The sequence below is a fragment of the Campylobacter sp. RKI_CA19_01116 genome (assembly GCF_025771405.1).
Lineage (GTDB): Bacteria > Campylobacterota > Campylobacteria > Campylobacterales > Campylobacteraceae > Campylobacter_D.
On the sequence record NZ_JAKMQF010000004.1, the window covers coordinates 1 to 56,933 of the forward strand.

The 56,933-nt window shown below is 29.2% G+C and carries 63 protein-coding genes (1 of these 63 running past the window's edge); 39 read left to right on the top strand and 24 right to left on the bottom strand.

Going from position 1 to position 56,933, the window contains the following annotated elements; translation table 11 throughout:
- Window positions 1–34: 34 nt before the first annotated feature.
- Genes ychF through rpiB form a run of 6 tightly spaced genes read right to left on the bottom strand, consistent with a single transcriptional unit; the run spans window position 35 to window position 4,477 of the window.
- Window positions 35–1,135 (bottom strand): redox-regulated ATPase YchF, encoded by a 1,101-nt coding sequence (ychF, locus tag L8U41_RS03990; protein ID WP_263679342.1) that lies wholly within the window; start codon window positions 1,133–1,135, stop codon window positions 35–37.
- Window positions 1,132–2,583: a leucyl aminopeptidase gene (locus L8U41_RS03995; RefSeq protein WP_263727881.1), complete on the bottom strand. Its 1,452-nt coding sequence runs from the start codon at window positions 2,581–2,583 to the stop codon at window positions 1,132–1,134. Before L8U41_RS03995 ends, ychF begins: the two co-directional genes overlap by 4 nt.
- Window positions 2,580–3,173, bottom strand: a complete 594-nt coding sequence (locus L8U41_RS04000; protein ID WP_263703136.1) for a DedA family protein — start codon at window positions 3,171–3,173, stop codon at window positions 2,580–2,582. The genes L8U41_RS03995 and L8U41_RS04000 overlap by 4 nt, the downstream gene beginning before the upstream one ends.
- Window position 3,174: 1 nt before the next feature.
- Window positions 3,175–3,711 carry an adenine phosphoribosyltransferase gene (apt, locus tag L8U41_RS04005; RefSeq protein WP_263683294.1) on the bottom strand — a complete coding sequence of 179 codons (537 nt, stop codon included), beginning with the start codon at window positions 3,709–3,711 and terminating at the stop codon, window positions 3,175–3,177.
- A complete protein-coding gene (locus L8U41_RS04010) occupies window positions 3,711–4,043 on the bottom strand; it encodes a hypothetical protein (protein ID WP_039618138.1) in 333 nt (110 codons plus the stop codon). The genes apt and L8U41_RS04010 overlap by 1 nt, the downstream gene beginning before the upstream one ends.
- Window positions 4,040–4,477 carry a ribose 5-phosphate isomerase B gene (rpiB, locus tag L8U41_RS04015; RefSeq protein WP_263679345.1) on the bottom strand — a complete coding sequence of 146 codons (438 nt, stop codon included), beginning with the start codon at window positions 4,475–4,477 and terminating at the stop codon, window positions 4,040–4,042. The genes L8U41_RS04010 and rpiB overlap by 4 nt, the downstream gene beginning before the upstream one ends.
- Window positions 4,478–4,616: 139 nt before the next feature.
- On the opposite strand from rpiB, the gene L8U41_RS04020 reads away from it, so the two are divergent.
- Together L8U41_RS04020 and L8U41_RS04025 are read left to right on the top strand one after the other, a co-directional pair.
- Window positions 4,617–5,168 carry a CheB methylesterase domain-containing protein gene (locus tag L8U41_RS04020; RefSeq protein ID WP_263703134.1) on the top strand — a complete coding sequence of 184 codons (552 nt, stop codon included), beginning with the start codon at window positions 4,617–4,619 and terminating at the stop codon, window positions 5,166–5,168.
- Between the two features lie 9 nt (window positions 5,169–5,177).
- A complete protein-coding gene (locus L8U41_RS04025) occupies window positions 5,178–5,960 on the top strand; it encodes a CheR family methyltransferase (RefSeq protein WP_263664281.1) in 783 nt (260 codons plus the stop codon).
- Here the strand turns inward: L8U41_RS04025 and L8U41_RS04030 are convergent.
- On the bottom strand, window positions 5,957–7,150 hold the full coding sequence (locus tag L8U41_RS04030; protein ID WP_263683290.1) for an MFS transporter: 1,194 nt from the start codon (window positions 7,148–7,150) through the stop codon (window positions 5,957–5,959). The genes L8U41_RS04025 and L8U41_RS04030 overlap by 4 nt on opposite strands.
- 105 nt (window positions 7,151–7,255) lie before the next feature.
- Between L8U41_RS04030 and L8U41_RS04035 the strand changes: the two genes are divergently transcribed.
- The 15 genes from L8U41_RS04035 to mog all read left to right on the top strand — a co-directional run bounded on the left by L8U41_RS04035 (window position 7,256) and on the right by mog (window position 23,577).
- Window positions 7,256–8,302, top strand: coding sequence for a dehypoxanthine futalosine cyclase (locus L8U41_RS04035; protein ID WP_263727882.1), 1,047 nt, complete (start codon window positions 7,256–7,258; stop codon window positions 8,300–8,302).
- Window positions 8,302–9,522 carry a M16 family metallopeptidase gene (locus L8U41_RS04040; RefSeq protein ID WP_263727883.1) on the top strand — a complete coding sequence of 407 codons (1,221 nt, stop codon included), beginning with the start codon at window positions 8,302–8,304 and terminating at the stop codon, window positions 9,520–9,522. The genes L8U41_RS04035 and L8U41_RS04040 overlap by 1 nt, the downstream gene beginning before the upstream one ends.
- On the top strand, window positions 9,512–11,335 hold the full coding sequence (gene recG / locus L8U41_RS04045; protein ID WP_263727884.1) for an ATP-dependent DNA helicase RecG: 1,824 nt from the start codon (window positions 9,512–9,514) through the stop codon (window positions 11,333–11,335). The genes L8U41_RS04040 and recG overlap by 11 nt, the downstream gene beginning before the upstream one ends.
- A complete protein-coding gene (locus tag L8U41_RS04050; RefSeq protein ID WP_263727885.1) occupies window positions 11,328–11,930 on the top strand; it encodes a Crp/Fnr family transcriptional regulator in 603 nt (200 codons plus the stop codon). The genes recG and L8U41_RS04050 overlap by 8 nt, the downstream gene beginning before the upstream one ends.
- A 43-nt stretch (window positions 11,931–11,973) precedes the next feature.
- Complete coding sequence (locus L8U41_RS04055) at window positions 11,974–12,621, top strand: amino acid ABC transporter permease (protein ID WP_263727886.1); 648 nt, start codon at window positions 11,974–11,976, stop codon at window positions 12,619–12,621.
- Complete coding sequence (locus L8U41_RS04060; protein ID WP_263727887.1) at window positions 12,614–13,273, top strand: amino acid ABC transporter permease; 660 nt, start codon at window positions 12,614–12,616, stop codon at window positions 13,271–13,273. Before L8U41_RS04055 ends, L8U41_RS04060 begins: the two co-directional genes overlap by 8 nt.
- A 1-nt stretch (window position 13,274) precedes the next feature.
- Window positions 13,275–14,012: a pathogenesis-associated glutamine ABC transporter, ATP-binding protein gene (locus L8U41_RS04065; RefSeq protein WP_039618156.1), complete on the top strand. Its 738-nt coding sequence runs from the start codon at window positions 13,275–13,277 to the stop codon at window positions 14,010–14,012.
- Between the two features lie 77 nt (window positions 14,013–14,089).
- Window positions 14,090–14,917 (top strand): cysteine ABC transporter substrate-binding protein, encoded by an 828-nt coding sequence (locus tag L8U41_RS04070; protein WP_263727888.1) that lies wholly within the window; start codon window positions 14,090–14,092, stop codon window positions 14,915–14,917.
- 2 nt (window positions 14,918–14,919) lie between these two features.
- Window positions 14,920–16,170: an MFS transporter gene (locus L8U41_RS04075; protein ID WP_263727889.1), complete on the top strand. Its 1,251-nt coding sequence runs from the start codon at window positions 14,920–14,922 to the stop codon at window positions 16,168–16,170.
- 37 nt (window positions 16,171–16,207) lie between these two features.
- Window positions 16,208–17,614 carry a COG3400 family protein gene (locus L8U41_RS04080; protein WP_263727890.1) on the top strand — a complete coding sequence of 469 codons (1,407 nt, stop codon included), beginning with the start codon at window positions 16,208–16,210 and terminating at the stop codon, window positions 17,612–17,614.
- 7 nt (window positions 17,615–17,621) lie between these two features.
- Window positions 17,622–18,680: a 3-dehydroquinate synthase gene (gene aroB, locus L8U41_RS04085; protein ID WP_263727891.1), complete on the top strand. Its 1,059-nt coding sequence runs from the start codon at window positions 17,622–17,624 to the stop codon at window positions 18,678–18,680.
- Window positions 18,677–20,206 (top strand): mechanosensitive ion channel family protein, encoded by a 1,530-nt coding sequence (locus L8U41_RS04090; RefSeq protein ID WP_318529749.1) that lies wholly within the window; start codon window positions 18,677–18,679, stop codon window positions 20,204–20,206. The genes aroB and L8U41_RS04090 overlap by 4 nt, the downstream gene beginning before the upstream one ends.
- Entirely contained in the window at window positions 20,203–21,459 is a 1,257-nt protein-coding gene (gene mtaB / locus L8U41_RS04095; protein WP_263727892.1) for a tRNA (N(6)-L-threonylcarbamoyladenosine(37)-C(2))-methylthiotransferase MtaB, read from the top strand. The genes L8U41_RS04090 and mtaB overlap by 4 nt, the downstream gene beginning before the upstream one ends.
- Complete coding sequence (locus L8U41_RS04100) at window positions 21,449–23,047, top strand: AAA family ATPase (protein ID WP_263727893.1); 1,599 nt, start codon at window positions 21,449–21,451, stop codon at window positions 23,045–23,047. Before mtaB ends, L8U41_RS04100 begins: the two co-directional genes overlap by 11 nt.
- Window positions 23,048–23,049: 2 nt before the next feature.
- The gene (gene mog / locus L8U41_RS04105; protein ID WP_263727894.1) at window positions 23,050–23,577 is read left to right on the top strand and encodes a molybdopterin adenylyltransferase; all 528 of its coding nucleotides are present in this window, start codon (window positions 23,050–23,052) and stop codon (window positions 23,575–23,577) included.
- 12 nt (window positions 23,578–23,589) lie between these two features.
- On the opposite strand, the gene L8U41_RS04110 is transcribed toward mog, so the two are convergent.
- From L8U41_RS04110 to L8U41_RS04155, 10 genes are read right to left on the bottom strand one after another with little or no spacing between them, the layout of a single operon-like run.
- Entirely contained in the window at window positions 23,590–23,964 is a 375-nt protein-coding gene (locus L8U41_RS04110; protein WP_263727895.1) for a rhodanese-like domain-containing protein, read from the bottom strand.
- A 2-nt stretch (window positions 23,965–23,966) separates the two neighbouring features.
- Window positions 23,967–24,302, bottom strand: coding sequence for a rhodanese-like domain-containing protein (locus tag L8U41_RS04115; RefSeq protein WP_263727896.1), 336 nt, complete (start codon window positions 24,300–24,302; stop codon window positions 23,967–23,969).
- The gene (gene htpG, locus L8U41_RS04120) at window positions 24,299–26,128 is read right to left on the bottom strand and encodes a molecular chaperone HtpG (protein ID WP_263727897.1); all 1,830 of its coding nucleotides are present in this window, start codon (window positions 26,126–26,128) and stop codon (window positions 24,299–24,301) included. The genes L8U41_RS04115 and htpG overlap by 4 nt, the downstream gene beginning before the upstream one ends.
- Before the next feature lie 11 nt (window positions 26,129–26,139).
- On the bottom strand, window positions 26,140–26,508 hold the full coding sequence (gene crcB, locus L8U41_RS04125; RefSeq protein WP_263727898.1) for a fluoride efflux transporter CrcB: 369 nt from the start codon (window positions 26,506–26,508) through the stop codon (window positions 26,140–26,142).
- On the bottom strand, window positions 26,505–27,194 hold the full coding sequence (locus L8U41_RS04130; RefSeq protein WP_263727899.1) for a lysophospholipid acyltransferase family protein: 690 nt from the start codon (window positions 27,192–27,194) through the stop codon (window positions 26,505–26,507). Before L8U41_RS04130 ends, crcB begins: the two co-directional genes overlap by 4 nt.
- On the bottom strand, window positions 27,172–28,377 hold the full coding sequence (locus L8U41_RS04135) for a hypothetical protein (RefSeq protein ID WP_263702576.1): 1,206 nt from the start codon (window positions 28,375–28,377) through the stop codon (window positions 27,172–27,174). The genes L8U41_RS04130 and L8U41_RS04135 overlap by 23 nt, the downstream gene beginning before the upstream one ends.
- The gene (gene purQ, locus L8U41_RS04140) at window positions 28,371–29,021 is read right to left on the bottom strand and encodes a phosphoribosylformylglycinamidine synthase subunit PurQ (protein WP_257396888.1); all 651 of its coding nucleotides are present in this window, start codon (window positions 29,019–29,021) and stop codon (window positions 28,371–28,373) included. The genes L8U41_RS04135 and purQ overlap by 7 nt, the downstream gene beginning before the upstream one ends.
- Window positions 29,018–29,254 (bottom strand): phosphoribosylformylglycinamidine synthase subunit PurS, encoded by a 237-nt coding sequence (gene purS, locus L8U41_RS04145; RefSeq protein ID WP_039618190.1) that lies wholly within the window; start codon window positions 29,252–29,254, stop codon window positions 29,018–29,020. The genes purQ and purS overlap by 4 nt, the downstream gene beginning before the upstream one ends.
- Window positions 29,255–29,262: 8 nt before the next feature.
- Window positions 29,263–29,976 carry a phosphoribosylaminoimidazolesuccinocarboxamide synthase gene (purC, locus tag L8U41_RS04150; RefSeq protein WP_039618192.1) on the bottom strand — a complete coding sequence of 238 codons (714 nt, stop codon included), beginning with the start codon at window positions 29,974–29,976 and terminating at the stop codon, window positions 29,263–29,265.
- A gap of 1 nt (window position 29,977) precedes the next feature.
- The gene (locus tag L8U41_RS04155) at window positions 29,978–31,294 is read right to left on the bottom strand and encodes a S41 family peptidase (protein WP_318529796.1); all 1,317 of its coding nucleotides are present in this window, start codon (window positions 31,292–31,294) and stop codon (window positions 29,978–29,980) included.
- 206 nt (window positions 31,295–31,500) lie between these two features.
- On the opposite strand from L8U41_RS04155, the gene L8U41_RS04160 reads away from it, so the two are divergent.
- The 5 genes from L8U41_RS04160 (at window position 31,501) to L8U41_RS04180 (ending at window position 38,329) form a co-directional block, all read left to right on the top strand.
- Window positions 31,501–34,074: an ATP-dependent Clp protease ATP-binding subunit gene (locus L8U41_RS04160; RefSeq protein ID WP_263727900.1), complete on the top strand. Its 2,574-nt coding sequence runs from the start codon at window positions 31,501–31,503 to the stop codon at window positions 34,072–34,074.
- A 159-nt stretch (window positions 34,075–34,233) separates the two neighbouring features.
- The gene (locus tag L8U41_RS04165) at window positions 34,234–35,373 is read left to right on the top strand and encodes a hydrogenase small subunit (protein ID WP_263727901.1); all 1,140 of its coding nucleotides are present in this window, start codon (window positions 34,234–34,236) and stop codon (window positions 35,371–35,373) included.
- A 2-nt stretch (window positions 35,374–35,375) separates the two neighbouring features.
- Complete coding sequence (locus L8U41_RS04170; protein ID WP_263727902.1) at window positions 35,376–37,091, top strand: nickel-dependent hydrogenase large subunit; 1,716 nt, start codon at window positions 35,376–35,378, stop codon at window positions 37,089–37,091.
- A gap of 15 nt (window positions 37,092–37,106) precedes the next feature.
- On the top strand, window positions 37,107–37,799 hold the full coding sequence (gene cybH / locus L8U41_RS04175) for a Ni/Fe-hydrogenase, b-type cytochrome subunit (RefSeq protein WP_263702582.1): 693 nt from the start codon (window positions 37,107–37,109) through the stop codon (window positions 37,797–37,799).
- Window positions 37,796–38,329, top strand: a complete 534-nt coding sequence (locus L8U41_RS04180) for a [NiFe] hydrogenase maturation protease HydD (RefSeq protein WP_039625977.1) — start codon at window positions 37,796–37,798, stop codon at window positions 38,327–38,329. The genes cybH and L8U41_RS04180 overlap by 4 nt, the downstream gene beginning before the upstream one ends.
- A 20-nt stretch (window positions 38,330–38,349) precedes the next feature.
- On the opposite strand, the gene L8U41_RS04185 is transcribed toward L8U41_RS04180, so the two are convergent.
- Entirely contained in the window at window positions 38,350–38,772 is a 423-nt protein-coding gene (locus tag L8U41_RS04185; RefSeq protein ID WP_263702584.1) for a PepSY-like domain-containing protein, read from the bottom strand.
- A 133-nt stretch (window positions 38,773–38,905) separates the two neighbouring features.
- Here L8U41_RS04185 and gltX point away from each other — a divergent pair, with 133 nt between their 5' ends.
- Genes gltX through L8U41_RS04200 form a run of 3 tightly spaced genes read left to right on the top strand, consistent with a single transcriptional unit; the run spans window position 38,906 to window position 42,128 of the window.
- Window positions 38,906–40,201 (top strand): glutamate--tRNA ligase, encoded by a 1,296-nt coding sequence (gltX, locus tag L8U41_RS04190; protein WP_263702585.1) that lies wholly within the window; start codon window positions 38,906–38,908, stop codon window positions 40,199–40,201.
- Between the two features lies 1 nt (window position 40,202).
- Window positions 40,203–40,490 (top strand): YggT family protein, encoded by a 288-nt coding sequence (locus L8U41_RS04195; protein WP_263676784.1) that lies wholly within the window; start codon window positions 40,203–40,205, stop codon window positions 40,488–40,490.
- A complete protein-coding gene (locus L8U41_RS04200) occupies window positions 40,491–42,128 on the top strand; it encodes a lytic transglycosylase domain-containing protein (protein WP_263727903.1) in 1,638 nt (545 codons plus the stop codon).
- Here L8U41_RS04200 and L8U41_RS04205 read toward each other — a convergent pair.
- A complete protein-coding gene (locus tag L8U41_RS04205) occupies window positions 42,016–42,510 on the bottom strand; it encodes a hypothetical protein (protein ID WP_263727904.1) in 495 nt (164 codons plus the stop codon). The genes L8U41_RS04200 and L8U41_RS04205 overlap by 113 nt on opposite strands.
- 86 nt (window positions 42,511–42,596) lie before the next feature.
- Here L8U41_RS04205 and mobB point away from each other — a divergent pair, with 86 nt between their 5' ends.
- The 6 genes from mobB to L8U41_RS04235 all read left to right on the top strand — a co-directional run bounded on the left by mobB (window position 42,597) and on the right by L8U41_RS04235 (window position 47,775).
- Complete coding sequence (gene mobB, locus L8U41_RS04210; protein ID WP_263727905.1) at window positions 42,597–43,076, top strand: molybdopterin-guanine dinucleotide biosynthesis protein B; 480 nt, start codon at window positions 42,597–42,599, stop codon at window positions 43,074–43,076.
- Between the two features lie 9 nt (window positions 43,077–43,085).
- Complete coding sequence (locus L8U41_RS04215) at window positions 43,086–43,934, top strand: class 1 fructose-bisphosphatase (protein ID WP_263727906.1); 849 nt, start codon at window positions 43,086–43,088, stop codon at window positions 43,932–43,934.
- Window positions 43,934–44,128, top strand: coding sequence for a hypothetical protein (locus L8U41_RS04220; protein ID WP_263702588.1), 195 nt, complete (start codon window positions 43,934–43,936; stop codon window positions 44,126–44,128). Before L8U41_RS04215 ends, L8U41_RS04220 begins: the two co-directional genes overlap by 1 nt.
- 13 nt (window positions 44,129–44,141) lie before the next feature.
- Window positions 44,142–46,028, top strand: coding sequence for a methionine--tRNA ligase (gene metG, locus L8U41_RS04225; protein WP_263702589.1), 1,887 nt, complete (start codon window positions 44,142–44,144; stop codon window positions 46,026–46,028).
- Window positions 46,029–46,970: a hypothetical protein gene (locus L8U41_RS04230; protein ID WP_263679386.1), complete on the top strand. Its 942-nt coding sequence runs from the start codon at window positions 46,029–46,031 to the stop codon at window positions 46,968–46,970.
- 61 nt (window positions 46,971–47,031) lie between these two features.
- Window positions 47,032–47,775 (top strand): substrate-binding domain-containing protein, encoded by a 744-nt coding sequence (locus L8U41_RS04235; protein WP_263702590.1) that lies wholly within the window; start codon window positions 47,032–47,034, stop codon window positions 47,773–47,775.
- 43 nt (window positions 47,776–47,818) lie between these two features.
- Here the strand turns inward: L8U41_RS04235 and L8U41_RS04240 are convergent, their stop codons facing one another.
- Both L8U41_RS04240 and queC read right to left on the bottom strand, forming a co-directional pair.
- Window positions 47,819–48,391: a YceI family protein gene (locus L8U41_RS04240; RefSeq protein WP_263663344.1), complete on the bottom strand. Its 573-nt coding sequence runs from the start codon at window positions 48,389–48,391 to the stop codon at window positions 47,819–47,821.
- A 62-nt stretch (window positions 48,392–48,453) separates the two neighbouring features.
- Window positions 48,454–49,119: a 7-cyano-7-deazaguanine synthase QueC gene (gene queC, locus L8U41_RS04245; RefSeq protein WP_263679388.1), complete on the bottom strand. Its 666-nt coding sequence runs from the start codon at window positions 49,117–49,119 to the stop codon at window positions 48,454–48,456.
- Between the two features lie 52 nt (window positions 49,120–49,171).
- Here queC and ybeY point away from each other — a divergent pair, with 52 nt between their 5' ends.
- Window positions 49,172–49,591 carry an rRNA maturation RNase YbeY gene (ybeY, locus tag L8U41_RS04250; protein ID WP_263702591.1) on the top strand — a complete coding sequence of 140 codons (420 nt, stop codon included), beginning with the start codon at window positions 49,172–49,174 and terminating at the stop codon, window positions 49,589–49,591.
- A complete protein-coding gene (locus L8U41_RS04255) occupies window positions 49,588–50,556 on the top strand; it encodes a DUF3298 and DUF4163 domain-containing protein (protein ID WP_263727907.1) in 969 nt (322 codons plus the stop codon). Before ybeY ends, L8U41_RS04255 begins: the two co-directional genes overlap by 4 nt.
- Window positions 50,557–50,560: 4 nt before the next feature.
- Here L8U41_RS04255 and L8U41_RS04260 read toward each other — a convergent pair whose 3' ends face one another.
- On the bottom strand, window positions 50,561–50,971 hold the full coding sequence (locus tag L8U41_RS04260) for a PepSY-like domain-containing protein (protein WP_263663340.1): 411 nt from the start codon (window positions 50,969–50,971) through the stop codon (window positions 50,561–50,563).
- A 114-nt stretch (window positions 50,972–51,085) separates the two neighbouring features.
- Here L8U41_RS04260 and L8U41_RS04265 point away from each other — a divergent pair, with 114 nt between their 5' ends.
- Both L8U41_RS04265 and L8U41_RS04270 read left to right on the top strand, forming a co-directional pair.
- Complete coding sequence (locus L8U41_RS04265; protein WP_263702594.1) at window positions 51,086–51,616, top strand: rhomboid family intramembrane serine protease; 531 nt, start codon at window positions 51,086–51,088, stop codon at window positions 51,614–51,616.
- On the top strand, window positions 51,613–52,104 hold the full coding sequence (locus L8U41_RS04270; RefSeq protein ID WP_263682287.1) for a SixA phosphatase family protein: 492 nt from the start codon (window positions 51,613–51,615) through the stop codon (window positions 52,102–52,104). Before L8U41_RS04265 ends, L8U41_RS04270 begins: the two co-directional genes overlap by 4 nt.
- Before the next feature lie 421 nt (window positions 52,105–52,525).
- Here L8U41_RS04270 and L8U41_RS04275 read toward each other — a convergent pair whose 3' ends face one another.
- On the bottom strand, window positions 52,526–52,723 hold the full coding sequence (locus tag L8U41_RS04275) for a molybdenum cofactor biosynthesis protein (protein ID WP_263679393.1): 198 nt from the start codon (window positions 52,721–52,723) through the stop codon (window positions 52,526–52,528).
- A 94-nt stretch (window positions 52,724–52,817) separates the two neighbouring features.
- Here L8U41_RS04275 and L8U41_RS04280 point away from each other — a divergent pair, with 94 nt between their 5' ends.
- From L8U41_RS04280 to L8U41_RS04290, 3 genes are read left to right on the top strand one after another with little or no spacing between them, the layout of a single operon-like run.
- Window positions 52,818–53,501, top strand: coding sequence for an aspartate/glutamate racemase family protein (locus tag L8U41_RS04280; RefSeq protein ID WP_263727908.1), 684 nt, complete (start codon window positions 52,818–52,820; stop codon window positions 53,499–53,501).
- Window positions 53,501–54,568, top strand: coding sequence for a tyrosine-type recombinase/integrase (locus tag L8U41_RS04285; protein WP_263708368.1), 1,068 nt, complete (start codon window positions 53,501–53,503; stop codon window positions 54,566–54,568). Before L8U41_RS04280 ends, L8U41_RS04285 begins: the two co-directional genes overlap by 1 nt.
- Before the next feature lie 45 nt (window positions 54,569–54,613).
- Complete coding sequence (locus L8U41_RS04290; protein ID WP_263727909.1) at window positions 54,614–54,982, top strand: hypothetical protein; 369 nt, start codon at window positions 54,614–54,616, stop codon at window positions 54,980–54,982.
- Window positions 54,983–54,984: 2 nt separating this feature from the next.
- Here L8U41_RS04290 and L8U41_RS04295 read toward each other — a convergent pair whose 3' ends face one another.
- The gene (locus L8U41_RS04295; RefSeq protein WP_263727910.1) at window positions 54,985–55,842 is read right to left on the bottom strand and encodes a DMT family transporter; all 858 of its coding nucleotides are present in this window, start codon (window positions 55,840–55,842) and stop codon (window positions 54,985–54,987) included.
- 84 nt (window positions 55,843–55,926) lie between these two features.
- Here L8U41_RS04295 and murA point away from each other — a divergent pair, with 84 nt between their 5' ends.
- On the top strand, window positions 55,927–56,933 hold the 5' portion of the coding sequence (gene murA, locus L8U41_RS04300) for a UDP-N-acetylglucosamine 1-carboxyvinyltransferase (RefSeq protein ID WP_039618249.1). 250 nt of this gene lie beyond the right edge of the window; the window shows 1,007 of its 1,257 coding nt (coding positions 1–1,007); the start codon lies at window positions 55,927–55,929; the stop codon falls past the right edge of the window.

Here is a 56,933-nt window from a genome sequence, read left to right on the forward strand (position 1 = left end):
GAGATTGCAAGCTTGAAATAGCTTGCAAATTTTATTAAACATTAAATCTAAAATGCATTACATCGCCATCTTGTACGATATAATCTTTTCCTTCAAGACGTAGTTTTCCTGCTTCTTTAGCGCCACTTTCTCCTTTGCAAGCGATATAATCTTCATAAGAAATCACTTCAGCTTTGATAAAACCTTTTTCAAAATCATTATGGATTACACTTGCTGCTTTTGGTGCTTTCCAGCCTCTTTGTATAGTCCATGATCTAACTTCTATTTGACCTGCTGTAAAATAGCTAATTAGATTAAGCTTTGAAAATGCTGTGCGTATAACTACTTCAAGCCCACTACGTTCAATCCCTAAAGATTTTAAAAACTCAAAATGCTCCTCATCGCTTAAAGCTATCATTTCCTCTTCTATTTTAGAGCAAAGTTTGATAACCTCATGACCTGATTTTGCTGCAAATTCTTTAAGATTTTTTACAAATTCATTATCTTCTAAAAGGGAATTCTCATCTACATTTGCCCCATATATCACTTCCTTAGCTGAAAGCAATCTTAGTTCTTTTATAAGAGCATGATAGACTTCATTTTTATTTGGAAATGAGCTTGCACTATTGTTTTGATTTAAATGTTCTAAAAGCTCATTAGCTAAAGCCAAACTTTCTTTTGCACCTTTTTCATTAGCTTTTGCGCCTTTGGTGAGTTTTTCTATTTTTTTACTAAGTTGTTCTATATCTGCTAGTATAAGTTCTGTTTCTATGATTTGCACATCACGCACAGGATCAACACTGCCCGCAACATGGGTGATATTTTCATCATCAAAACAACGCACAATATGTAAAATCATCTCTGTTTCACGTATGTTAGATAAAAATTTATTACCCAAACCCTCACCTTTGCTAGCTCCTGCTACTAAGCCTGCTATATCAACAAATTCTATATTTGAGCGTATGATTTTTTGTGGATTAACGATTTTTGCTAGCTCTTTTAAGCGATGATCAGGTACAGGTACGACTGCTTTGTTTGGCTCTATGGTACAAAATGGATAATTTGCACTTTCTGCATTTTGTGCTCTTGTTAGTGCATTAAAAGTGGTAGATTTTCCAACATTTGGAAGTCCTACTATACCAACTGATAAACTCATTTTTGTTTCCTTGAAAGATAAAGTAAATATGAAAGGCACATTCTAACACCTGCTCCACTTGCACCAAAGCTATGATAACCCCAAGCTTTTTCTAAGTAAGCTGGCCCTGCGATGTCTAAATGTAGCCATTTGTCTTTATATTCTTCTCTAATGAAAGAATTTAAAAATAACCCTGCAGTAATAGCCCCACCATAACGACTTGAAGAGGTATTACTTACATCTGCTATATTTGATTTTATAAGTTCTTTTAAATGTGGATTAAAATGTAAAATAGTAGCTAAATCTCCACTTTTTTTACTTACTTTGAAAAAATCATTTTGTAAATCTTCATTATTTCCCATGATAGCACTTGTGTATTCTCCAAGTCCTACTACGCAAGCTCCAGTTAGAGTGGCAAGATCTATTAATAAATCAGGTTTTAGATCTTGAGCAAGCGAAAGACAATCTGCTAAAACTAATCTTCCTTCTGCGTCGGTATTTCTAACCTCGATACTCACACCTTCTCTTGAGATGAGTACATCATCAGGCTTGTAAGCATTTCCACCTATCATGTTTTCAGTTGCACCGATGATAGAATGTACTTCTATATCAAGGTTTAATTCACTTGCGCCTTTGATGATGGCCATTGCCGCTGCACCGCCGCTTTTGTCTGATTTCATCGTTAGCATATAATCAGCAGGTTTTAAACTAAGCCCACCACTATCATAAGTTAGTCCTTTGCCTACAAACACTACTTTCATTTTTGGATTTTGTGGTTTGTATGAAAGATGAATGAGTTTTGGAGGATGGATTGATGCACGATTTACCGCTAAAAATGCTTGCATTTTTTCTTGCTCTAAGAAATCACTCTCATAGATTTTACATGAAATCTTGCAATTATTTTGACTTAAGCTAAGAGCATCCTCAGCCATTTTTGCAGGAGTATAAATTTGAGGAATTTCATTTACGATATTTTTTGCAAAATCACAAGCATTTGAAAAAACCTGACCATAGTTTATACCTATGCAAGCTTCTTCTAGGTTATATGTTTTGTTGTTAATTTCATCTTTTGAAATGAAAATATTCTCTAACTTACTCTGTGTTTTTTCTTTTTTATATTTATCAAACTCATACGCACCAAAAGTAAATCCTTGAATCATAGCATTAAAGCTATTTACTACGCATTTTCCTACAACACTCTTTGTTTTAACACTTTGAATTTCAAGTTTTTTTAAAGCTTTATAAGCATTTGCAAAAGCAAGTCTTATATCTTCATATTCTAAACTTTTAAGTTCGCTATAAAGAATTTTATTTTGCATATCTATGCAAATTCCTTCGCCTTTATAATTTGAAAGTTTAAAGAGTTCTTGACTTTGAGTGTATTTTTCTATCTTTTTATCTTGTATTAAAATGATTTCAAAGTCAGCATTTATAGAATTTATAGTTTCTTCTTTAAAATTAAAAATCATTTATGTTCCCTTTTTCTAAGTATTGATTTTTCTATTTGTTTCATACCTAAAAATAAAGCAAGTAAAAAACAAGCAATAATAGGCACTGCAAAATACCAGTGATCTCCAGCCCATTCCACTGCAAGCCAAATTTGTTTTCCAAAAAACCATGCAAGTAAAATGGTTATAGCAGCCCAAGCCCAAGCACTAATGAGATTAATAAATGCAAATTTTTTCGCACTATAGCGTGTTAGTCCTATGCTCATAGGTATAATAGTTCTAAAGCCATACATATATCTTTGTATGAATATAATAGGCCAACCAAAACGCTGTAAGAGTAAATGCGCTATGGCAAATTTACGCCTTTGGGTGCGAAGTTTTTTCTGAATGTATTTTTTATTATATCTTCCTATATAAAAGTATATTTGATCACCTACAAAACCACCCAAACCTGCTACAAAGATGATAAATCCTAAATTTACATGACCTTCATGTGCAAAAATACCTGCTAAAATAAGCGCAAGTTCTCCCTCAAGTATGCACCATAAAAACACGATGATATAAGCCCAGTTTTTATAATCATACAAAAGTTGTTTTAAAAATTCTTCCATTTTATACCTCTAAAACACTATAAACAGAAGTTAATTTAGCTAATTCTTTAGCTCCATCAAGACCTTTTAATTCTAGTAAAAAACAAGCTTCAACGCATTTTGCATTGAGTTTTTCTATGAGTTTAACAGCAGCGATAGCTGTGCCACCTGTGGCGATGAGATCATCTATGAGCAAAACGTTTGCTTTTTGATTGTTAAATGCATCGATATGAATTTCTATGGTATCACTACCATATTCTAAACTATAAGATTCTTGCAAGCATTTAGAAGGTAATTTACCTGGTTTTCTAATAGGCACAAAAGGTAGTTTTAATCTAGCACTTAGTGCAGCTCCAAAAATAAAACCTCTACTTTCTATACCAACGATATAATCAAGCTTTGCATTTTGGTATTTTTCAACTAAATGATCCATTAAAAATGCAAATGCTTCTTTATTATTTAATAAAGTAGTGATATCTCTAAAGATAATTCCTTCTTTTGGAAAATCCTTAATAGCTCTAATGCTATCTAATAAGTATTTTTTATCTTGTTCTTTCATCATAATAATGCCTCGATTTTTGCTTCTAATTCTTTGATTCTTTGTCTTAATTTTTCATTTTCGATACGATATTGTGAATTTCTTGTTCTAAGAGAGGTTAGGTCTGCTTTGCTTTTGTTTAATTCCTCAGTTAAAATATCAATATTACCCAAGCTTCTTTGAAGTTGTACTTGTAATTTTCTAATGACTATTTCAGTATCATCAAGATTATTTTTTATGAATTCTTTTGCTACTTTTTCTTTATGAAGTAAGGTTTTATAATAAAGCAACATAATAGTCATATAAATACTAACACAAATTAATACAGTTAATACAAGCCAACTTAAAATCATAATTTTGCCTCTATTTTACTAATTCGCACGCAATGTCTTCCACCGCTAAAAGAAGTATTAATGAAATTTGAGATGATTTCAAAAGCCATATCTACTCCGGTTAGTCTAGCTCCTAAGGCTAAAACATTTGCATCGTTATGTTCTCTTGAGAGTCTAGCGCTTAAAGGTTCATTACACAAAGCACAGCGTATGTTTGTATGGCGATTTGCTGCTATACTCATACCAATACCTGATCCACACACTAAAATTCCAAAACTATTTTCATTAATTTTAGAGCTTAATAAATGTGCATAATCAGGATAATCACAACGATCGTTACTAAAAGGACCTAAGTCTTCAAAGCTTATATTTTTTTCTTGTAAAAAATTGATAATTTCTTGCTTTAAAATAAAGCCAGCATGATCACTTGCTATGTAAATTTTTTCTCTTAACATTTAATAATCACTTATCATTTGAAATTTAAAGTATTAATTTTATCATATTTAATTAAAATTTTTCTTTCTTGTATATAATTATTTTTTAATATTTTCAAATATTTAATTTGATATAATAATACTAAACTTAAGGTAAAAAATGAAGCTTATTTTGATTGGTTCTTCAACGGGCGGTCCAAGCCAACTAAAGTTTTTACTTAATGATATAGAACTTAAAGATTGTACGGTAGTGATTGCCCAACATATGAACCCAGCTTTTATTCCTTCTTTTGTAAATCAATTCAACAAAGAAGCAAAAAGTGATGTGATCATACCAAATGACAAAGAAGTTTTAAAAAATAAAATTTATATTTGTCAAAGAAATATGGTTTTAAGTGGAAATAATGCTTTGGTGTTAAATACTACAGAGCAAACAAGTAGCTTTAACCCAGGGATAGATGTTTTATTTCATTCAGCTGTAAATCTTTGCAAATATCATAAAATTTTAGCTTTGATTATGACAGGAATGGGTGATGATGGTGCTAAATCTTTATTTGAGCTTTATAAAGTTGGTGTGAGGTGTTTATGTGAAAATGAGGCAGATTCTATAGTATATGGAATGCCAAAAAAAGCTAGAGATACTAATCCAAATTTAAAACCTATGAGTTTAATAGAACTCAAAAAAGAAATAATAAATTTTATCAAATCATAGGATGGAAAGATGATAAAAATTACAGAAAATGAAATGAATGATTTTATAAAAATAGTAGAGCAAATAAGTGGAAATAATCTTAATACTAAAAAAGATATTTTATCTATAAAGCTACCTAAATTTTTACAAGAATTAGGTTTAAGCAGTCTTAGTGAATTAAATGAAAAAGTGCAGTTTCAAAGAAATTTAAAGCAAGAAACTATGGATTTTATCACAGTTTGTGAGACATATTTTTTTAGAGAATTAGAACAATTAAAAGATGTAATTTTTTATATAAAATCTCTTGATCGACCTGTAAATGTGCTTTGTGCTCCATGTTCAAGTGGTGAGGAAGTGTATTCTTTAGCTATTTTAGCAAGTGAGAATTTTGTTAAAGGTATGAATATAGTTGGTATAGATATTAATAAAAAAATGATAGATAAATGCAATGAAATGTTATATTCAGAGCGCTCAGTAGCTAGATTAAACACTATGCAAAAAACGCGTTATTTTGATGTAAAAGATAGAATGTATCAGCTTAAAAAAGAGACTTTAGCTTGTAGATGTCGTTTTGAGCTTTGTAATGTTTTTGATGATTCTTTATTTAAACTTGGAAAATTTGATGTGATTTTTTCAAGAAATATGATGATATATTTTGATCAAGATTTCAAAATAAGACTAATGGAGCGTTTCCATAGGATATTAAACAGAGAGGGTAGAATATACCCAGGAAAATCAGATCTTGTACCTGAAACAGCGTATTTTGAAAAAAACTTTTCAGCGGGTGGGGTTTATTATTCTAAGGTGGATTAATTATATTTTTTATTAAACCACCACCAATAAATCGCCGCAAAGATAAAACATACTCCTAAGCCAAAAGTAAAATGGCTTAATTTTACTCCATAAAATTCAAATAAATATCCTGTTGAAAAAGCAATAATTGCACTAAAAGTTAAATACACCATATCATTATAGGCAATCACTCTACCATAATATCTTTTATCACAATCATTTTGCAAAAGTGTGTAAGTATAGCTCCATAAAGATGAAGTACAAAAACCTGCCATTACTAAGCCTATAAAGGCAAGATAAAAGTTAAATTGCAAGCAAGCCCAAAGCATTATACCTATACCTTGCGCTAAGTATAAATATACTAAAGTGTTTTTATTAATATAAGGACTAAGCACATAAGGTCCTATGAGTAAAGATATGGCTCTTATAGCATTAGAAAGCCCTATGGCTAGAGGTATGGAAATAACTTTTGCGTATTCATATTCGGCTAAAAGAGTGATTAAAACATCATAAGCGGTTATCCCTACAACTCCATGAAGTAAAATCAAATGAATGATTTTTTTATTGTTAAATACATAAACTAAACCTTCTTTGATTAATATAAAAAGATTGTTTTGTGTGGTATTTTTTTCATCAGGTAAGATTAAAGTTTTAAGTATAAGCATAGCGCAAAATAACATTAAAGTATCAGCTATGAAAGCTGGTTTTACTCCAAAAAGATCTATAAAAAGTCCTGCTGCGCCCATACCCAAAGCATATGATACAGCCCATATAATACTATGAAGCTCATTGCCTAGTTTTAATTCTTGTGGGGTTAAAATTTTAGGTAAAACTGACATTTCTGTTTGAAAATACATGCTTGCAACCGCCATACGCACAAAGGTTAAAAAGTATAAAAACCAAAGCATAGCTAAAGAATTTACAAAAATTAGCATAAAAATAGAAATCATCTCAATGCTAATCATTGTCAGTAATAAATTCTTAGGTTTAAATCTATCTACTATAACTCCATTTATAGGCGCAAGTATAATAGAAGGTAAAAAAACAAAAATAGCTGAAAAGCCTATGATATTTGCAGGCGCTTGTAGCTCTTTGGTTAAGAGAGTAAAAACACCTACTTGAGAAAACCATGCACCAAAATAACTTATAAATTGTACCATTGCTAAAAGGCGAAAAGTTTTATTATTTTTAAGTAAAGACCTATAAGTCATGAGTATCCTATGAATATATGAAATTAAAGGGCTTGATTATATCGTTTTTAAGATTATTTTACATTTAAATGCTATAATAATTCTTTTTTATAAAAAAGGTTAATAATGAATAGATTAAGCAAAAAAGAAGCATTGAATTTACTCCAAAATGCACCTTTATACGAATTAGGCACAATGGCATATGAGAAAAAATTAGAGCTTCACCCTGAAAAAATAACTACTTTTGTGGTGGATAGAAATATAAATTATACAAATATTTGTTGTATTGATTGTGATTTTTGTGCTTTTTGTAGAAAAGAAAAAGATGATGATTCTTATATTTTAAAATACGAAGAAATAGGACAAAAAATAGAAGAATTACAAGCCATAGGTGGAACGCAAATTTTATTTCAAGGCGGGGTGCATCCAAAACTTAAAATAGAATGGTATGAAGACTTACTTTCTTATATAAAAACTAATTATCCAACCATCACTGTGCACGGTTTTTCAGCAGTAGAGATAGCTTATATAGCAAGAGTTTCTAAAATTTCTATTGAAGAGGTTTTAAAAAGACTACAAACTAAAGGACTTTTTTCTATACCTGGAGCAGGTGCTGAAGTATTAAGCGATAGAGTAAGAGATATCATCGCACCACACAAATGTGACACAGCTACTTGGCTTAGGGTGCATGAGAGTGCACATAATATAGGTATGAAAAGTACTGCTACTATGATGTTTGGTACGGTTGAAAATGATGAGGAAATCATCGAACATTTTGATCATTTAAGAAATTTACAAGATAAAACAAATGGTTTTAGAGCTTTTATTTTATGGTCATTTCAAAGCGAAAATACTCCTTTGATTAAAAAACATCCTGAAATCATCAAACAAAGCTCTAATAGATATTTAAGATTGCTAGCTTTGGCAAGATTATATTTGGATAATTTTAAAAATTTACAAAGTTCATGGGTAACGCAAGGTTCTTTAATAGGCCAACTTGCTTTAAAGTTTGGTGCAAATGATTTAGGTTCAACTATGATGGAAGAAAATGTCGTAGCCGCAGCTGGTGCAAAATATAGAATGAATCAAGAACAAATGATAGAACTTATCAAAGATATAGGAGAATTACCTGCTAAACGCGATACAGCTTATAATATTTTAGAAAGGTTTTAATGCTAAATTTAGACTTTAATAATACTAAAATAGACATAATATATGAGTATGAAAACGAGCTTCCTGTAGTATTTTTCAAACTCATTTTTAAAAATAGTGGAAAAATAGCAGAAAAACACAATAGGGGTTGTGCAAGTATGCTTGCTAGGCTTTTAAATGAAGGAAGTAATGATGAGTTTTTTAAAAGCTTAGAATACCGTGCTATAGAGCTTTATGCTAAGGCTAGTTTTGAGCATTTTCAAATTAGTATTAAATGCTTGAAAGAACATTTTGATTTTGCTTTAGAAAAATTACAAGAATTATTTTTAAATGTGCGTTTTGATGAAAAAATCTTACAAAGATTAAAAACTTTAGCTTTGGGTGAACTTGCAAGTTTAAATACTGATTATGATTATCAAGCAAAAAGACTTTTGAATAAGAATGTTTTTAAAGATGAAATTTTTGCTAGTGGTCTTGATGGGACTAAAGAAAGCATAGAAAAGATTAGTTTAAAAGAATTACAAGATTTTATGAGTGAAAATTTAGTACTTGATAATGCTTTATTTGTTTTTGGTGGAGATATTAAAGAAGATGAAGTAAAGATTAAAGTAGAAAAAATTTGCCAAATTCTAAAAAGAAATACCCCAAATCAAAACAAAAGCTACAAGCTCGTTGATGAGAGTATAGAAGTAAGTGAGCAAAAAAGCACTGAGCAAGCTTATATATACTTTTGCTCTCCATTTAATATACAAATTAATGATGAGAAAATGTATTTAGCTAAACTTGCTTTGTTTATTTTAGGTCAAGGTGGTTTTGGTTCGCGTTTGATGGAAGAAGTGCGTGTAAAAAGAGGCTTGGCGTATTCAGCATATGCTATGCTTGATGTAAATTTAAATTATAGTAGAGTTTTTGGGTATTTGCAAACTAAAAATGAAAGCTCTAATGAGGCTAAAACTTTAGTTAAGGAAGTTTTTGAAAACTTTGTCCAAAATGGAGTAAATGAAAAAGAATTTCAACTAGCTAAACAATTTTTAGTAGGTTCTATGCCTTTAAGGTATGAAAGTTTGGCTAAAAGACTAGATATAATGCTAAATGAATATTTGCATGGTTTAAAACTTGGAAATTTAAAAGAAGAAATGCAAAAGATTAAAAACACTACCTTAGATGAACTAAATGACTTTATCAAAACACATAGTGAAATTACAAAAGTGAGTTTTGCAAGTATAGAAAATGAAAGTTGAAGAAAAGGATTTAAAACTACTTCATGCTTTAGGGGTTAAAAATTGTATCGATTTGGCTTTGATTTTGCCTAAAAAATTTGATGATTTTAGAATTTCAAAGTTTCCAAAAGATACATTTTGTACCCAAAATGTAAAAATTATTAGCACGCAAAATCATCACTCCCAGTTTTTTGTACTTTGTGAATGTTTAGAATGGGGTATAAAAGCAAATATAGTGATCTTTCATCCTAATAAGTGGCATTTTAAAATTTTTAAGCATAATGCTTTGGTTTGTATCCATGCAAAGATGAATTTTTTTAATGGAATTTGGCAGTTTATAAACCCAAAAATAGTAAAAAACATAGGTCAAATAGTCCCTAAATATCAAATTAGCTCTATTAAAGATGAAAATATAAACAAACTTATCTTAAAATATGTCAATGAAGCTAATTTAAAAGCGCTAAATTTAGAACAAAAATACATTAATTTGCTTTTGAATTTACATAATTATGATGATTTAACTCTTTATGAAAATTTTAACGCCATAGTTAAAGACTTAAAATATATAGAAATTTTTAATCATTTAAAGCGTTTAAAGGGTAAAAAAATATCACAAAATGCTTATGAAATAGAACTTTTTGATATAAACTCTTGGCTTAAGGGTTTAGAATTTATCCCTACAAATGATCAGCTTTTAGCGATAGAAGATATTAAAAAAGATTTACAAAATAAAGTTGCTAAAAGGCGTGTAGTAATGGGTGATGTGGGTTGTGGCAAGACTTTGGTTATACTTGCTGCAAGTTTGCTAGTATATCCTAAAAAGGCTATTTTAATGGCTCCAACTAGTATATTAGCAGAGCAAATTTATCATGAAGCAAAAAGACTTTTACCTAATTTTGTTAATGTATTACTTTTAAAAGGTGGTAAAAAAGATAAAGATTTAGCAAAATTAAAAGAACAAGCTCATTTTATCATAGGCACACATGCGCTCATTCATCAAGAAGAATTTGAAGCAGTTTTAGTGATGATAGATGAGCAACACCGTTTTGGCTCTAATCAAAGACAAAAAATAAGCGAGCTTAGCAAAAACTCTCAATATGCTCCACATATCGTGCAATTTTCTGCTACACCTATACCAAGAACACTTTCTATGATACAAAGTGAGCTTGTAAATTTTAGTTTTATTAGACAAATGCCTTTTAAAAAAGACATTAAGACTTTTTGCATACAAGATAAAGATTTTAAATATTTGCTTAAAAAAATCGATGATGAACTTGCTAAAAATCATCAAGTAATCATCATTTATCCTTTGGTAAATGAAAGTGAAAATATAGATTATTTATCATTAGAACAAGCACAAGGATACTGGATAAACAAATACAAAAATGTTTATGTAACCCATGGAAAAGATAAAAATAAAGATCAAATTTTACAAGAATTTAGAGAAAAAGGCACGATTTTACTTTCTACAACCGTGGTTGAAGTGGGGATTTCTTTACCAAGACTAAGCGTGATTGTAGTTGTTGGGGCTGAAAGACTTGGGCTTGCTACCTTGCATCAGCTTAGAGGTAGGGTAGGTAGAGTGGGGCTTGAGAGCTTTTGTTATTTATATACTAAGCAAAAAGAAATTCCAAGTCGTTTGCTTGAATTTGCTAAAACTTTAGATGGATTTAAAATAGCTGAACTTGATTTAAAAAATAGGTTAAGCGGGGACTTACTAGATGGTAGAGTACAACATGGCAATCATTTTAAATTCTTTGATTTTGCAGATGATGAAGAGCTAGTTTTAAAAGCAAAAGAAAGTATCAAAAATATGGAAAAAGAAAATGGATAAACACTTTGAAATTTTAATTTCTAAAGGCAAGAAAAAACGTTTTAACAAAGGGAATATTTTATTTTTTCAAGGTGAAAAAGCAAATAAAATTTATATTTTACTAAGTGGAAAAGTGCGTATATATAAGGTGAATACAAAAGGTTTTGAACTAACACTGCATACTTTAACTCCAGTAAATTTTATAGCTGAAATGCCTGTGTTTGAGGGTATTAATTACCCAGCTAATGCTATTTGTGAGCAAGATTGTGAAATTTGTGTTTTTGATTTTGATGAATTTAAAAAATTATGCTTAGAAAATGGAGAATTTAGCTTTTTACTTTTGACTTCTTTAATCGGTAAAATTCGAATTTTAGAAAATTTCATTAGACAAAAATCTTTGGATTTAAAATCAAGACTAGTCAGCTTTTTACTAGAAAATGAAGAAAAATTACAAAATTTAAAGCAAAAAGAAATTGCTGTGATTTTAAATTTACCCCCAGAATCTTTATCGCGTTTTTTAAAAGAATTAAAACAAAATGAGCTTATTTGCACAAATAAAGGTAAAATAGCAATTTTAAATAAAGAAAAAATGCAAAATTTAATTAAGTCTTTTTAAGTCTTATTTGTTACAATATTGTATTTAAAGTATGGAAGGTTTTATGGATTTTGATTTTTTAATCAAGTTTAGCCCTATGTTTATACAAGCTTCTTGGCTTACTTTAAAACTTGCTATTTATGGAGTATTTTTTTCATTTTTAGTAGGTTTATTTTGTGTGGGAGTAAGTTATTTTAAATTTTCTTTTTTAAATACAATCTGTAAAATTTATATAGAATTTTCAAGAAACACACCTTTATTAATCCAACTTTTCTTTTTATATTATGCCTTGCCTGAGTTTGGGATACACCTTAGTTCTTTTGCTTGTGCTGTGGTAGGACTTAGTTTTTTAGGTGGTTCTTATATGGCTGAGAGCTTAAGAGCGGGTATGGAAGCAGTAAAAAAACAACAATACGAATCAGGACTTTCTTTGGGTTTGAGTAAATGGCAAAATTTTCGCTATATTATCATGCCTCAAGCTTTGGGTATAGCTATGCCAAGTATTAGTGCAAATATCATTTTTTTACTCAAAGAAACTTCAGTAGTAAGCATTATTGCTTTAGCAGATTTAGTATATGTGGCTAAAGATCTTATAGGACTTTATTATAAAAGTAATGAAGCATTATTTGCTTTGGTGCTTTGTTATTTGATTTTGATTTTACCTTTATCTTTAGTGTTAAACCGTATAGAAAAAAGGTTAAATTATGTTTGAAATTTTAAATCAAGATACCTTTTTTAGACTAGCACAAGGCTTAAAGGTTACTTTAGAGCTTTCATTGATTAGTGTTTTGATTTCACTCATAGGAGGAGTATTTTTTGGAATTTTAATGCATTCTAAAAATAAATTCTTTTATGCTTTTTGTCGTTTTATGCTTGAGTTTGTGCGTATTATGCCTTTGATTGTTTGGCTTTTTATAGTGCATTTTGGCTTGGCGAAATGGTTTGGATGGCATTTGAGTGCTTTGGGTTCAAGTGTTATTGTTTTTAGTATTTGGGGCGTGTTTGAGATGATGGATTTGGTTAGATCGTCTTTAGCAAGCATACCAAAACACCAGTATGAATCAGGACTTTCACTAGGTTTTAATAAATTTGAAGTTTATCTTTTTATCATTATACCTTTATCTTTAAGAAGATTATTGCCGATGAGTATTAATCTTTTTACAAGAATTATCAAAAGTACTTCAGTGATTTATCTCATCGGTGGTATAGAGCTTATTAAAGTAGGCCAACAAGTGATTGAGCTAAATTTATTTCAAAATTCTTACGCGGCTTTTGTGATTTATGGTTTGATTTTATTGATTTATTTTATACTTTGCTATCCTTTGTCGGTATATTCAAAGTTTTTAGAGAAAAAATGGAGCTAATATGAGCATTTTAAAAATACAAAATTTACAAAAATATTATGATGATCATCATGTTTTAAAAGATATAAATTTAGAAGTAAATCAAAAAGAAGTAGTGGTTATACTAGGTCCAAGTGGTTGTGGGAAATCTACGCTTTTAAGATGTATTAATGGTTTGGAAGAAATGGCTGATGGGGCTATTTTTGTAGATGATGAAAAAATTGATAAAAATTATAAAAAATGGACTCAAATTCGCCAAAAAATAGGCATGGTATTTCAATCTTATGAGCTTTTTGATCATTTAAATGTGGAGCAAAATATACTCTTAGGGCCTTTAAAGGTGCAAAAAAGAAAAAAAGAAGAAGTTTTAGAAGAAGCTAAATACTGGCTTGATAGGGTAGGGCTTTTGCATAAATTAAAAGCCTATCCTAAAGAATTAAGTGGTGGACAAAAACAACGCATAGCCATAGTTAGAAGCCTTTGTATGAATCCTGAAATCATGCTTTTTGATGAAGTTACAGCAGCGCTTGATCCTGAAATTGTGCGTGAGGTTTTAGATGTGATTTTAAATTTAGCAAAAGATGGTATGACTATGCTTATAGTTACACATGAAATGGGTTTTGCAAGAGCAGTTGCTGATAAAATAGTTTTTATGGATGATGGAAAAATAGTAGAAATTTCAAAGCCTGATGAATTTTTTGAAAATCCAAAAACTGATCGTGCGAAGAAATTTCTCAATTTGTTTGATTTTCATCGTTAATTTTATTTTAGAAAAGATTTGTTTAAAAAATTAATATAAGGTTTAAAAATTTAAATTTCAATCATAAGGAAAAAAATATGAAAAAGATTTTTCTTTTATCGTTTTTAATGGCACTTTTTTTTAGCGCTTGCTCAAATTCAAGCTCTAGTGAAAACTCCATAGAAAAAATCAAACAGCAAGGTGTTATCCGCATAGGTGTGTTTGGTGATAAACCTCCATTTGGTTACTTAGATGCTCAAGGAAAAAATCAAGGCTATGATGTGTATTTTGCTAAACGTATAGCAAAAGAACTTTTAGGGGATGAGTCTAAAGTACAATTTGTTTTAGTTGAAGCAGCAAATAGGGTGGAGTTTTTAGAGTCAAATAAAGTAGATTTAATCTTAGCTAATTTTACTAAAACTCCAGAAAGAGAAGCTGTGGTGGATTTTGCATTGCCTTATATGAAAGTTGCTCTTGGGGTGGTAGCTCCTAAAGGATCAGATATTAAAACTATAGATGATTTAAAAAGCAAAACTTTGATTTTAAATAAAGGTACAACAGCTGATGCGTATTTTACAAAAAATATGCCAGAAATTAAAACGATTAAATTTGATCAAAACACAGAAACCTTTGCAGCTTTAATCGGTAAAAGAGGCGATGCGCTAAGCCATGATAATGCTTTACTTTTTGCTTGGGCTAAAGAAAATCCAAATTTTGAAGTGGTGATTAAAGAACTTGGAAATCATGATGTTATAGCTCCTGCTGTAAAAAAAGGCGATGAAGCTATGTTGAAATTTATCAATGATTTGATTGTAAAATTACAAAATGAGCAGTTTTTTCACAAAGCTTACGATGAAACCTTAAAGCCATTTTTTAGTGATGATATAAAAGCTGATGATGTAGTAATCGAAGGTGGCAAAATTTAATAATGCAAAAAGCTTTTAAAAATACCATCTATGCTTCTTTAGGTGGTATTTTAGAATTTTATGATTTTGTTTTATTTATCTTCTTTGCAAGTGTTTTTGCAAAAATTTTCTTTCCTCAAAATGATGATTTTTGGCCATTAATCTATACTTATGTAGCCTTTGGAGCAGGATATTTAGCTAGACCTTTTGGTGCTGTTGTTTTAGCACATTTTGCAGATATTAAAGGGCGTAAGAATGTTTTTTATGTCAGTATGCTTTTAATGGTCGTGCCAAGTTTTGTTTTGGCCTTTTTACCTACTTATGAAAGCATAGGACTTTTAGCTACTTTTATGCTTTTTATCATACGGATAGCTCAAGGACTAGCCATAGGAGCTGAAGTGAGTGGTGCTTGGATTTTTGTGAGCGAATTTGTAAGTAAAAAAAGACTTGGTTTGGCACTTGGTTTTATTTCAGCGACTTTGACTTTAGGTTTATTACTTGGAAATTTAGCGACTTTAAGTATATATGCGTATTTTGATGAAGAAGAAGTAGAAAGCTTTGCTTGGAGAATTCCTTTTTTTATAGGAGGATTTTTTGGCATATTAGCTTTATTTTTGCGCACAAAGCTTAATGAAACGCCAGCTTTTAAAAATATAAAAGAAAAAGAAAAAATTTTAAATTTTCCACTTTTACAAGCTTTAAAAACACATAAAAAAAGCATGTTAATATGTGCTTTACTTACCGTGGTTTTAACAAGTGGGGTAGCTACTTTAATGATACTACCGCAATATTTTGAAAGCCTATTAGGAGTTAGTAAAACTACTGCTTTGTTATATCAAAATTTGGCCATAGTGATGATCATACTAGGAAGTTTAGCACAAGGGTATTTGGCTGATTTTTTAGGACATTTTAGAATTTGCTTGATTTTTACTTTGGTTTTTGGAGTTTTTGGTATAAGTTTTAGCTTTTATAATGAGTGGTTTTTATCATTTTATTTGCTTGCTTGTTTTGCGCAAGGCATTATAGCTTTTGCTCCTATTTTTATGACTCAAATTTTTACTACAGAGTTAAGATCAAGTGGTCTTTCTTTTGCTTATAATGTTTCTTATGCGATTTTTGGTTTTTTAACACCCTTTGTTGTTAATTTTATGTATGGGAAGTATTTTTATATTTATATTATTTTTATAGTGATTGCTAGTTTGTTAAGCATGTTTTTGATAAAAGTATTTTTAAAGCAAAAACCAGTATTAAAAACTTTAAAATATAAACTATAACTTTGCTATAATTATATTTTATATTTTAGAGGTGTAAATGAATAAAATTTTATTACTAGCTGATGGGATTTTTGCTAAAGATTTTTTAAGGAAAATTCATAGCAATAAAACTTTTAAAGAGTCTTTGAGTGTTGTTTATTATAATGATGAAAGTGTGGATTTGGATTTAGAAAATGAACAAATATCTTTTTATAAATTTGATCCTACAAGTTTGATTAAACTAGAAAATTTATTAAAGGAAGAATTCCATCAAGCTATCATCTATATGCAAGAAGAAGCAGATATGTTAGCTTGCTATAAAAATTTAAGAAAATTGCACCCAAGATTAAACATAGTTATCATGGATTTGTGGAATAGTCAAATTGATGATAATTTTTGCGAAGTGATTAATATTTATGATACTTTAAGCACGAGATTAACAGGTTGTTTAGATAACATGCCTTCTATGGCGCAATTTATAGGGCTTGGGCAAGGTGAGATAATGGAGGTAAAAATTCCTGCAGGATCAAGCTTTGCTTATAGACATATAAGCTCTATTAGCCAAAAACGCTTTAAAATTGTAATGGTTTATAGAAATAATGAATTTATCCTAGCAAGACCTGGGCTTATTTTAATGCCAAATGATAGTATTTTAATCGTAGGTGATCCTAAAGTTTTACAAAGTGTTTTTACTAATGTTAAAACAAGCTTAGGACGCTTTCCATCACCTTTTGGTGATAATATACTTTGTATTATAGATATGAAAAAAATGAGTGAATTTGCCATAGAAAAGCTTATTTTTGCAAGTTTACTTTTACATGTAAGGATTAATAGTAAAAAGCTTTATTTTAAAGTGATTAATCCTACTTTAACTCCTATGTATTATAAACTTAAAGCCTTGCATAAAAATAGTATTGAAGTGATATTTGACTATGAAAGTACAAATGTAAAAAATATTAAGTCTTTTGTGGAAAATACTAGCATAGGTTTACTTGTAGTGGAAGATTATCTTTTTGAAAAAGAAAAAAGTTTTCTTTTTACTTTAAAAATTCCTGTGTTAAAAGCGGGTAAAGGGGATTTTGCTGACTTAAAATCATCGGTAGTTTTAAGTTCAAACTTTGAAGATGTGGAAGGTATTGCTTCTATTATGCTTGATTTGAATAAGCAAATCCAACTAGGGCTTGCTTTGTATTATTATGATTTAAAACTAAATAAAGCTGAAATTTTTGAATACCATCAATATTTTGAAAGCCTTTCAAAACTCCATGATGAAAAATTACTTTTAATAGAAGAAAAAGAACATAACCCTATCAATAAATTTTCTTATAAACAAAATGTATTGCATTTTGTGCCATTTAATGAAAAAATTTTAGGAAGTAATTTCAATAAAATTTTAAAAACAGATTTAAATACGATATATTATAAGATGAGTAAAAATTATCAATTATTTATACCATCGCTGTGAGAAAACAATGCAAGTTAAGGTAAAATTAGAAAATAATACAAGTTATAATGTCTATATAAATGAGCTAGAAAAGTTAAATTTTGATACTAAAGTAGTGATTTTAACTAATGAATTAGTAGCAAAGCTACATTTAGATACGCTTTTGGAAAAAATTCAAGCTAAAGAACTTTTTATCATAAAAATTAAAGATGGTGAAGAGTATAAAAATTTACAAACTATAGAATATATCTTAGATCAAATGTGTACTTATAAGTTAGATAGAAAAAGCTTGCTTATAAGCTTTGGTGGTGGGGTTATCTCTGATATGGGTGGTTTTGCAGCAAGTATATATCAAAGAGGGATAGAATTTATCAATATTCCCACAACCTTACTAGCTTGTGTGGATGCAAGTGTGGGTGGTAAAACTGGAGTGAATAATAAATTTGGCAAAAACTTAATAGGTGCTTTTTATCAGCCAAAAGCGGTGTATTGTGAAAGTAAGTTTTTAAAAACCTTACCTTCAAGAGAACTAGCTGCGGGCATGGCTGAATTTATCAAAATGGCTGTGGTTTTTGATGAAGCAATTTTATCTTTTTTAGAAAATTTAGATGAGGATAAATTTTTAAATACTAAATTAGATGATATTACCTTGGCTCAAATCATCCAAAAAAGCATAGAGCTTAAAGCTAGTGTGGTTTCGCAAGATGAAAAAGAAAGTGGTTTAAGAATGCTTTTAAACTATGGACACACTTTTGCTCATGTTATAGAAAATCAAACAGGATATAAAAAATACTTACATGGTGAAGCTGTGGCTATAGGTATGAATATGGCAAATATTTTAGCATTAAATTTAGGATTATTAAGTGAGAAAGAATGCCAAAGAGTGCAAAATTTACTTGTGAAATTTAAATTACCTATATCTTATAAAATTTCAAATACACAAGAGTTTTACAATGCCTTTTTCTTGGATAAAAAGACACATTTTCAAAAGATTAATTTCATTTTAGCTTGTGGTTTGGGAAAAGCTTGTATAAAAAATGATATAAACAAAGAAGTTATTTTACGCACTTTAGAGGTGTTTGCATGAAAAAGATTTTTTTACTTTTATTTTTACCTTTTTTGATGCTTTTAGCACAAGATGATATAAAACATTTAGAGCAAAAACTCAATGAATTACATAATAATTTAACATACAATACTTGGGTGATTAAATATAATAATTTTAATATTTATAGAAAAACTCAAAATGAAATTTTAGCTTTAGAAAAAGAAAGTTTAAAGGCTAATGAGCGCAATAAAAGCATTATAGAAAGACAAATTTTAATCTTAAAAGAAAGATTAGAGCTTTTAAGTGAGTATAAAAGTGCAAATTTTTCCAAGATGGTTTTAGCTCCTGAAGAAGTTGATAAAATAGATAAACTAACTAATCCTTTAGCCATCATTTCAGCATACTCACACATAAAAAAACTAAGACGTGATAAGGAAGAGTATATTAATCTTTTAAATAGTTTTAAGCAAACCTTGGATGAGCTTATAAAAGAAAATGTTTTAGTGGCCGAGATAGCTAAATTGGCCCCTAGTAAAGAACATGATGAGTATTTAAAAATATCCAATCAAATGGTAAGAGATTTTTCACAAACCTTGCGTTTTGGAGAAATTTCTTATTCTGTTTATGAGAAAAAAATACAAGAAGAAATTGAAAAAACAACAGCTTCTATTAAAATTCAAGGTGTAAGAGCTTTTAATATAGTTTTGGCTATTATTATCGTTATAGCCATAGCATTTTTACTCAAATTTATAGCTAGAAAATACATAGGCGATAATGATCGCTTTTATACAGCAAATAAAATCATTAATTTTATTAATATCAATGTGATTATTTTGATTTTGCTTTTTGGATATATTGAAAATATTAGTTACTTAGTGACTGTGCTTGGTTTTGCTTCTGCTGGTTTAGCTATTGCTATGAAAGATATGTTTATGTCTATGCTTGGTTGGTGTGTGATAGTTTTTGGTGGAAGTTTTAGAGTGGGCGATAGGGTGAGAGTTTTTCAAAACAATACACATTATATCGGTGATATAATTGACATTTCGTTTTTAAGAATAACCTTATATGAAGATATTTCTTTGCTAACTTATACAGATAATCGAAGAAGTGGTAGGATAATTTTTATACCAAATAATTTTATATTTACTAATCTCATATCAAATTATACCCATCATGGTATGAAGACAGTTTGGGATGGACTTGATATTACTTTAACTTTTGATTCAAATCATCAAAAGGCTTTAGAAATAGTGGAAGAAATCGTTATAAAAGCTTCTAAAGGTTATACAAAAATTGCAAAAGAATCTATGAGTAAATTAAGAAATGAATACAGCATTAGAAATCCTAAAGTAGAGCCTAGGTTTTTTACATTTTTAGAAGGTTATGGCATGAGAATTTCTGCTTGGTATATGACAAATTCTTATGCGGCTTTGATTTTAAGAAGTAATATAAGTAAAGAGATTATCAATGAATTTAATAAACACGATGATATAAAAATAGCTTATCCATCGCAAAATTTATATATGGCAAAACATGAATTTATAGAAAATAAGGAAGATATTTGAAAAAAAAGGTATATTTTAAAACTTTTGGTTGTAGAACTAATATTTATGATACGCAATTATTAAAAACTTATATTAAAGATCATATTATTACACAAAATGAGCAAGAAGCTGATGTGATAGTGATAAATTCTTGTACTGTTACAAATGGTGCTGATAGCGGGCTTAGAAGCTATATTAATGGTGTAAAGAAAAATGGAGTTAAGGTTGTACTTACAGGCTGTGGTGCTGTAAGCAAGGGAAAGGATTTTTTTGATAAAAAAGAAATTTTTGGAGTTTTAGGGGCTTCTAATAAAGATAAAATCAATGAGCTAATCTCGCAAGATAAAGCCTTTTATGAGCTTGGAAATTTACGCTTTATTGATACAAAAATCGTAAGTAATTATGAAAATCACACTAAAGCTTTTGTAAAGATTCAAGAAGGATGTGACTTTGCTTGTAGCTATTGCATAATCCCAAGTGTTAGGGGTAAATCAAGAAGTATGCCAAGTGAGGAAATAATAAAACAAATCAAACTTCTTGCACAAAATGGTTATAGTGAAGTGGTTTTAACGGGTACGAATATAGGAAGTTATGGTTTAAAAGATAAAACTACACTTGGAAAATTATTACAAGAAATAGGTAAGGTGAGTGGCATAAAAAGAGTAAGACTTGGGAGTTTGGAGCCTGCTCAAATTGATGAGAGTTTTAAAGAAATTTTAGATGAGTCTTGGCTTGAAAAGCATTTACATATTGCCCTGCAACACACTCATGAGAAAATGCTACGCATAATGCGTAGAAGATCGCATACGCAAAATGATTTAGCACTGTTTAATGAGTTAAGTCAAAAAGGTTTTGCTTTAGGAACAGACTTTATCGTAGCACACCCTGGAGAAAGTGAGTTAATATGGCAAGAAGCTTTAGAAAATTTCAAGCAATTTAAACTTACGCATATTCATGCTTTTATTTTCTCACCGCGTGATGGAACGCATTCTGCTTCTATGAGTGAACGAATTAATGGTGAAATAGCCAAAGAAAGATTAAATATTTTAAAAGATATAGTTGCTCAAAATAATTATGAGTTTAGAAAAAACCAAAAAAATACTTTAGAAATTTTAGTTGAGAGTAAAAAAGATGGTTTTTATGAAGGCTATGATCAATTTTTTAATAAAATCAAAATTACAAGCAAAGAAGACATTGCTAAACAATGGATAAATATTGAAAAATATGAATGCAAAGAAGATTGTAACTATGTAAGGTTAGGGGATGAAAAATAAAAAGATTATCTTAGCTTCATTTTTATTGCTTTGTGTTTTTGTAATAGTTGCGTTTATAAAAAATCAACCTGATTATATTAGCAAGGCTGCTTATGAAGAGCTTTTAGAGCAAAATTTAATCCAAAAAGCCATAGTAGAAAATAATGAAATATTATTAAAAAGCAAAGAAGGAAATTTTTTAATTGCTAAAGATGTAGTGGATTTAAATGCTTTGTGGCAAAAAATTCCTTTAGAATATGCTAAAGATTATAATTTAAGTGAGTTTTTTTTCATATTTATTTTGCTTGCTTTTCTTATAAGTTTTTTACTCTTTCTTAATAAAAAAAATAAAGATAGACAAAATTTACTTTCTTTAGAAAAAAATATTTTAGAAAAAAATGAACAAAATAGTACTATACAAGATGTAGTAAGTGAAGTTAAATTTAAAGATGTAGCAGGGGTTGATGAGGCCAAGGTAGAGCTTTTAGAAATCGTTGATTTTTTAAAAAATCCTCAAAAATATAAAGATTTTGGCGTAAAAATGCCAAAAGGGGTTTTACTAGTAGGCCCTCCTGGAGTAGGTAAAACCTTGATAGCAAAAGCAGTAGCGGGTGAGGCTGGGGTGCCATTTTTTTATCAAAGTGGGGCTAGTTTTGTAGAAATTTATGTAGGTATGGGTGCAAAAAGAGTTAGAGAGCTTTTTTTAAAAGCTAAATCAAAAGCTCCAAGTATTATTTTTATAGATGAAATTGACGCAGTTGGTAAAAGTAGAGGGGATTTTTCCAATGTAGAAAGAGATAATACTCTAAATCAACTTTTAACTCAAATGGATGGATTTGAAGATAATAGTGGTGTTATAGTGATGGCTGCTACAAATAAAATCGATCTTATGGATAATGCGTTATTAAGGTCAGGACGTTTTGATAGAAGAATTTTTATATCTTTGCCTGATTTTAAAGATAGAATGCATATTTTGCAAAATTATATGAAAGAAAAAAAATCTAGCGTAGATTTAGAAAAAATTGCAAAAGCTAGTGTGGGTTTTAGCGGAGCAGCTTTAGAGACTTTAGTTAATGAAGCGGCTATTAATGCTATAAGAAGAAAATCAGATTTAATAGAAGAAAATGATTTTTTTGCAGTGCTTAATAAAGTTTTAATGGGCAAAAAAAAGATTTTCTCTCTAAGTGATAAGGAAAGAAAAATTCAAGCCACATACCAAGCAGCTAAAGCTTTGTGTGCTTTTTATTTTGATGTTAAATTTGAAAAAATTACCTTAATAGAAGATAGATTTAAAGAGTATGAAAATACCATCAAATCAAAATCAGAATTATTAAATAAAATAAAAGTTTTTCTAGCAGGCTCAGTTGCTATGGAGCTTATTTTTAATGAAAGCTATACTAATGCACAAAGTGATCTTTTAAAGGTTAAAGAATTGCTTACTTTCATGGAAACTTTTGCTATGGCAAATGAGGGTTTATTGCAAGAGCAAAAGCAAGAAGTGAAAGAATTTTTAGAATTAATGAAAGAAAAAGTTGTGAGATTAGCTAGCATTCTTTTAGAAAATGAAAAAATAGAAAAACAAGATATAGAAAAAATCATAATGGAGTAAAAATGGTAAAAATAGGAATTTTAGTACTTTCAGATAGGGCAAGTAGCGGAGTTTATGAAGATAAATCCGGAGTAGAGATAGAAAAAATTTTAGATTCTTATATAAAAAATGAAAAAAGTTTTTATTATGAGCTAATTCCTGATGAGTATGATTTAATTATAGAAAAATTAGCTTATTTGGCTGATGATGTAAAATGTGATTTGATTTTTACTACAGGAGGTACGGGGCCTGCTTTGCGTGATGTGACACCAGAAGCAACACAAGCAGTGTGTGATAAAATGCTACCAGGTTTTGGGGAGTTAATGCGCGCAAAAAGCTTAGAATATGTACCAACAGCTATACTTTCAAGACAAAGTGCGGGTATAAAAGGAAAATCATTGATTATTAACTTACCGGGTAATCCAAAAGCTATAAGAGAATGCATTGAGCCTATATTTCCTGCTATTCCTTATTGTGTGGATTTGATAGGTGGAGCTTATATTGAAAATAACGAAGAAGTAATTTCTGTATTTAGGCCAAAGAAAAAGTAAGTCTAACTAGACTTACTTTGAGGTTACGTATCCTTGTGATAAAAGTGCGTTCATACCGCCTTTTAAATTAGTAACTTCTATGCCATTTTGATCTAGTAAAGCAGAAGCTTTAGCACTTCTTGAACCACTTCTGCAAACTATAGCGATAGGTTTATTACTTGAAATTTTTTTAATTTCCTCAATGAAATTTTTATTTACACTGCCATCTTCGTTGTAAAAACTAATTTTAATGGCATTTTTTATTGTACCAGTTTGCGCCCATTCGCTAGGTTTTCTAACATCAATTACTTGATAATTTTCCAAAATATCCGCATTAATATCGATATTTTTAACTTCTGCTAAAACAAAACTAACACAAAATGCTAAAGATAAAAATATTTTCTTCATAATTAACCTTCCTTTTTTGTAGCTTCATAGCCTTGCGATAAAAGTGCTACCATGCCACCATCTAGATTAGTACATTCTATACCTAGAACATCTTCTATCATTATAGCAGTATGTTTGCTTCTTGAGCCTGTAGCACACACAAAGGCTATGTTTTTATTTTGATAATCTACTTTTTCTTTAAACTCTTGGATGAAATTTTCATTCATAAAGCCATTATCATCGCAAAGTGCGATGAGTATAGCTTCTTTTATAACTCCGCTTTTCCATTCGCTTGGGGTTCTTACATCTATAATACAAAATTCGTGCAAAATATCTTTAGAAATAGCTATATTTTTCATTTTTCTAAAGCCTTAGAAACGATTTTGCTCAAGGCATTGTTAAATTCGCTAGGATTATCTATACCCATACCTTCACTAAGTTTAGCCATATTTAAAAGAATATGTGCCATTTCATTAGCTAAGGTATCATTTTCTTTTAAGGCTTTTAAAATTTCATGATTAGGATTAATTTCAAGTATAGGTTTAACTTGCTGTTCTTGCCCCATTTGTTTAAGAATTTGTTGCATAGCAAAATCAGGTTTATTTTGATCATAAACAATACAGCTTGGACTATTTGAAAGTCTTTGGCTAAGTTTTACCTCTTCAACTTCATCTTTTAAAACTTCTTTTATTTTGATGAGCAAGCTTGCAAATTCAGCCTTTTGTTCTTCGCTAGTTTCTTCACTAGCTAGATGGTTAATAGCACTAAATTTTAAACCTTCAAATTCATTCATCATAGGCATAACTATGGTGTCAATTTCCTCATCAAGCAATAAAACATTGATATTTTTTTGTTTATAACTTTCAAGAAGAGGAGAATTTCTTAAAAGTTTTTCATTTTTTCCACTAATATAAAAAATTTCATTTTGTCCTTCAGCTAAGTTTTGTTTATACTCTTCAAGATCAATTAATTCTTCTTTATTTGAGTTTTTAAAGTATAAAAGCTTAGCTATAGCGTCTTTATTTTCGCCAAAACCATATAAACCTTCTTTTAAAACTTTTCCAAAATTCTCATGGAATTTAAGATAGTTTTCTTTATCTTTTTCTTTGAATTTTTTAAGTTCTGCTAGGATTTTTTTAACACTTGCTTCTTGAACGCTTTTTAAAATTTTATTTTCTTGTAAAATTTCACGGCTTACATTAAGCGGTAAATCTTCTACATCGATAATCCCGCGCACAAATCTTAAATAAGTTGGTAATAATTCTTTATCATCATCGCTGATAAAAACTCTTTTTACATAAAGTTTTAAACCACTTTTATAATCTACTCTATATAAATCAAATGGAGCTTGTGCAGGTATAAAGAATAAAGAATTATACTCTATAGAACCTTCAGCTTTTGTGTGGATATAAAGCATAGGTTTGTTTGAGTCATGGAAGTTTTGTTCATAAAATCTTTCATAATCTTCAGCTTTTAAGCTTGCTTTATTTTGTCTCCATAAAGCACTTGCTGTGTTAATTTGAGTGTTTTTTAATTCTTTTTTAGGTTCTTTTTCACCTTCTTCTAATGGCAAATATTCTTCTTTTTCCATAAAAATAGGAAATTGTATGTGATTTGAGTATTTTTCTACTATACTTTCAATGCGGTATGAGTTTAAAAATTCTTCATCTTTTAAATGTAAGGTTATGCAAGTGCCTTGCTCATCTTTATTTGCATCTTCTATTTCATAACCACTAGCATCAGAAGTCCAAAGATAAGCTTTATCATCTAATGCTTTTTTGCTTAAAACTTCTATTTTAGAAGCCACCATAAAAGCAGAGTAAAAGCCTACACCAAATTGTCCTATAAGTTGAGAGTCTTTTTTGGTATCACCACTCAAGTTTTCCAAAAAGCTTTTTGTACCACTTTTGGCAATGGTTCCAAGATGATTGATCAAATCTTCTTTATTCATACCTATACCATTATCACTTATGGTTAGGGTTTTTGCTTCTTGATTGAAGTTGATTTGAATTTTTGGTTCAAATTTTAAATTTTTATAAGCATCATCACTCACGCTTAGATAACTAAGTTTATCAAGTGCATCGCTTGCGTTAGAAATAAGCTCTCTTAAAAAAATTTCTTTGTTTGAGTACAAAGAATGAATCATAAGTTGTAAAAGTTGATTAACTTCAGTTTGAAATTGCATTTATATCTCCTTTATTTAAAAATTAAAAAACCAATCCATACTGCCAAAAGACAAAGGATAACATTTAAAATAATATTTAGAAAAAAGTAAAAATAATCACCACTTTGCAAAAATAGCAAATTTTCATAAGAAAAAGTTGAAAAAGTCGTAAAAGCACTTAAAAAACCTGTGCTAATTAAACTTTTGGTAAAAATATGCACACCTTTAGAGTTTGCATAAGAAAAAAACAAGCCCATTAAAAAAGATCCTATGATATTAACAAGTAAAGTACCATAGGGAAAATCATGTGGAATGATTTTATTAAAAAAGCTACTAGTAAGCATTCTAGATACAGCCCCTAAAAAGCCACCAAAACCTACAGCCAAAACCGTACTAATCAAGCTTTTGACCTTTCATTATCTAAGATTGTTTGCATTTTTTCTCTAGTTTGCTCAAGCCAATCATCTTTACTTATATCAACAAGATCAAGAAATACTACTTTTAAAACGCCACTCTTTGCGCTAAAGTTTTGCGTGTCTAAAATTTTAGCTGAATCAACAATTACCACAGGTTGGACTTTTAGATTAAGTTTTTCACTTAAAATTTTAGCTCCAACTTTAAATTTTAAAAGTTTTTGTGTTTTAGATCTTGTACCTTCTGGAAAAATAGCCAAAATTCTATCTTCTTTTAGTCTTTCTTTAGCTTCTTTTAGAAGTTTTACTAGACCTTTTGGACTTCTATCTATACAAATAATTTTAGGTTTTTTAATCAAAGTTTTAAAAACGGGGAGTTCACCAAGTTCTTTTTTTGCTATCCAAGATATATTTTTTGGACATAAATCTTCCAAAACAACTATATCTAACAAGCTTTGGTGATTGATTAAAAGTAAATTAGCTTGAGGGTGTATAGAACCTTTAGTTTGGATTTTATAATTTATTATATATTTTTGCAGTTTTGACCATGCTTTTCTGATTTTCCAAATTTTTTCTTGTGATTGCAATAATAAAAAAGCAATACATAAAAATATAATAGATAAAATAAATTCAATCCAAAATATTAAAGCTTTAAATCTTTGATAAATCTTCACTTTTTACCCAGCCTATTTTTCCATTATTAAATAAAATTTTTTTATATTCATCTCTTGAATCTAACACTTCTACTTCTTGTTTATATTTTCCAGAATAAAAATGAGTTGAGTTTAGAGTTGGTAAAATTTGCACTTTGCTTTCAGCTTTTAATATGGCTTTGTATATGTTATTTTGGGCTAAAAAACTTGCTATTAGAGCCAAAATTGCTAAGCCTAAAGCTACATAGCTTTTCTTAAATACAAACCATAAAGCAAAAATACCACACAAGCTCCACAAAAATACTTGTTTGTAAAAATTAAAGTCATTGGTTTTTGGATTTAAATCACTTTGTGTGCTTATGCTATCTTCTTTAAGTTCTATTTTTAAAGAAAAATCTTTTAGTTCTTTAGAATTTAAATTAAAATAAGAAAAATCAAAACGCGTTTTGCTTTTATCTAAAATAGCATAATAAAACCCGCTTTGTTTTTCAAAATCGCCTTTAATAGCCTCTACACCTTGTTTTTGAATATCTTTTATATTAAAACTTGCTAGGTTTGTGTTTTCTCCTGCAAGTTCTATAAATAAAATCATATTATCATTATCAAAATGGCTTGCTTTTACTTGTTTTACTTCTAAATTACTTGCAACTATGTGTGAGTATTTGTTAGAAGGAGCGTCGATTTTTTTAAGTCTAATAGGTTTTATAATTAGTGATGAGCTTTGAAAAATATGATCATTTCTGCTTAAAGAAACGATGATTTTATTTAAATTGGCATTTAAACTTTTTGCTTCAAACCATAATTTTGTGTGATATGAATTAGCCTTTTGCTCCCAAATAGGATTAGGATTAATCCAAAGCATATCATCATTTTTTTCAAAGCTCACATTTAAATCAAAACTTACATTAGTTGTGGTGATAACCTCAAGATCTATAGCAAAAGCTTCATCTATATAAGCTTCATCAGTGTATTCTTTTGCATTTAATACTAAAGAACCTTGAGGAATAAAATTTTCATCATTGATTTTACTTTCATAATTACTCTCATCGCTTGGAGCGATAGTTTGATAAATTTGCTTAGCTTGATCGTCTAATTGATTGTAATTTTTTTCTAAGGTGTTGTAATCTTCAAAAACGCTATTTTCTTGAGCATATAAATTAAACGCTAGTAAAAAAACACAAAAAACTTTGAAGGTTTTTAGCAATTTAAAAATCCTTCAAACATTTTAAGTCCTACTTTTGAGCCAAGTATATCATCACACATTCTTTCAGGGTGTGGCATAAGTCCAAAGACTTTTTTATTCTCATCACAAATTCCAGCTATATCGTTTAAAGAGCCATTTGGATTATTGATATATCTTAATAAAATCATATCTTTATCTTCTAGCATTTTAATACCATCTTCGCTATTAAAATAATTTCCTTCTCCATGAGCAATAGGCAATTCTATAATGTCATTTTTTTGGAAATTTTTCAAAAAAGCATTATTGTTTGATACTACTTGCAATGCTTGCATTTTAGAAATAAAACTTAAGCTATTATTATGTTTCATAGCTCCCTTTAAAAGACCAAGTTCTAATAAAATTTGAAAACCATTGCAAATACCTAGGACATATCCACCTTTTTGTACATGTTCTTTAAGTGTTTTCATAGCAGGAGCAAGTTTTGCAATGGCTGCACATCTTAAATAATCTCCATAAGAAAATCCACCTGGTAAAACAATTAAATCTGCGCTAAAATCTTGTCTTTCATGCCAAATGATTTCAGTTTTTACACCTAGTTTTTCAAAAGCATAAGCTGTATCAAACTCGCAATTAGTTCCAGGAAAACGAATAATAGCTACTTTCATAATATTATCTCATAATCTTCTATCACAGTATTTGCAAGTAATTCTTTGCACATTAAATCAACTTGTTTTAAAGCTTCTTCTTTATCATCACAAGCTATATCAAAACTAATTTGTTTTGAGGTTTTAACATTTGCTATGTTATTAAAATCTAAAGAATGCAAAGCCTTTTCTATGGCTTTGCCTTGAGGATCTAAAACCCCATTTTTAAGTGTGATATTTACAGTTACTTTCATTATTTTTCCTAACTTAAAATTCTTTTTAATACTTCTTCATAGGCCATTTTTACATTGCCTAAGTCTTGTCTGAAGCGATCTTTGTCTAATTTTTCATTAGTTTTACTATCCCAAAATCTACAACTATCAGGGCTAATTTCATCAGCTAATATCATATTTCCTTCACTATCAATACCAAATTCTAATTTAAAATCAATCAGTCTTAATCCTTTAGATTCAAAGAATTTAACTAAGATAGAATTAATATGTCTTGCGGTGTTTTTGATTAATTCTAAATCTTTTTCACTTTTTACTAGATTTAAAATCAAACAATGTTCATCATTGATAATAGGATCACCTAAATCATCATTTTTATAACAAAACTCAACTACAGCAAAAGGTAAAATTGTACCTTCTTTAATGCCTAATCTTTTTGTCAAAGATCCCGTAGCTACATTTCTAGTAATAACTTCAATAGGTATAATATTGCATTTTTTAACAATTTGTTCTTTATCGCTGATAGTTTCTACTAAATGTGTTTTAATCCCTTCTTTTTCTAAAAGATGAAAAATTTCAGTACTAATTTTACAATTTAATGCACCTTTTCCTGCTTCATTACCTTTTTTTTCTGCATTAAAAGCAGTTAAATCATCTTTAAATTCTGTGATGAGTAAATTCTCATCATCAGTCTTAAACATTTTTTTACCTTTTCCCTCGTATAAAAGATCTAGTTTTGTTGCCATTTTACTCTCCTTTTGTGATGTTTAAAATTTTGATTGCGTCAATTGCTGTTTTTAGCTGTATATCATTATCAATTTGTTCTTTGGTGATGATATTTTTATCTTCTTTATTATCTTTTTTCTTTTCTTGATGTCCGATTTTATCAAGTTCAGCTTGTAGGTGTTTTTTTAGATCGCTTTCTTTGATTTCAAAGCCATGATTTTCTTCTTTACTTACTTTTCCTGGGAATACTTCTATATCAGGACTAACCCCGACAGCTTGTATGGTTCTACCACTTGGTAAATAATATTTTGCTATAGTAAGTCTTAAGCCTTCTTTGCCTTTTTCATCCATAGGTAATATAAGTTGCACACTACCTTTTCCAAAGGTTTTTTCACCCACTATAATAGCACGTTTAAAATCTTGTAAAGCCCCACTTACAATCTCACTTGCACTAGCGCTACCACCATTTACAAGCACTACTAAAGGTGCGTTAGTGATTTTTTTACTAGGATTTGCTTTAAATTCTACATTCTCACTTTCTATTTTTCCTTTTTGTGAGACAATGACTCCTTTATCTACAAAAAGATTTACCAAACCTACAGCTTGATTTAAAATACCACCCGGGTTAGTTCTAAGATCTAGTATAATTCCTTTTACATTAGAATGTTTTTTGATCGCTTTACTAGCTTCATCTACGACATTTTTATCAAAATTAGTCACTCTTAAATAAAGCAAGTTTTCATTTTCGATTAATTTTGTATAAACACTATCTACTTTTATAATATCTCTTTTTAAATTAACATCAAATGGTTTTGCATCGCCTTTTCTATAGATAGTTAGAGTAACCTTTGTCTTAGGTTCTCCACGCATTTTAGAAACAGCTTCATTTAAAGTCATACCTAAGGTTGATTCATTATTGATTCTTAAAATAATATCATCAGTTTTAATGCCTGCTTTATCTGCTGGACTTCCTTCTATAGGAGCTACAACGCTAATTGCTCCATCTTTTTGCGTAATAGTAAAGCCAAGTCCTCCAAATTCTCCATTAGTTTGTTCTTTAAGTTCTTTATAGCCTTTTTCATCTAAGAAAGAAGAATGAGCATCTAAATTTGTTAGTAAACCTGCTATGGATTTATCAACTAAATCTGTATAATTAACATCATCAACATAGTATTGTTCTATGATAGACATGGTTCTTGTGAGTTTAGATAAAGCTTCTATTTTCTTTTCTGCTTCACTAGGAGCGGGGTTTTTAGCTTGTAAATTCGTAAAAATAAAAGAAGCGGTTACTAAACTACAAATGCCAGCTGCGATAATAAGATTTCTTTTTGTCTTCAAAGGAAAAACTCCAAAATAAATATGAATTCATAAAATAATTATCTAATTTTAGTTATTTTTGCTTAAAAAATCGTAAATAAAGTAAATATTTTTATTATATTAGTGTGTATATATAAAAAATTATTTATAAATATAACTAAATAAACTTGACAATAATAGACTAAAGTTATATAATACACTTCATATAAAAGTAAAAAGGAGTAAAAATGGCAAATATACAAGATTTTTTAACAGATTCTATGCTTTCAAATATAGAAAGTGCGATTTCTTTGGCCATTCATTCTAAGAATAGTGAAATAAAACCTTTGCATTTATTATGGGCTTTAAGTGTTGATAGTTCAAGTTTGCTAAATCAAGTTTTTAATAAATTAAATGTTTCTAAAGAGGCATTTGAGTTAGAAGTAAAAAATAAAATTTCATCTTTTCCTACTAGCTCAAATGTAAATAAAGATAATATTAAATTTTCAAATGAATTTATTAATTCTTTAGAAAAAGCAAAAGGTTTGGCTTTAGAAAACAAAGATAGTTATTTGGCTGTGGATATGTGGCTTGTCTCAGAAAGTACGAGCGGGGTTATTAAAGAACTTTTATCTAAATTTGTAGATTTAAATGAGTTTAAAAAAGAATTAGAATTTATTAGAGCAGGAGCTAAAATAGAAACTAAAACAAGTGATGAAACGCTTGATTCTTTGTCTAAATTTGGTATTGATTTGACTATGAAAGCTAAAAACAATGAACTTGATCCTGTCATAGGCAGAGAAGAAGAAATTCAAAGATTAATGCAAATTTTAATCAGAAAAACTAAAAATAATCCTATTTTATTGGGTGAGCCAGGGGTAGGAAAAACTGCTGTAGTAGAAGCTTTAGCACAAAGAATAGTAAAAAAAGATGTTCCTACTTCATTGCAAAATAAAAAAGTCATAGCCTTGGATATGAGTGCTTTAATAGCAGGAGCAAAATACAGAGGTGAATTTGAAGATAGATTAAAAGCTGTTGTAAATGAAGTAATAAAACACAAAAATATAATTTTATTTATAGATGAAATTCACACCATTGTAGGTGCAGGTGCAAATGAAGGAAGTATGGATGCAGCAAATATTTTAAAACCTGCTTTAGCAAGAGGTGAGCTTCATACTATAGGCGCTACAACCTTAAAAGAATATAGAAAATATTTTGAAAAAGATGCGGCTTTGCAAAGAAGATTTCAACCTGTAAATGTAGCTGAGCCTAGCGTGAATGAAGCTTTAGCAATGCTAAGAGGTATAAAAGAGAAATTAGAAATTCATCATAATGTAACTATTAATGATAGTGCATTGGTGGCAGCTGCAAAACTATCTAAGCGTTATATAGCTAATAGATTTTTACCTGATAAGGCGATTGATTTAATTGATGAGGCCGCAGCAGAATTAAAAATGCAAATAGAAAGCGAGCCAAATTCTTTAAGAAAGGTTAGAAAACAAATTGAAAGCTTAGAAGTAGAAAATGAAGCTTTAAAAATGGAAGAAAATGAAACTAATGAAAAAAGATTAGAAGAGATTAAAAAAGAATTAGCAAATTTAAAAGAAGAGCAAATCAAACTTAATGCTAAATTTGAAAATGAAAAAGCAGTATTTAATGGCATAAGTGCAAAGAAAAAAGAAATCGATACTTTAAAAAATGAAGCTATTTTAGCTAAAAATAAAGGAGATTTCCAAAAGGCTGCTGAAATAGAATATGGCAAAATTTTAGAGTGCGAAAAAGAGGTATTAAATTTAGAGGAAAAATGGAAACAAATGACCCAAGAAGGAGTTTTACTTAAAAACCAAGTAGATGAGGATTTAGTAGCTGGTATTTTAAGTAAATGGACAGGTATTAGTGTGCAAAAAATGCTTACTTCTGAAAAGCAAAAATATTTACACATTCAAGAGTATTTACAAGAAAGCGTCGTAGGACAAGATGAGGCTTTGAGTGCCTTGGCTAGAGCTATTAAACGTAATAAAGCAGGGCTAAATCAAGCAACTAAGCCTATAGGAAGCTTTTTATTTTTAGGGCCAACTGGGGTAGGTAAAACAGAAAGTGCTAAAGCTTTGGCTAAATTTTTATTTGATGATGAAAAAGCTATGGTGCGTTTTGATATGAGTGAATTTATGGAAAAACATAGCATATCAAGACTTTTAGGTGCACCTCCAGGATATATAGGGCATGAAGAAGGAGGGGAATTAACCGAAGCTGTTAGAAGAAAGCCTTATAGTGTGATTTTATTTGATGAAGTAGAAAAAGCCCATAAGGATGTATTTAATATACTTTTGGGAATTTTAGATGATGGTAGGGCTACAGATAGTAAAGGCGTAACGGTTGATTTTACTAATACTATTATTATCTTAACTTCTAATATAGGTGCAAATTTTATTATGGAGTTAAAGGGCGAAGAAAGAGAAAAAGCTATCAAAGAAGCCCTTAGAAGCTTTTTTAGACCTGAGTTTTTAAATCGTTTAGATGATATCATTACTTTTAATCCTTTGGGAGAAAGTGAAGCTGAAAAAATAGTTAAATTGCTTTTTAATACCTTGCAAAAAAGTCTTGAAAATAGAGGTATCAAGGCAAGTTTGAGTGATAATGCTGCTAGGTTAATAGCAAAGGTTGGTTTTGATGTAGATTTTGGCGCAAGACCATTAAAAAGAGCCTTATATGACATGGTAGAAGATAAATTAAGTGATATGATATTATCGGATGAATTAAATGAAAATGATGAGATTATTATAGATTCTAAAGATGATGAGATTGTCATTATTAAACAATAAGCAAGTGCAATACTTGCTTATTTTAGAGTAAAATTATCCTATTAACATTAAATTGTAAATACTTCGTATATTTGTTTAAAAAAATATTATTTTTTATCTATTCTTAACAATAAATGTTTTAAAATCTTTAATGATATTTCTATATTTAAGGAACAACAAATGAGTGATTTAGATATTTTTAATCGCCGTTTAGACGCATTAGAAAAACTTCCTCTTTTGAAAAATGAGATTTCTATCTCTAAAGCCTTAGAACAATCAGGTTTTTCAAGAAGAGATTTTATGAAATGGGCTAGTGCAATGACTGCATTTTTGGCACTACCTGCTAGCTTTACTCCAGTAGTTGCAAGAGCTGCTGAGCTTAGTGATAGACTTCCAGTGATTTGGCTTCATATGGCTGAATGTACAGGATGTTCTGAGAGTTTATTAAGAAGTGATGCTCCTACTATTGATAGTTTAATTTTTGATCATATTTCTTTAGAATATCATGAAACTATAATGGGTGCAGCAGGTTGGCAAGCTGAGCATAATCTTGAAGCTGCTATGGAAAAATACAAAGGTAGATATATCCTAATGGTAGAAGGTGGTATACCAACAGGCGCTACAGAAAACTTTTTAACTATAGGACCGCACGGTAAAACAGGAAAACAAATAGCACAACAAGCTTGTGATAATGCTTTGGCTATTTTTGCTATAGGTACCTGTTCAGCTTTTGGTGGTATTCAAGCTGCTAGACCTAATCCAAGTAATGCTGTGAGTTTAAGTAAAGTTACAAATAAAACAGTTATTAACGTTCCAGGTTGTCCTCCAAGCGAGAAAAACATTATAGGTAATGTGATTCATTATATATTGTATCAAACATTGCCAGCGCTTGATGCTTATAATAGACCAAAATGGGCTTATGGATTAAGAATTCATGATCTTTGCGAAAGAAGAGGACGCTTTGATGCGGGTGAGTTTGTGCAACAATTTGGTGATGAAGGGGCAAAAAAAGGATATTGTCTTTATAAGGTAGGTTGTAAAGGACCTTATACTTTTAATAACTGCTCAAAAGAAAGATTTAATCAACATACTTCATGGCCGGTACAAGCTGGACATGGTTGTATAGGTTGTTCTGAACCGGATTTTTGGGATACTATGGGGCCTTTTGAAGAAGTGATGGCAGGAAGGTTATTTGATACTGTTTATGGCTTGGGTGCGGATAGTATTTCAGATAAAATAGGTATAGGTGTGCTTTGTGTAACAGGTGTTGCTGTTGCTGCGCATGCTGTGATTGCTTCATTAGAAAAGAATAAGGATTAAGAATGTCAAAAAGAATTATTATAGATCCACTTACTAGAATAGAAGGACACTTAAGAGTTGAAGTGGTGGTTGATGAAAATAATGTCATTAAAGAAGCATATTCAGGATCAACTCTATGGAGAGGTTTAGAAACTATTGTAAAAGGTCGTGATCCAAGAGATGCAGGCTTTTTAACTCAAAGAATTTGTGGTGTTTGTACTTTTTCACACTATAGAGCAGGGATTATTGCGGTAGAAAATGCTTTAGGTATTACTCCACCATTAAACGCAGTTTTAACTAGAACTTTAATGAATGCAGCTTTATATATGCATGATCATGTGGTGCATTTTTATCAACTTCATGGGCTTGATTTTGTTGATGTTGTAAGTGCTTTAAGTGCTGATGTAAAAAAAGCAAGCGATGAAGCATTTAAATACACTGATATGCCTTATGCAACAGGTGCAGATAAACTTTTAGAAGTACAACAAAGACTAAAAACCTTTGTAGATAAAGGAAATCTTGGACCATTTGCAAATGCTTATTATGGACACGCAACTTATCGCTTTACTCCTGAGCAAAACCTTATTGCACTTTCACATTATTTAGAATGTTTAAGAATTCAAAGAACAATAGCTCAAGCTATGGCAATTTTTGGTGCTAAAAATCCTCATCCACAAAGCCTAACAGTAGGTGGTGTGACTTGTGTTATGGATCTTTTAAATCCATCAAGAATGGCTGAATATATGACTAAATTCCAAGAAGTAGCTGATTTTATTAATCGTGCTTATTATCCGGATTTAATCATGGCAGCAAAAGCTTACTCTAAAGAAGCAAGCGTATTAAATGATGTAGGAGTAAATAACTTCTATACCGAAAGAGAATTCCAAGTTTCAAGTGATGAGTGGTTGTTTGAAGGTGGTATTATTAGAAATGGTGATTTGAGTAAGGTTGAAGAAGTAGATGAAGCTAAAATCACCGAAGAAGCTACAAGAGCTTGGTATGCAGACAATGAAGCTTTACATCCTTATGATGGTAAAACCAATCCAAACTATACAGGCTTAGTTGATGGTGAAAGTATTGATGATAAAGGCAATATGGTTCATAGTAAGGTATTTGATACCAAAGGTAAATACAGCTGGATTAAAGCTCCAAGATATGAAAATTTACCTATGCAAGTTGGACCATTAGCAAATATTTTAGTTAATTATGCTAAGGGTAATAAAATCGTAGTAGAAGCAGTTGATTCGTTCTTAAAAGCTACGAATTTACCAGTTAAAGCACTTATGAGTACTTTAGGAAGAACGGGTGCTAGAGCGATTGAAGCTAAAATCATTGCTGATCATGGTTTAAAAGCATTTAATTCTTTGGTTGAAAATTTAAAAACAGATGAAAGCACTTGTGCTACTTATGTAATTGATAAAAACAAAGAATACAAAGGTAGATTTATGGGAAGTGCGCCTCGCGGTGCGTTGAGTCATTGGTGTAGAATTAAAAATGGTGTAATTGAAAATTGGCAAGCGGTAGTACCTTCTACTTGGAATGCAAGTCCAAAAGACGCAAATGGAGTAGGTGGTAGCTATGAGCAATGTCTTATCGGTATGAAACTAGCTGATGTTAAACAGCCTTTAGAGGTAATAAGAGCTATTCATTCTTATGATCCTTGTATAGCATGTGCTGTGCATGTAATGGATACTAAAGGCAATAATCTTAGCGAGTATAAAGTAAATGTAAATTTATAAGGAAAGGACTTTAGTATGGATTCTAAACATTCCTTAAAATCAAACAGAAAGGCTGAATACGAATTTAGTATTGGCCTTCGTTTTACACATTGGTTAAGAGCAGTTGCGATCGTGATTTTAGTAGGGACTGGATATTATATTTCTTATGTGTTTCAATCTCCATCTATTTCATCTGAACCAACTTTATTTATGCAGGCAAAATATCGCATGGTACACCAAATTTTTGGTTTTATCATGATAGCTTGTGTGCTTTTTAAAACATATTTGTTCTTTTTTGATCCAAAAAGTGCAAATGAAAGAAGAAGTATCAAAGATATTTTTAATGTAAAATTATGGATAGATCAGGTTAAATTTTACATTTTTTTAGGAAAGCACCCGCATTTACAAGGTGTATATAATCCTTTGCAATTTGCAACTTATTTTTTCTTTTATCTTGTTATGTTTGGGCTTATTTTAACGGGATTGATCCTTTATATGCATGTATATCATGAAGGCTTAGGAGGATTTTTATACAATATCTTAAGACCTATTGAGGTAATGTTAGGTGGATTAGCTGATGTTAGAACCTACCATAGAATTTTAATGTGGGTTGTGTTGATTTTTGTTCCAGTGCATATTTATATGGCTGTATTTAACTCAGTTAAAGGTAAAGATGGTGCTTTAGATGCTATCTTTAGTGGTTATAAATTTGTAAGAGAAAATCATTGAAACTTCTAATCTTAGGCATTGGTAATATTATGTTTGCAGATGAGGGCTTAGGCGTTCATCTTTGCAAACTTTTAGAAAAAAATTATAAGTTTTATCACGAAAAAGACTCAGTGAGCTTTGTAGATGGTGGAACTTTGGCTTTGCAACTTAGCTATATTATAGCTGAATATGATGAAATGGTTGTGATTGATTGTATTGCAGCAGATGATGCTAAGATCGGAGATATTTTTTTCTTTCCTTATGATGCAATGCCCAAAAAAGTTAATTGGAGTGGTAGTGCACATGAGGTTGAAATGCTTCAAACTTTACAATACATGGAGCTTATGGGAGATTTGCCTAAAACTCAAATTTTAGCCTGTGTGCCAAAGCGCATAGAACCATTGAGTTTTGAACTTTCAAAAGAAGTTTTGAATGCTTTAGAAAAAATGGAGAAAATTTTACTTGATTTTTTAGAGAAAAAAGGCTTTACTTATGAGAGAGTTGCTAATTATAATATACAAGAGCTTGCTCTAAATTCTTATAAAAGCTAAGCAAAAGCTTAGCTTAATCTTTAATCATCAAATTTTTGTCCTAAGAAATTTCCATTTACATCAGTATAAATTTCCATCATATTATTTAGTTTAAATTTATAACCTTGAATTTCTTTTTCAACTTTAATTATACTTGCATTTGGATGCATTTTTTTAATCGTTGCTAAAACATTTGGACTTAAAAAAGAAGTATCAATTGGTCTGTATTTTGCATCAATTTCTTTCCAATCTCCATTGATGAAAAACTCAAGTTCAGTTCCATTGTCCAAATAAACATCAAAACTATCAATATCTTGTTTAACTAAAGCTATGTTTGAGCCTGTAAAGTGTTTTTGTATAAAATTTTTAGAATTTGCTGGTAAAGCATTTATACCTACAACCATATCTCTTGCAAAAACACAACTTGCTAGAGCTAATGCCATTAAAGCTATTTTTAATTTCATTTTTTGTCCTTTAAATTGAATTATTTGTGAAATCATATAAATATTGAGTGAATTTTGTGTGAACTTTGTTTTTTTAAAATAAATAGCAAGTATTTAATTGTATAATGATAAAAAAGTTTTAAAAGGATAAATAATGTATAGGTTTGCACCATCGCCTACTGGAGATATGCATATTGGAAATTTAAGAGCAGCTTTGTTTAATTATATTAAAGCAAGACAAGAAAATACAGATTTTATTTTGCGTATTGAAGATACGGATAATGCTAGAAATATTGCTGGAAAAGAAGAGGAAATAAAAGCTATTTTGAAAGAATTTGGTATAACTTGGCAGCATTATTATGTACAAAGTGAGAATTTGAAATTTCATCGTCAAATGGCTTTAAAGCTAGTAAGTGAAAAAAAAGCTTTTGCTTGTTTTTGTACTGAGGATGAGTTAGCGCATAAAAAGGAATTAGCTAAAAGTAAAAATCAAGCATATAGATATGATGGCACTTGTGAAAAATTAGCAGATATTGATGTGTTAAATTGTGAAAAACCTTTTGTAATTCGTCTTAAAAAACCTCAATCTCAAATGAAATTTACTGATTATATTAAAGGCGAGATTAGTTTTAATCCTGAAGATATTGATAGTTTTGTGATTATGAGAGCGGATAAAACCCCAACTTATAATTTTGCTTGTGCGGTTGATGATATGCTAGAAGGCGTTACTTGTATTATAAGGGGAGAAGATCATGTTTCAAATACTCCTAAGCAAGAGCATATTAGAGCAAGTTTGGGTTATGATAAAAGCATGACTTATGCACATTTACCTATCATTTTAAATGAAGAAGGTGTTAAAATGAGTAAAAGAGAGGCTCATTCTAGTGTAAAATGGATGCTTGATAATGGATATTTAGCAAGTGCTATTGCAAATTATTTAATCCTTTTAGGTAATAAAACTCCAAAAGAGATTTTTACTTTAGAAGAAGCTATAGAATGGTTTGATTTGAAAAAAGTTTCAAAATCTCCTGCTAGATTTGACACTAAGCGCTTGATGCAAATTAACCGTGAGCATATAAAAATGCTTGATAATGATAAATTAAATTCTTTGTTAAATTTAGGCAAAGATGTAGCAGAGCTTGCAAAATTTTATACTCAAGAAGCTAGCACGCTAAATGAGATAAAAGAAAAAATACAAGCTATTTTTGCAGTCAAAAATTATAATGAATTTGAAAATGAGTGTAAGTTGATTAAAGAGATTTTAAAAGATTTGGATTTACCTCAAGAATATGATGAGTTCAAAAAGATTTTAATGGAAAAAACAAATTTAAAAGGTAAAAATTTCTTTATGCCTTTGCGTTTAGTATTAACAGGGGTTACTCACGGACCTGAAATGAGTGAAATTTATACTTTAATCAAGCCTTTTATTAAAGAAATTATAAAGGAGTAAAATGGGAGTTGGAACAAGTTTGATTGTGTCTTTGGTGCAAATTTTTTCTTTAGTGATTGAAATTTATGTATGGATTGTAATTATTGCTGCTTTAATTTCTTGGGTAAGGCCTGATCCGTATAATCCTATAGTACAAATTTTATATCGTTTAACTAATCCTGCTTATGCTTTTGTAAGAAGATTTATCCCTACTACTATAGGAAGTATTGATTTAGCACCTTTGATTATTATTTTAGGGCTTAAATTTATACAAATATTTTTATCAAATTTAATTTTAGGAAGTTTATAAGTGTTGAAAAAAAGTGTGGTATTACTCTTAGCTGGAGTAGTTTTTGCAAATAGTGCTATGTATTCTTATAAAGAATTAGAGCAAAAACCAAATTCTTTAGCTAAGGATTATTATTTATATCGTTTATTAGAAAAAAATGAATTTAAAAAAGAAGAAGTTGAAGGTTTAAAAGAGCATATTTATCGTTATGCAGGGCGTATTAAAAATGCTATTGAAACGATCATTCCACCTTTGGGATATAATAAAGAATATGAAGTTTGTTATAAATTTAATGCGCAAAATATCTTAGATGCTAATGCTACTTGTCAGCTTATAAGATTAAACAGTTTAACTTTTATACAAGATCTTAATACTTCAACGCGTAATGAGATGAAAAAAATTATTCCACAGGATAACCCAAATTTAGTAAAGCTTTTAGAAGCTTTTAATGCTAAAGATCCTCTAAGTTATGCGGTTTTAAATTATGATAGTGCAAATTTTTATAAAATTTATGGCTTTTTAAAAGTTAAAAAGGATTTTTTCTTAGAAAAAGATTTTGTTGATGAGTTAGTAAAAGAAAAAGAATTTACAAATTTTGTAAAAGAAATCATCATTAAGAAAAAAAGTCCATTGATAAGAAAATCTTTGGTTAATGTAGATGCAAATTTAACTTTTCAAGATAATGCTTTTTACTTAGGTGTGAATGCTATTTTAGAAAATGATGATAAAAAAGCACTGGAATTTTTCCAAGTAGCAAAAGATACTTTTAAAAGTAAGCCTTTAGTAGATAATGCAAATTTTTGGATTTATTTAATCACTCAAGATAAAAAGTATCTTGATGAGCTTGCTCAAAGTGATTCTTTAAATATTTATAGTCTTTATGCAAGGGAGTTAAAGGGCTTGCCTTTGCCTAAAATAGAAGAATTAAGTCCAAAAAAACAAAAAAATGATTTTGATATGAAAGATCCTTTTGCTTGGCAAAAACTTGCAAAAGAAATTGCAAAAGGTACTCCTAATGAGCTAGAAAAGCTTGCAAAAGATTTTTATACTAAAGAAAATATCGCTATTTATGCTTATATTAAAGAAAGAGCTGAGGGTTTTAAAAAACATTATTTTATTATGCCTTATTTTGAGTATTTAAAAGATTATTCTACGCAAAGAAAGGCTATGATTTTAGCTTTAGCTAGACAAGAAAGCCGTTTTATCCCAACAGCTATTTCAACCTCTTATGCTTTGGGTATTATGCAATTTATTCCATTTTTAGCTAATCATATAGGCAATAAAGAATTGCAAATTCCAAATTTTGACCAAGATATGCTTTTTGACCCAAAAACAGCTTATACTTTTGCAAATCATCATTTAGATTATTTAGAATCTAAACTTAATTCTCCGGTATTTGTGGCATATGCTTATAATGGAGGTATAGGATTTACTACTAGAATGCTCAAAAGAGAAGATATGTTTAGAGCGGGAAAGTACGAGCCATTTTTATCTATGGAACTAGTTCCTTATGCAGAAAGTAGGGTGTATGCTAAAAAAGTTTTAGCTAATTATATTGTGTATTTGCATCTTCTGAACGATAATACACCGATTTCGAAATTTTTTGAAACTTTAACTCAAAACACTGATTCTCAAAACACAAATCAAGTTTTAAAATAGGTTTTTGTACCAACTCATCAAGGGTGATTTTGTAATAACTTGCATAATCACTTTTGATGATATACTTAAACAATTCATCATTTTTATCTAAGGCTTTTAAGTTAGTTTTTTCTCCATCTATGAGTATTGAAATTTGTTCTTGTTTGATATTGATATTTGGTAAAAAACTAAGTACAAAAACTTCTTTTTGACTTTTTTCATCTAATACAGGATTTAGATAACTTAACAAAGCTACTACTCTATTATCTTTATAATTAAAATTGATTTTTTGTGCATACATAAGAGTTTGACTTTTTAAATCGATTTCACTTTGCTCTTGGGTTTTATTTGAACATGCAGTAAAAATAAGTGTTAAAAAAATAATCATATAAATTTTTTTCATATTTTATTCCTAATTTTTTTATAATTATAAGCTTTTAACTTTTAAAAAGATATAATTTTGTTTATTTTCTTTGATTTAAGGAAGTTATGAAAAGATTAGCAATGGCTTTTAGTGGGCCTTCCAATTCAGGTAAAACAACTTTAATAACTCAAGTTGCTAAATATTTTATGGAGCAAAATTATAAAGTATGTATTATAAAACATGATCCAAAAGATAAAGCAAGTTTTGATATAGCAAAAAAAGATAGTTTTAAATTTTTTCAAAGTGGTGCTGATGTAATGGTTTTAAGCCCTACAAGGACAACTTTATTTACACATTCTCCAAGTACTTTAGATGAAGCTATTTCCAAACTAGGGGAATTTGATTTTTTATTTATAGAGGGCTTAAAAACCTTAGATATGCCAAGAATTAGTGTTTTTTGCAAAGAAGTAGATGAGAGCTATTTTGCTTATTCTAAGGCTATTGCAAGCTATGATAAAATTGAAAATAAAAATTTAACTTGGCTTTATTTGGATGATTTAGAAAGTATTTGTGATTTTATATTAAAAAATTCAAAAAAAGTATAGGGGTAAAATATGCAAGAATTAATTAACGATATACAAAAAGCAGTGATTGAAATTTCAAAAGAACTTAGATATTTAAAAGATTTTGATTATACTACTTCTCAAAATGCCACTGGAGATAATCAATTAAAACTTGATGTAAAAAGCGATGAGATTATCACTAGAATTTTAAAGCAAAGCAAAGGTATAAAAAGCTTAATTAGTGAGGAAAAACAAGAGCAATTATTAATTAATAAAAATGAAAAATATGTTGTTGCTTATGATCCTTTAGATGGCTCATCTTTGGTAGATGTGAATTTTGCTATAGGTTCTATTTTTGCTATTTATGAGCAAAAGGCTAGTGCAAAAAATCTAAAAGCGGCAGTTTATGCTATTTATGGTGTGCGTTTAGAGCTTATAGTATGCATAGATACTCCTAAGCTTTATAGGTTAAATGAAAATGATGAATTTATTTTTGTTAAGGATTTAAAATTAAACGAAAAAGGCAAATTAAATGCAAGTGGTGGGACACAAAAAAATTGGTCAAATACTCATAGAGCTTTTATAAAAGCTTTATTTGATGAAGGATATCGCTTAAGATATTCAGGTGCTATGGTGAGTGATTTACACCAAATTTTACTCAAAGGTGGAGGATTATTTTCATATCCCGCAACAAGCGATGCACCAAATGGAAAATTAAGAGCATATTTTGAGGTATTTCCTTTTGCTTTTATTTTTGAAAAAGCAGGAGGGCTTTCTACTAATGGAGAAAATAACTCTTTACTTGATTTAGAATTTGAAAAAATCCATGCAAGTACACCATGCTTTTTGGGCTCAAAATATGAAATTGAAAAACTAAAACAAGCTTATAAAGGGCTTTAATGACTGAAGTTAAAGATGAATTTGAACTAGCTTTAGAAGTTAAAAAAAACGAACTTCAAGCTTGTCAAAATGATAAAAACTTAAAATCTTGTTTACCTTGCTCTATGATTTTTGAGTGCTCTTTAAGAAAAGAGTATATTGATGCAGTTTATAAGAGTATGTCTAAAGGTAAAGAAGGTGGATTTGATTTTTAATTAAAGGTTTAAAATGCGTTATATTACTACTCCGATATATTATGTAAACGATGTGGCTCATATTGGTCATGCTTACACTACGATTATAGCAGATACTTTGGCTAGATTTTATCGCTTGCAAGGAGAAAAAACATTCTTTTTAACAGGTACAGATGAACATGGCCAAAAGATAGAGCAAGCTGCTAGTGCTAGAAATTTTACCCCTAAAGAATATGCAGATGAAATTAGTGCTAAATTTAAAAAACTTTGGGATGAGTTTGAGATTTCTTATGATTATTTCATTAGAACTACAGATGAAAATCACAAATTAAGCGTACAAAAAGCATTTAAAAAAATGTTTGATAAAGGTGATATTTATAAAGGAACTTATGAAGGCTTTTATTGTGTTTCTTGTGAGAGCTATTTTACCCAAACTCAGCTTGTAAATGAGTGTCATTGTCCAGATTGTGGTAAAAAAACACAGCTTTTAAAAGAAGAAAGTTATTTTTTCAAGCTTTCTAAATATCAAGATCAAATTCTTAAATGGTATAAAGAAAAAGAGCCGATTTTACCTAAAAATAAGGCCAATGAATTAATCCACTTTGTAGAAGGTGGTTTAAAAGATCTTTCTATTACAAGAACAAGTTTTGAATGGGGTATAAAGCTTCCAAAAGAATTAAATGATGAAAAACATGTGGTGTATGTTTGGCTTGATGCTTTGATGAATTATGTGAGTGCTTTGGGTTATGGACTTGATGATAAAAATATGGATCTATGGCCTGCTCATATTCATTTTGTAGGTAAGGATATCTTGCGTTTTCATGCAGTGTATTGGCCTGCGTTTTTGATGAGTTTAGAACTCCCTTTGCCTAAATTTGTAGCAGCACATGGCTGGTGGACTAAAGATGGTGAAAAAATGAGCAAATCTAAAGGTAATGTAGTAGCACCTAAAGAAGTAGCAGATACTTTTGGTTTAGAAGCTTTTAGATATTTTTTACTCAGAGAAGTTCCTTTTGGCAATGATGGGGATTTTTCACAAAAAGCATTAATCACTAGAATCAATGCAGAATTAAGCAATGAGCTTGGAAATTTATTAAACAGAATTATCGGTATGAGTGCTAAGTATTCTCAAAATATTATTGATTGTAAAGATGTGAATTTGTATTTTAATCAAGAATTAAATGAATGTAAAGAGTATTTAGATAATGCAATCAATGCTTTAGAAAATATCCAGCCAAATCGCTATTTAGAAGAGCTTTTTAAGGCTTTATCTTTAGCAAATTTAAGTATTAGTAGGTATGAGCCTTGGAATTTAATTAAAAATGATCAAATGCAAAAAGCTAATGCCTTAGTAGCTTTATGTGCTAATATTTTAACAAAAGTTACTATTTTACTTTCAGCTGCTATGCCAAAAACAGCTTTAAAAATCGCCAAAGCTTTAAATTTTGAAATTTCAAACGAAAACTATCAAAAACTAATTTTAAATAATCAATTATGCGATTTAAAATCAAGTGCATGTGAAGCTTTATTTCCAAAAGTTGAATTAACCCAAGAAAACAAAAAAGAAGAAAAAGTAGAAGAGAAGCCAAGTTTAGCTCAAATTAAAATTGATGATTTTAAAAAAATTGAAATTAAAGTAGCACTAGTAAAAGATTGTCAAAATATAGAAGGCAGTGAAAAGCTTTTAAAATTTCAACTTGAACTTGAAAATGGCGAACTAAGACAAGTGCTTTCGGGTATTGCTAAATTTTATAAAGCTAGTGAGTTAATAGGTAAGCAAGTTTGTGTCATTACCAATCTAAAAAAAGCTAAAATTTTTGGCCATGAAAGCCAAGGTATGATTTTAAGTGCAGAAAAAAATGGTAAATTAGTTTTAATTAGCCCACAAAGCTTTATCGAAAATGGAGCTTTAATAGGCTAGATGAATATTTCTAATTTTATTGAGCTTATTAATGCTCAAGTTTTAAACTATGGAGCAACTTCTAGTGTTTATGATTTTAGTATAGATTTAAACAAAGTCAAACAAGCAAGTGTATTTTTTGCTAAGAATAATGAACAAGCTAGTTTTGCTATAAAACTTGGAGCTTATGTTATAGTAAGCGAGGAGAAATTAAATCTTGAAGATAAAGATGTGTTTTATCTTCAAGTTGATGATCTTGAAGAAGCTATTTTTAGGCTTTTTAGATTTTTATGTGAAGAAAAATCTTATGAATTTATATATTGCAATCATGTAGAATTAAAATTTGCAAAAGCCTTTAATTTTAAAGTCTTAAATTCAAATATTTTATTAGATTTTGATCTTTTAAAAAATTCTAAAGAAAAAACTTTCTTTTGTTCTGATGATGAAAAATTTATTTTAAAATTAAAATCAAATTTTCATACCTTAAAAGCTTGTAAATATGAAATTTTAGGCTCAAAATCTTTATTTCAAACGAGCTTACTTTGTAAAAATTTGTATTTTAAAGATTTAAAATTTGCATTTTTTTATGCAGATATTTTTGCTAGTTTTATTGAATTTATAGAAAGTCAAAAATTACCCTTTAGTTTTAATGATAAAAAATTAGAACTTTTTAAAGCCTATTTTTTAAACTCAAAAAATGAAATTTGTGTTTTTGGAGGTAGCTCTAGGGTGATTTTACTCGTGGAAAATGATGAGGATTTTGACTTTATAGCACAAAAACTTCAAGACACTAAGGGTTTTAAAACCGCATTAAAAAATTCTTTATTTTGTGATTTTTCTTATACAAATTTAAAAGAATTAAAAAATTTTCTTGACTTTAGATATTGCTTGATAAAAGAAAACATAGAAGACTTTTTAGAATGTTTTTTTGTCTATGAAAAAAATATTAATTTATTTGATTAAAAAAATATATACTTTAAAAAGCTATATTTCTAATTTTATTTTATTAATTTAAAGGAAAAATATGAAAAAATTTTTATTTTTAAGTTTATTTGCTGCAGCTGCATTGAATGCTGAAATTTTAGTTTATGGCCCAGGCGGTCCAGCTCCTGTTTTAAAAGAACTTGCTAAACAATTTGAGGCAAAAAGCGGAGAAAAAGTTATCGTTAATGCAGGGCCAACACCTAAATGGATCAAACAAGCCAAAATGGATGCTGATATCATTTATTCTGGTAACACATCTATGATGGATGGATTTGTTAAAGCTATGTCAAAACAAATCAAAATACAAGATGTTCAGGTTTTAAATGCTAGAGGATCAGGTATGATAGTAAGAGCTAATAACCCTAAAAAAATTAAAAAATTTGAAGACCTTTTAAAAGATGGTGTTAATGTTATGGTAGTTGATGGAGCAGGGCAGGTTGGCTTGTATGAAGATATGGCTTTAAAAACAGGAAAAATCGAAAACCTAGAAAAACTTAGAAAAAACATCAAAGTGTATGCTAAGAATTCAAAAGCAGCAGTTGATGAGTGGAAAAATAATCCAAATATCGATGCTTTAATTATTTGGACACATTGGATTAAAGCAGTTGGTGAGAAAGAAAATAAATTTATAAAAGCAGATAAAAACTCAATTATTTATAGAGCTGCTGAAATAGTACCAACACAAAAAGGTTTAAAAAATCCAAAAGTAACTGAATTTATAGAATTTACACAAAGCAAAGAAGCGCAAAAAGTATGGGAAAAAGAAGGTTGGTTAGCTAAATAAATTAAGTTAAAGCATTTTACTTTAATGTAAAATGCTTTTTAAATTATTTTTCGTTAATTTCTGCTTCTATATTTATTTGCACTTCATCGCTAAGTGTCAAGCTAGAGGTATCTGGAGCAAATTTAAAATCACTTCTTTTAATTTGTCCTTGTAAAGTAAATCCCGCCTTTTCTTTACCACTATCTGTTTTAATAACCCCACCAATTTCAGTATCTAAAACAATATCTTTACTTACACCAGCAATATTTAAAGAGCCATACATCTTACCTTTTTCATTAGAAATTTTTTCATATTTGCTCATAGTAAAAGTGATGTTTGGGTGAGTTTTTGCTTTGAAAAAATCATCTTGTTGTAAATGGGCATCTCTTGCTTTATTTTCAGTATTTATAGAAGCAACTTTTACATTTGCTTGAAGTTTATTAAATTCAAATTTAGTACTATCAAAATCAACCACTGCATCATAGTCTTTAAAATTTCCATTTACATTACTAATTTGTAAATGCTTGATTTTAAAAGCTACATTTGTATGAGCTTTATCTAGAATAAATTCTTTACTTAAAGCATTGCTTGCTAAAATTGAAGCAGCTAAAAATGAACCAAGTAGTATTTTTTTCATTAATTCTCCTTTTTTAATTTGTAAAATCTATTATACAAACAAAAATAAAATGAAAGTAAATTTTAAATGTACTCTATAAAATCTTTCATATGGGCTTCTTTAAAACCTTTTAATCTTAATAAACAACTATCACATTTACCACAAGCTTTATCTTCTCTTTCATAGCAAGACCAAGTGTATTCTAAGGCTACCTTTTCTTTTAAGGCTAATTCAACTATTTGTCCTTTGCTTAGATGAACTAATGGGGTTTTAATTGTAACATTACAAGTTTTTGTTGTGCCTTCATTGATAAACTCACTTGCTTTTTGTATGAAATTTGCACTACAATCAGGATAACCACTGCTATCTTCTTGTACTACTCCTATGAAAATACTTTCGCATTTTTCTTTTTCAGCTATGGCTCCTGCAATAGATAAAAAAATGCCATTTCTAAAAGGAACATAAGTATTTGGAACTTCTTTTTCGTGTAGCTTTTCTTTAGGAATTTCTAAATTTAAATCCGTTAAAGAATTACCACCAATATTTGCTATAAATGAAACATCTAAAATATATTTTGTTTTTATATTAAGTTTTTCACAAATTTTATTAAAACATTCTCTTTCTTTAAGCATGGTGCGTTGATTGTAATCAAAATGCAAAGCAATGATTTCATATCCTTCTTTTTTGGCTAAATATGCACATAAAGTACTATCCATACCACCACTTATAATACAAAGAGCTTTTTTCATACTTTTCCTTAATTTTGATATAATTTGAAATTATAAAATCAAAAGGATAATAATGATTTTTTGCGAAGAAGAAATGGATATTTCTTTTCTTGAAAAAATTGCTCAAAAAATGAGTGATCAAAATATAGAACTTGTTTTAGTAGATGAAAAAACCATGCATGAAATTAATCTTAACCAAAGAGGAGTAGATAAAACTACAGATGTTTTGTCTTTTCCTTTAGTGCAAAATTGTGAAAATTTGCTTGGCAGTATTGTGATAAATTTAGATGAAGTAAGTAAAAAAGCAATGGAATATAAACACAGCAACGAAGAAGAGATGGCATTGCTTTTTATACATGCTATGCTTCATTTGCAAGGTTATGATCATGAGGTAGATCAAGGACAAATGAGACAAAAAGAACAAGAATGGATTGAGTATTTTAAACTACCAAAAAGTTTAATTATAAGAACACAAGAAGAGGGGATTGAATGATTAAAAAAATAATATTAAATTTAGGTTTATGTGTGAGTTTATATGCATATAATGAAAATACATTTACATTAAATATTTTAAAAGGAAAGGAATTTGATATTCACTTATATAGTTCCATTAAAAGTAACACTAGTTATGGTTTTGTCCAAACAAAACAAAAACAATACAGTTTTTGGGGTAGTGCTAAGAATGATGAGTATTATATAGATATAGCAGATTTTGGAATTTGCGTTTTAAAAGATATGCATAAAAATAAATTTGATGCTTTATGTAAAATAGATGAAGTAAAAAAAGAATTTAGTTTTTTAGCCAGCAAGACAAATACGATGATTAATCAGCTATCACTTAAAGAACAAAAACAACTAGATGCTAATAAAACTATAGAATTTGACTTTAGTGAGGATATTTTAAAATTAACAAGTAAAAATGAAAAATTAAATAAAATTATTGATGACTTTAATGAGAATTTAGATAAAAATTCATTAAAACAAAAAGCAAAAGAAAGCTTCGAAAAATGGAGTAAAGAAAACATTTCTAATAATGAGTTTTTTTCTCAAGCTTATATGTTTTACCAAGATGAGCATATTATCTCTTTAGGAAAAAATATTTATGAATATAAAGGTGGCGCTCATGGTATGACTAATTTTTTAAGAAAAACTTATAGTATTGATGATATGAAACTTATAAATATAAAAAATGAGTTAAAAATAGAAAGTGAAGATTTTCAGAATATGATTAAGCAAAAGATTTTAAGTTTATACAGTGAAAATGAATTATTTGATATTAAAGAACTTAAAATGAGTGAAATTTTTGAAGTAAGAAAAGATGGATTAAATTTTATATGGGAACCTTATGAGATAGCTCCGTATTCAACAGGAGCAGTTGAAGTTTTTATAAGTTTTGATGAATTAAAACCTTTTTGGAAGAAAAATTCAAAACTTGCTTATTTGAGTAAAATCAAATAAGCATTTAATCATCAAATTTTTGTCTTAAAATTGTTCCATTATCGTCTATGTAAAGCTTCATTTGATTGTTTAGTTTGATTTTATAATAAGAAATTTTTCTTTCTATTTCTATGATTGCTGTATTAGGGTAGATATTTTTGATGGTATTTTGTATTGTTAAAGGTAAAATCGCATAATTTAACGAGCTAAAATTTTCAGCCTCTTTAAATTCTCCATTAAGTGAAAACTCAATCTCGCTTCCATCGCTTAAATAAATCTCATAAGAATAACCATCTTGTTCTACTAGGCCTATTTCTGCATTAAAATAATCTTTGATAAATTGTTTGATATTTACCGGTAAAGAATCAGGTGCTATAACTATACCTGCATTAAGGGTATTTAGAGTGATCAAAAAAGCAAAAGCTAGTTTTTTCATTTTTAACCTTATTTTATTTTTTGACGATATTGTATCTTATTAGTGTGAATTTTATGTGTAAGCTAGAATTTAAATAGCTTTTTGTTATAATTATTAAAAATACAAAGTAGGGTAATGATAGCTTCTTTTTTAATCGCTTTAAATATTGTGATATTTGTCTTTGTGAATTATCTTTATTTTGGATCTTTAAATTTAGATGCTATTTTAGGTTTAAATTTATTTTTCTTTCAAGGATTTTACTGGCAAATTCTAAGCTCAATGTTTATGCATGGAAATTGGCCTCATTTGATTTTAAATATGATAGTGCTTTTTCAATTTGGCTCTATGCTGGAAAAATACTTAAAAAGCTTTAAATTTGCTTTGCTTTACTTAATTGGCGGAATTCTTTGCTCTTTGCTTAGTGTTTTTTATGTGTATTTAAGCTTTGATGGCAGTTTTGTAAACATAGTGGGTGCAAGTGGTGCTATATGTGTTTTAATGGGATATTATGCATATTTGGATAAAACCGCCACTAAAGGACTTATCGTAGCTATATTATTAATGAGTTTTGTACCTATTTTTATGGGTGTAAATATAGCTTGGTATGCACATATTTTTGGCTTTATATGCGGATATGTTTTAGGTAAATTTAAGGTTATAAGATGAAATATATCTATTTTATCCGTCATGCTAAGGCTCAAAAAGAAAACTACGAACAAGATTTACAACGAGAGCTTAGTTCTAGTGGAAAAGATGATTTAAAAACTATGATTTATAGGATTAAAGATTTAGAATTTAAAGCCCAAAGTATCATTTCAAGTCCTGCTAGGCGTTGTATAAAAACAGCGCAAAAACTCTGCAAAAGCTTTTCTTTAAAAGAAAAAGATATCAAGATAGAAAAAAACTTTTATGATGGTAATTTAGAAGATGTATTAAATTTTATAAAAGAATTAAAAGAGAGTAGGGTAGTGCTAATTATGCACAATCCTTTATTGCAAGAACTTTGTGAATATTTAGCTCATATAGATTTAGAAAACTTTCCAACTTCTGCTATTTTATGTATGCAATTTGATATAAAAGAATTTAAAGATATAAAAGAACATAGCGGAGAAGTTGTGTTTTTTGATTATCCTAAAAGTCAAGAAAATCACTAATCTACATTTTTAAACTTCAATTTTATTTAAGTAAAAATACAAACTAAAATTTAGTTGAAATAAAAAATATACATCTTTAGTCTTTCATAGCTACATAAAATAACTTATAATATTTTTCAAAAAATTATACTTATTTTTTTATGGATAAGTTATGTTCACTCAAAAATTAAAATGCTTTAAAATACTATAATATAGGTATTTTAAAATATATTTTACTTATGAAAGAACAGATAAATATAAAAGTTTGAAAATTATAGTTTTCAATACAAAATATATATAATTTCAAGATTTTACTATTTATCATATAATTTTACATATATATTAAGTTTAAGTTAAAATATTTTTATAGACTAAAAAAGCTAAAATGATGAGTAAAAAGGAAAATAAATATAAAAGTTTAGCTTGTATGGAATTTTTGGTTTTATTTGGATTTTTGGATTAATCTTGAAAGTTGTCTTGCTAAAAGTTTGGCACTATTTTCATCTTTGCTAAGTTTTTTCATATTTTCTCTAAATTCATAAAGTCTTTTTTCTTGTGCAAAGTCATTTGAAGTATTATTTTGTTTTGAGGTATTGCTTTGGTTTGCTTGCTTTTGCGCGGTTTTTTTCTTAAAAAACATATTATCACCCTATTTTGTTTTTATAATTATAGCTTGATATTTTTTAAGTAAGATTTTTTTATAATTTTTATATTAATTTTAAAGGAAAAAAAGTTTGAAAACCATAGGTTTAATAGGTGGAATGAGTTATGAAAGCACACTTAGCTATTATGAAATAATCAATAAATTAACAAATGAAAAATTAGGAAAATTACACAGCGCTAAGATAGTTTTAACTAGCGTTGATTTTGAAGAAATAGAAGAATGTCAACGCAAGAATGATTGGCAAAAAGCAAGTGAAATTTTAACCCAACATGCCCTACTTTTGCAAAAATGCGGAGTTGATTTTATATTAATTTGTACTAATACTATGCATAAATGTTATGAGAATATACAAAAAAACATTCAAATTCCTATATTACATATAGCTAAAGCTATGCTTTTAGAGCTTCAAGAGCAAAATATCAATAAAGTATTGTTGTTAGGGACAAAATACACTATGCAAGAAGATTTTTATAAACAACTTTTAATTAACTCAAAGATCGAAGTTTTTATTCCCAAAAATGATGATATTTTAAAGCTTAATGATATTATTTTTAATGAGCTTTGCAAAGGTATTATAAATAAAGACTCAAAAAAATATTTAGATGATTTGATTACTCAATTTCCGGAGGCTCAAGGAGTAATTTTGGGTTGTACTGAACTTGGTTTAATTGTAAAAGAAAGCTCTAAAAAGCTATTTGATAGTGCTTATATTCATGCAAAAATGGCTACTTTGAAAGCCTTGGAGAATGAGTGATGAAATATCCTCTAGATTGTGAAGAAAATTTTGAAAAGTCCTTTTTATTTTGGCTTTGTAGATATGTGAAATTTAAGCTTAATTCTTTATCAAATAAGGAATTAAAAGACCCTCAAGCTTTGGCTGTAGTAAATTTAGCCTTAAGCAAGGGTGTTAAAAATATACAAGAGCTTGATGCTTATGTAAAAAAAGCAAGAAATGCAGGACTTAGTGGTGTAAATACGTATTTTAATCCTTTGAAAAAACTTTATGAGTATTTGTTATTTTATAAGCTTTATTCGCTAAAACAAATCGATGAAGAGCTTTTAGTGGAAATTTTAGCAAGTATTAGCGCTTCTTTATCTGATGCGAGTAAGAAAAATTATCGCATAGCTGTGATTAATTTTTTTGCATTTTTAGATAAACAAAATGAAGAAGATCAAAAAGCGCATATTTTTGATATTAATCTTAAAAATTGGGCAGGTATAAGTGGTTCTAAAGGAGTTAAACTGCCTGAATATATGAACGAAGATGAAGTGAGTAAATTTTTAGATGCTATTGATAATACAGATTTTAAAAGCAACACTATACGCAATCGTTTGATTATTAAAATCATCATTTTTACAGGAATTAGGGTTAGTGAAGCTATTAATATAAAATTAAAAGACATTAGCGAAGAAAATGATCTTTATATCATACGTATTAGAGCTAAAGGCAATAAATACCGCGTTGTGATGATTAAAAAAGAGCTTATAGAACATCTTTTAAAAGATGTAAAGGTAAATTATCTTTCTTGTGATGGACTTTTATTTGTCAATCGCAATGGTAAAGCCTTAACCCAAGCTTATGTTTCGCGTATAGTAGAACAAATTTTATTTAAAGCAGGAATTCGCAAGCAAAAAAACGGAGCTCATATGCTAAGACACACTTTTGCTACCCTACTTTATAAAAAACAAAAAGATTTAGTTTTAGTCCAAGAAGCACTAGGCCATGCAAGTTTAAATACTTCAAGAATTTACACACACTTTGACAATGAAAAACTAAAATTAGCTGCAGAAGTAGCAAAAAAACTTCACGATAGAACTTAAATTTTTATAAAAAAATCCGATATATCCTTAAAGAAAGGATATATCATGCAAATAAATGATTATGCTAGTAAAATTAATCCTTATATTTTAAACACTCAAAAAGAAGAAAAAGAAAGTAAAGAGAATAAGAATTTTATAGAATTTAAGTTTACACAAGGTGTGAAAGAGCTTGAAACAAGTGTTAAAGATAATCAAAATAACAGTGAATCTGAAGATCAATTAAGCAAGCTTTATAGCGAGTTAGCTAAGATACAAGCTAAAATTGCAGAATTAAATGCAAAATTACAATCAAGTCAAGATCCGCAAAAAGCTCAAATGATTAATTCTCAAATTCAAAGTTTAAATGCACAAATGCAAAGTATATATGGCCAAATCATGCAAATACTTTCTCAAGCTATGCAAAGTATGCAATGATTTTAATGTTTTTTAGCATTTAAAAACACACTAAGAATGATCAAAGCAAAAGCAAAAAGATCAATCACACTATAAATAGTTCCTAAAAATAAAAAACTCATAAAAGCAGCAGCCACAGGTTCTATACAAGCTATCATACTAGCTTTAAAAGCCCCTATTAATTCAACTCCTTTTAAGTATAAACAAAAAGCCCCTATTGTGCCTATAAATACAATCGCGCTCATAGCCAAAAAGGAATTTAAAGAAAAATCATGTTTTGGGATATTTCCTTGTAATAATACAAAAAGCAAAAAAGAAGCAAATAAACTAGCTAAACCCATGATTAAAAATAAGCCATATTTTGCTATGATAAGTCTAGCACTCAAAGAATAAAATGCCACTCCAAGAGCTCCAAAAAAAGCCCAAATAACACCTCTTATGTCAAGTTTTAATGCATTAATATCCCCATTTGTTATAAGTAAAAATAAGGCAAAAAGTATTAAAAACAAAGCGATTAGCTCTATTTTTTTAGGTAAAATTTTATTTTTAAAACACATAAAAAGCATTATGATTAATGGTGCGTTGTATTGTATCATCGTGGCAGTTCCTGCATCGGTATAATAAATAGCTTTAAAATAACCATATTGAGTTATCAATAAACCAAAGATAGAAAAAATTAAAAGAGAGCTAAGTTCTTGTTTTTGCTTTAGTAATTTTAATTTAAAATTTTTTGCACCCAAAATTATTAAAATAATGCCGGTAAAAAGCAAACGATAAAAACTCACCCATTCAGCAGAATAATGATTTTTAAACAAATACTCAGCCAAAACTCCACTTATGGCCCAAAATATCCCACCAAGTATGACTAGAAAAACTCCCAAAAAACACCTTTAATCTTATTAATTTATATAATATTTGTAGTAAAATATTATTATATCATTATGCATATATTTTAAGGAAAATTAATGACTTATTTAGAGATTGATGGTGTTGAAAAATTAAACGGAGAAGTGATAATAAGCGGTGCAAAAAATGCTGCACTTCCTTTGATAGCTTCAAGTATTTTAGCTAAAAATGAAGTGCAAATTTCAAATTTACCAAATGTAGCAGATATTTGCACCCTACTTTCTTTGCTTGAAAATTTAGGAGCAAATTATACTTTTAAAGACAATTTTGCAAAAATAAATACAAAGCATTTAAATAAAACCATAGCAAAATACGACATCGTGCGTAAAATGCGTGCTTCTATACTTACCTTAGGGCCTTTACTAGCTAGATTTGGAAATTGTGAAGTTTCTTTACCGGGAGGTTGTGCTATAGGCCAACGCCCTATTGATTTGCACCTTTTAGCTTTAGAAAAAATGGGAGCTAATATTGAGATTAAGCAAGGTTATGTGGTAGCTAGTGGAGAGCTTAAGGGTGCTGATGTGATGTTTGATAAAATCACTGTTACGGGTAGTGAAAATATCATCATGGCAGCAGCCTTAGCTCATGGTAAAACTAGACTTTTAAATGTTGCTAAAGAGCCTGAAGTGGTGCAACTTTGTGAGGTTTTAGCTAGGGCTGGGCTTGATATACAAGGCATAGGATCTTCTGAGCTTGAAATTTATGGTACAAGTGGAGAACTTTTAGAATTTAAACCTTTTGAAATCATTCCTGATCGTATTGAAGCAGGAACTTATCTGTGTGCAGGAGCTATCACTAACTCAAAAATCACTCTAAAAAAAGTCAATGCAAGCCATCTTAGCGCAGTTTTGGCAAAGCTAGAGCAAATGGGTTTTAGCTTTGATATTAATGAAGATAGTATTAGTATAAATCCTGCCAAAGAAATCAAACCAGTTGAAATTTTAACTAGCGAATACCCAGGCTTTCCAACGGATATGCAAGCGCAATTTATGGCTTTAGCTTTAAAAGCAAATGGCACAAGTATTATTGATGAGAGATTATTTGAAAATCGTTTTATGCATGTAAG

Bases quoted from the DNA above. Each gene is read 5' to 3' on its own strand.
- L8U41_RS04275 (WP_263679393.1), bottom strand. From the start codon at position 52,723: ATGTTTTTTAAGAAAAAAACCGCGCAAAAGCAAGCAAACCAAAGCAAT.
- cybH (WP_263702582.1), top strand. From the start codon at position 37,107: ATGGATTCTAAACATTCCTTAAAATCAAACAGAAAGGCTGAATACGAA.
- L8U41_RS04025 (WP_263664281.1), top strand. From the start codon at position 5,178: ATGATAAAAATTACAGAAAATGAAATGAATGATTTTATAAAAATAGTA.
- htpG (WP_263727897.1), bottom strand. From the start codon at position 26,128: ATGCAATTTCAAACTGAAGTTAATCAACTTTTACAACTTATGATTCAT.
- L8U41_RS04055 (WP_263727886.1), top strand. From the start codon at position 11,974: ATGGATTTTGATTTTTTAATCAAGTTTAGCCCTATGTTTATACAAGCT.
- L8U41_RS04010 (WP_039618138.1), bottom strand. From the start codon at position 4,043: ATGATTTTAAGTTGGCTTGTATTAACTGTATTAATTTGTGTTAGTATT.
- L8U41_RS04070 (WP_263727888.1), top strand. From the start codon at position 14,090: ATGAAAAAGATTTTTCTTTTATCGTTTTTAATGGCACTTTTTTTTAGC.
- L8U41_RS04090 (WP_318529749.1), top strand. From the start codon at position 18,677: ATGAAAAAGATTTTTTTACTTTTATTTTTACCTTTTTTGATGCTTTTA.
- L8U41_RS04170 (WP_263727902.1), top strand. From the start codon at position 35,376: ATGTCAAAAAGAATTATTATAGATCCACTTACTAGAATAGAAGGACAC.
- L8U41_RS04240 (WP_263663344.1), bottom strand. From the start codon at position 48,391: ATGAAAAAAATACTACTTGGTTCATTTTTAGCTGCTTCAATTTTAGCA.
- L8U41_RS04165 (WP_263727901.1), top strand. From the start codon at position 34,234: ATGAGTGATTTAGATATTTTTAATCGCCGTTTAGACGCATTAGAAAAA.
- L8U41_RS04060 (WP_263727887.1), top strand. From the start codon at position 12,614: ATGTTTGAAATTTTAAATCAAGATACCTTTTTTAGACTAGCACAAGGC.
- aroB (WP_263727891.1), top strand. From the start codon at position 17,622: ATGCAAGTTAAGGTAAAATTAGAAAATAATACAAGTTATAATGTCTAT.
- purC (WP_039618192.1), bottom strand. From the start codon at position 29,976: ATGGCAACAAAACTAGATCTTTTATACGAGGGAAAAGGTAAAAAAATG.
- L8U41_RS04285 (WP_263708368.1), top strand. From the start codon at position 53,501: ATGAAATATCCTCTAGATTGTGAAGAAAATTTTGAAAAGTCCTTTTTA.
- L8U41_RS04075 (WP_263727889.1), top strand. From the start codon at position 14,920: ATGCAAAAAGCTTTTAAAAATACCATCTATGCTTCTTTAGGTGGTATT.
- L8U41_RS04065 (WP_039618156.1), top strand. From the start codon at position 13,275: ATGAGCATTTTAAAAATACAAAATTTACAAAAATATTATGATGATCAT.
- queC (WP_263679388.1), bottom strand. From the start codon at position 49,119: ATGAAAAAAGCTCTTTGTATTATAAGTGGTGGTATGGATAGTACTTTA.
- L8U41_RS04115 (WP_263727896.1), bottom strand. From the start codon at position 24,302: ATGAAAAATATAGCTATTTCTAAAGATATTTTGCACGAATTTTGTATT.
- L8U41_RS04270 (WP_263682287.1), top strand. From the start codon at position 51,613: ATGAAATATATCTATTTTATCCGTCATGCTAAGGCTCAAAAAGAAAAC.
- metG (WP_263702589.1), top strand. From the start codon at position 44,142: ATGCGTTATATTACTACTCCGATATATTATGTAAACGATGTGGCTCAT.
- mog (WP_263727894.1), top strand. From the start codon at position 23,050: ATGGTAAAAATAGGAATTTTAGTACTTTCAGATAGGGCAAGTAGCGGA.
- L8U41_RS04080 (WP_263727890.1), top strand. From the start codon at position 16,208: ATGAATAAAATTTTATTACTAGCTGATGGGATTTTTGCTAAAGATTTT.
- purS (WP_039618190.1), bottom strand. From the start codon at position 29,254: ATGAAAGTAACTGTAAATATCACACTTAAAAATGGGGTTTTAGATCCT.
- L8U41_RS04230 (WP_263679386.1), top strand. From the start codon at position 46,029: ATGAATATTTCTAATTTTATTGAGCTTATTAATGCTCAAGTTTTAAAC.
- L8U41_RS04220 (WP_263702588.1), top strand. From the start codon at position 43,934: ATGACTGAAGTTAAAGATGAATTTGAACTAGCTTTAGAAGTTAAAAAA.
- L8U41_RS04260 (WP_263663340.1), bottom strand. From the start codon at position 50,971: ATGAAAAAACTAGCTTTTGCTTTTTTGATCACTCTAAATACCCTTAAT.
- L8U41_RS04110 (WP_263727895.1), bottom strand. From the start codon at position 23,964: ATGAAGAAAATATTTTTATCTTTAGCATTTTGTGTTAGTTTTGTTTTA.
- L8U41_RS04040 (WP_263727883.1), top strand. From the start codon at position 8,302: ATGCTAAATTTAGACTTTAATAATACTAAAATAGACATAATATATGAG.
- recG (WP_263727884.1), top strand. From the start codon at position 9,512: ATGAAAGTTGAAGAAAAGGATTTAAAACTACTTCATGCTTTAGGGGTT.
- L8U41_RS04035 (WP_263727882.1), top strand. From the start codon at position 7,256: ATGAATAGATTAAGCAAAAAAGAAGCATTGAATTTACTCCAAAATGCA.
- L8U41_RS04215 (WP_263727906.1), top strand. From the start codon at position 43,086: ATGCAAGAATTAATTAACGATATACAAAAAGCAGTGATTGAAATTTCA.
- L8U41_RS04255 (WP_263727907.1), top strand. From the start codon at position 49,588: ATGATTAAAAAAATAATATTAAATTTAGGTTTATGTGTGAGTTTATAT.
- L8U41_RS04185 (WP_263702584.1), bottom strand. From the start codon at position 38,772: ATGAAATTAAAAATAGCTTTAATGGCATTAGCTCTAGCAAGTTGTGTT.
- L8U41_RS04020 (WP_263703134.1), top strand. From the start codon at position 4,617: ATGAAGCTTATTTTGATTGGTTCTTCAACGGGCGGTCCAAGCCAACTA.
- ychF (WP_263679342.1), bottom strand. From the start codon at position 1,135: ATGAGTTTATCAGTTGGTATAGTAGGACTTCCAAATGTTGGAAAATCT.
- L8U41_RS04030 (WP_263683290.1), bottom strand. From the start codon at position 7,150: ATGACTTATAGGTCTTTACTTAAAAATAATAAAACTTTTCGCCTTTTA.
- L8U41_RS04290 (WP_263727909.1), top strand. From the start codon at position 54,614: ATGCAAATAAATGATTATGCTAGTAAAATTAATCCTTATATTTTAAAC.
- L8U41_RS04000 (WP_263703136.1), bottom strand. From the start codon at position 3,173: ATGGAAGAATTTTTAAAACAACTTTTGTATGATTATAAAAACTGGGCT.
- L8U41_RS04100 (WP_263727893.1), top strand. From the start codon at position 21,449: ATGAAAAATAAAAAGATTATCTTAGCTTCATTTTTATTGCTTTGTGTT.
- L8U41_RS03995 (WP_263727881.1), bottom strand. From the start codon at position 2,583: ATGATTTTTAATTTTAAAGAAGAAACTATAAATTCTATAAATGCTGAC.
- L8U41_RS04050 (WP_263727885.1), top strand. From the start codon at position 11,328: ATGGATAAACACTTTGAAATTTTAATTTCTAAAGGCAAGAAAAAACGT.
- L8U41_RS04160 (WP_263727900.1), top strand. From the start codon at position 31,501: ATGGCAAATATACAAGATTTTTTAACAGATTCTATGCTTTCAAATATA.
- L8U41_RS04265 (WP_263702594.1), top strand. From the start codon at position 51,086: ATGATAGCTTCTTTTTTAATCGCTTTAAATATTGTGATATTTGTCTTT.
- ybeY (WP_263702591.1), top strand. From the start codon at position 49,172: ATGATTTTTTGCGAAGAAGAAATGGATATTTCTTTTCTTGAAAAAATT.
- apt (WP_263683294.1), bottom strand. From the start codon at position 3,711: ATGAAAGAACAAGATAAAAAATACTTATTAGATAGCATTAGAGCTATT.
- L8U41_RS04195 (WP_263676784.1), top strand. From the start codon at position 40,203: ATGGGAGTTGGAACAAGTTTGATTGTGTCTTTGGTGCAAATTTTTTCT.
- L8U41_RS04235 (WP_263702590.1), top strand. From the start codon at position 47,032: ATGAAAAAATTTTTATTTTTAAGTTTATTTGCTGCAGCTGCATTGAAT.
- L8U41_RS04205 (WP_263727904.1), bottom strand. From the start codon at position 42,510: ATGAAAAAAATTTATATGATTATTTTTTTAACACTTATTTTTACTGCA.
- rpiB (WP_263679345.1), bottom strand. From the start codon at position 4,477: ATGTTAAGAGAAAAAATTTACATAGCAAGTGATCATGCTGGCTTTATT.
- purQ (WP_257396888.1), bottom strand. From the start codon at position 29,021: ATGAAAGTAGCTATTATTCGTTTTCCTGGAACTAATTGCGAGTTTGAT.
- mobB (WP_263727905.1), top strand. From the start codon at position 42,597: ATGAAAAGATTAGCAATGGCTTTTAGTGGGCCTTCCAATTCAGGTAAA.
- gltX (WP_263702585.1), top strand. From the start codon at position 38,906: ATGTATAGGTTTGCACCATCGCCTACTGGAGATATGCATATTGGAAAT.